Annotated in this window: 48 protein-coding genes and 1 pseudogene (1 of these 49 running past the window's edge); 29 read left to right on the forward strand and 20 right to left on the reverse strand. The window is 71.8% G+C overall.

Translation table 11 applies throughout. The annotated features are described in order from the left end of the window. The first annotated feature begins 189 nt into the window (after positions 1-189). Positions 190-837 carry a TetR/AcrR family transcriptional regulator gene (locus tag ICC28_RS34060; protein WP_188292671.1) on the forward strand — a complete coding sequence of 216 codons (648 nt, stop codon included), beginning with the start codon at positions 190-192 and terminating at the stop codon, positions 835-837. Here ICC28_RS34060 and ICC28_RS34065 read toward each other — a convergent pair. Together ICC28_RS34065 and ICC28_RS34070 are read right to left on the reverse strand one after the other, a co-directional pair. Further along, positions 834-1,619: a DUF2993 domain-containing protein gene (locus ICC28_RS34065; protein ID WP_188292672.1), complete on the reverse strand. Its 786-nt coding sequence runs from the start codon at positions 1,617-1,619 to the stop codon at positions 834-836. The genes ICC28_RS34060 and ICC28_RS34065 overlap by 4 nt on opposite strands. A gap of 37 nt (positions 1,620-1,656) precedes the next feature. Next, positions 1,657-2,037, reverse strand: coding sequence for a hypothetical protein (locus ICC28_RS34070; protein ID WP_223190260.1), 381 nt, complete (start codon positions 2,035-2,037; stop codon positions 1,657-1,659). A 184-nt stretch (positions 2,038-2,221) separates the two neighbouring features. Here ICC28_RS34070 and ICC28_RS34075 point away from each other — a divergent pair, with 184 nt between their 5' ends. Next, on the forward strand, positions 2,222-3,835 hold the full coding sequence (locus tag ICC28_RS34075) for an MFS transporter (RefSeq protein ID WP_188292673.1): 1,614 nt from the start codon (positions 2,222-2,224) through the stop codon (positions 3,833-3,835). A 93-nt stretch (positions 3,836-3,928) separates the two neighbouring features. Here ICC28_RS34075 and ICC28_RS34080 read toward each other — a convergent pair whose 3' ends face one another. From ICC28_RS34080 to ICC28_RS34100, 5 genes are all read right to left on the reverse strand, one after another. Continuing rightward, on the reverse strand, positions 3,929-4,555 hold the full coding sequence (locus tag ICC28_RS34080) for a TetR family transcriptional regulator (RefSeq protein ID WP_188292674.1): 627 nt from the start codon (positions 4,553-4,555) through the stop codon (positions 3,929-3,931). 102 nt (positions 4,556-4,657) lie between these two features. After that, positions 4,658-5,746 carry a catalase family protein gene (locus ICC28_RS34085; RefSeq protein WP_188292675.1) on the reverse strand — a complete coding sequence of 363 codons (1,089 nt, stop codon included), beginning with the start codon at positions 5,744-5,746 and terminating at the stop codon, positions 4,658-4,660. 27 nt (positions 5,747-5,773) lie between these two features. Then, a complete protein-coding gene (locus tag ICC28_RS34090) occupies positions 5,774-7,114 on the reverse strand; it encodes a Dyp-type peroxidase (RefSeq protein WP_188292676.1) in 1,341 nt (446 codons plus the stop codon). Positions 7,115-7,127: 13 nt separating this feature from the next. Then, on the reverse strand, positions 7,128-7,736 hold the full coding sequence (locus ICC28_RS34095; RefSeq protein WP_188292677.1) for a hypothetical protein: 609 nt from the start codon (positions 7,734-7,736) through the stop codon (positions 7,128-7,130). Between the two features lie 374 nt (positions 7,737-8,110). Then, a complete protein-coding gene (locus tag ICC28_RS34100) occupies positions 8,111-9,904 on the reverse strand; it encodes a thiamine pyrophosphate-requiring protein (protein WP_188292678.1) in 1,794 nt (597 codons plus the stop codon). Between the two features lie 243 nt (positions 9,905-10,147). Between ICC28_RS34100 and ICC28_RS34105 the strand changes: the two genes are divergently transcribed. Next, positions 10,148-10,939, forward strand: coding sequence for an RNA polymerase sigma factor SigF (locus ICC28_RS34105; protein ID WP_188292679.1), 792 nt, complete (start codon positions 10,148-10,150; stop codon positions 10,937-10,939). 18 nt (positions 10,940-10,957) lie between these two features. On the opposite strand, the gene ICC28_RS34110 is transcribed toward ICC28_RS34105, so the two are convergent. Continuing rightward, positions 10,958-12,070 carry a PAS domain-containing protein gene (locus tag ICC28_RS34110; RefSeq protein ID WP_188292680.1) on the reverse strand — a complete coding sequence of 371 codons (1,113 nt, stop codon included), beginning with the start codon at positions 12,068-12,070 and terminating at the stop codon, positions 10,958-10,960. Positions 12,071-12,218: 148 nt separating this feature from the next. On the opposite strand from ICC28_RS34110, the gene ICC28_RS34115 reads away from it, so the two are divergent. From ICC28_RS34115 to ICC28_RS34130, 4 genes are all read left to right on the forward strand, one after another. Beyond that, positions 12,219-12,944, forward strand: a complete 726-nt coding sequence (locus tag ICC28_RS34115; protein WP_188292681.1) for an ANTAR domain-containing response regulator — start codon at positions 12,219-12,221, stop codon at positions 12,942-12,944. A gap of 398 nt (positions 12,945-13,342) precedes the next feature. Further along, positions 13,343-13,957 carry a hypothetical protein gene (locus ICC28_RS34120; protein ID WP_188292682.1) on the forward strand — a complete coding sequence of 205 codons (615 nt, stop codon included), beginning with the start codon at positions 13,343-13,345 and terminating at the stop codon, positions 13,955-13,957. A gap of 122 nt (positions 13,958-14,079) precedes the next feature. Next, positions 14,080-15,327 carry an aminotransferase class I/II-fold pyridoxal phosphate-dependent enzyme gene (locus ICC28_RS34125; RefSeq protein ID WP_188292683.1) on the forward strand — a complete coding sequence of 416 codons (1,248 nt, stop codon included), beginning with the start codon at positions 14,080-14,082 and terminating at the stop codon, positions 15,325-15,327. Further along, complete coding sequence (locus tag ICC28_RS34130) at positions 15,324-16,364, forward strand: MBL fold metallo-hydrolase (protein ID WP_188292684.1); 1,041 nt, start codon at positions 15,324-15,326, stop codon at positions 16,362-16,364. Before ICC28_RS34125 ends, ICC28_RS34130 begins: the two co-directional genes overlap by 4 nt. 77 nt (positions 16,365-16,441) lie before the next feature. Here ICC28_RS34130 and ICC28_RS34135 read toward each other — a convergent pair whose 3' ends face one another. Both ICC28_RS34135 and ICC28_RS34140 read right to left on the reverse strand, forming a co-directional pair. Further along, positions 16,442-17,062, reverse strand: a complete 621-nt coding sequence (locus tag ICC28_RS34135; protein WP_188292685.1) for a DedA family protein — start codon at positions 17,060-17,062, stop codon at positions 16,442-16,444. Then, on the reverse strand, positions 17,059-17,832 hold the full coding sequence (locus ICC28_RS34140; protein ID WP_188292686.1) for an MBL fold metallo-hydrolase: 774 nt from the start codon (positions 17,830-17,832) through the stop codon (positions 17,059-17,061). The genes ICC28_RS34135 and ICC28_RS34140 overlap by 4 nt, the downstream gene beginning before the upstream one ends. Before the next feature lie 85 nt (positions 17,833-17,917). On the opposite strand from ICC28_RS34140, the gene ICC28_RS34145 reads away from it, so the two are divergent. The 8 genes and pseudogenes from ICC28_RS34145 to dnaK all read left to right on the forward strand — a co-directional run bounded on the left by ICC28_RS34145 (position 17,918) and on the right by dnaK (position 28,213). Next, positions 17,918-18,319 (forward strand): hypothetical protein, encoded by a 402-nt coding sequence (locus ICC28_RS34145; RefSeq protein ID WP_188292687.1) that lies wholly within the window; start codon positions 17,918-17,920, stop codon positions 18,317-18,319. 156 nt (positions 18,320-18,475) lie between these two features. Next, positions 18,476-20,548, forward strand: coding sequence for an alkaline phosphatase family protein (locus tag ICC28_RS34150; RefSeq protein WP_188292688.1), 2,073 nt, complete (start codon positions 18,476-18,478; stop codon positions 20,546-20,548). Positions 20,549-20,629: 81 nt separating this feature from the next. Beyond that, a pseudogene (locus ICC28_RS34155) lies at positions 20,630-21,723 on the forward strand (ATP-binding protein). Further along, complete coding sequence (locus ICC28_RS34160; RefSeq protein ID WP_188292689.1) at positions 21,720-23,510, forward strand: DUF2201 family putative metallopeptidase; 1,791 nt, start codon at positions 21,720-21,722, stop codon at positions 23,508-23,510. Before ICC28_RS34155 ends, ICC28_RS34160 begins: the two are co-directional and overlap by 4 nt. A gap of 64 nt (positions 23,511-23,574) precedes the next feature. Continuing rightward, positions 23,575-24,003, forward strand: coding sequence for an OsmC family protein (locus tag ICC28_RS34165; protein ID WP_188292690.1), 429 nt, complete (start codon positions 23,575-23,577; stop codon positions 24,001-24,003). Between the two features lie 125 nt (positions 24,004-24,128). Next, complete coding sequence (locus ICC28_RS34170) at positions 24,129-25,511, forward strand: CorA family divalent cation transporter (RefSeq protein WP_188292691.1); 1,383 nt, start codon at positions 24,129-24,131, stop codon at positions 25,509-25,511. Between the two features lie 6 nt (positions 25,512-25,517). After that, on the forward strand, positions 25,518-26,267 hold the full coding sequence (locus ICC28_RS34175) for a glycerophosphodiester phosphodiesterase family protein (protein WP_188292692.1): 750 nt from the start codon (positions 25,518-25,520) through the stop codon (positions 26,265-26,267). 89 nt (positions 26,268-26,356) lie between these two features. Further along, positions 26,357-28,213 (forward strand): molecular chaperone DnaK, encoded by a 1,857-nt coding sequence (gene dnaK / locus ICC28_RS34180; protein WP_188292693.1) that lies wholly within the window; start codon positions 26,357-26,359, stop codon positions 28,211-28,213. A gap of 245 nt (positions 28,214-28,458) precedes the next feature. Here dnaK and ICC28_RS34185 read toward each other — a convergent pair whose 3' ends face one another. Beyond that, entirely contained in the window at positions 28,459-29,235 is a 777-nt protein-coding gene (locus ICC28_RS34185; protein ID WP_188292694.1) for an SAM-dependent methyltransferase, read from the reverse strand. A 42-nt stretch (positions 29,236-29,277) separates the two neighbouring features. Then, positions 29,278-30,141, reverse strand: coding sequence for a helix-turn-helix domain-containing protein (locus ICC28_RS34190; protein WP_188292695.1), 864 nt, complete (start codon positions 30,139-30,141; stop codon positions 29,278-29,280). Positions 30,142-30,375: 234 nt separating this feature from the next. Here ICC28_RS34190 and ICC28_RS34195 point away from each other — a divergent pair, with 234 nt between their 5' ends. Then, the gene (locus tag ICC28_RS34195; RefSeq protein WP_188292696.1) at positions 30,376-30,801 is read left to right on the forward strand and encodes a hypothetical protein; all 426 of its coding nucleotides are present in this window, start codon (positions 30,376-30,378) and stop codon (positions 30,799-30,801) included. Here ICC28_RS34195 and ICC28_RS34200 read toward each other — a convergent pair. After that, entirely contained in the window at positions 30,783-31,583 is an 801-nt protein-coding gene (locus ICC28_RS34200; protein ID WP_188292697.1) for a helix-turn-helix domain-containing protein, read from the reverse strand. The genes ICC28_RS34195 and ICC28_RS34200 overlap by 19 nt on opposite strands. A gap of 117 nt (positions 31,584-31,700) precedes the next feature. On the opposite strand from ICC28_RS34200, the gene ICC28_RS34205 reads away from it, so the two are divergent. Together ICC28_RS34205 and ICC28_RS34210 are read left to right on the forward strand one after the other, a co-directional pair. Then, entirely contained in the window at positions 31,701-32,006 is a 306-nt protein-coding gene (locus ICC28_RS34205; protein WP_188292698.1) for a 4a-hydroxytetrahydrobiopterin dehydratase, read from the forward strand. 4 nt (positions 32,007-32,010) lie between these two features. Then, the gene (locus tag ICC28_RS34210) at positions 32,011-32,754 is read left to right on the forward strand and encodes a class I SAM-dependent methyltransferase (protein WP_188292699.1); all 744 of its coding nucleotides are present in this window, start codon (positions 32,011-32,013) and stop codon (positions 32,752-32,754) included. A 137-nt stretch (positions 32,755-32,891) separates the two neighbouring features. Here ICC28_RS34210 and ICC28_RS34215 read toward each other — a convergent pair whose 3' ends face one another. After that, positions 32,892-35,546, reverse strand: a complete 2,655-nt coding sequence (locus tag ICC28_RS34215) for a cellulose binding domain-containing protein (protein WP_188292700.1) — start codon at positions 35,544-35,546, stop codon at positions 32,892-32,894. Positions 35,547-35,802: 256 nt separating this feature from the next. Next, positions 35,803-38,721, reverse strand: coding sequence for a glycoside hydrolase family 48 protein (locus ICC28_RS34220; protein ID WP_188292701.1), 2,919 nt, complete (start codon positions 38,719-38,721; stop codon positions 35,803-35,805). Positions 38,722-39,307: 586 nt separating this feature from the next. On the opposite strand from ICC28_RS34220, the gene ICC28_RS34225 reads away from it, so the two are divergent. From ICC28_RS34225 to ICC28_RS34235, 3 genes are all read left to right on the forward strand, one after another. After that, positions 39,308-41,032, forward strand: a complete 1,725-nt coding sequence (locus ICC28_RS34225) for a glycoside hydrolase family 6 protein (RefSeq protein WP_188292702.1) — start codon at positions 39,308-39,310, stop codon at positions 41,030-41,032. 133 nt (positions 41,033-41,165) lie between these two features. After that, positions 41,166-42,056, forward strand: a complete 891-nt coding sequence (locus ICC28_RS34230) for a class I SAM-dependent methyltransferase (protein ID WP_188292703.1) — start codon at positions 41,166-41,168, stop codon at positions 42,054-42,056. 253 nt (positions 42,057-42,309) lie between these two features. Beyond that, complete coding sequence (locus ICC28_RS34235) at positions 42,310-43,011, forward strand: SDR family oxidoreductase (protein WP_188292704.1); 702 nt, start codon at positions 42,310-42,312, stop codon at positions 43,009-43,011. A gap of 69 nt (positions 43,012-43,080) precedes the next feature. Here the strand turns inward: ICC28_RS34235 and ICC28_RS34240 are convergent, their stop codons facing one another. The 3 genes from ICC28_RS34240 to ICC28_RS34250 all read right to left on the reverse strand — a co-directional run bounded on the left by ICC28_RS34240 (position 43,081) and on the right by ICC28_RS34250 (position 46,997). Next, the gene (locus tag ICC28_RS34240) at positions 43,081-43,917 is read right to left on the reverse strand and encodes an aldo/keto reductase (protein WP_188292705.1); all 837 of its coding nucleotides are present in this window, start codon (positions 43,915-43,917) and stop codon (positions 43,081-43,083) included. A 102-nt stretch (positions 43,918-44,019) separates the two neighbouring features. After that, entirely contained in the window at positions 44,020-45,846 is a 1,827-nt protein-coding gene (locus ICC28_RS34245; protein ID WP_188292706.1) for an AMP-dependent synthetase/ligase, read from the reverse strand. 278 nt (positions 45,847-46,124) lie between these two features. After that, positions 46,125-46,997, reverse strand: coding sequence for a LysR substrate-binding domain-containing protein (locus ICC28_RS34250; RefSeq protein ID WP_188292707.1), 873 nt, complete (start codon positions 46,995-46,997; stop codon positions 46,125-46,127). A gap of 163 nt (positions 46,998-47,160) precedes the next feature. Between ICC28_RS34250 and ICC28_RS34255 the strand changes: the two genes are divergently transcribed. Further along, positions 47,161-48,180: a bile acid:sodium symporter family protein gene (locus ICC28_RS34255; protein ID WP_188292708.1), complete on the forward strand. Its 1,020-nt coding sequence runs from the start codon at positions 47,161-47,163 to the stop codon at positions 48,178-48,180. On the opposite strand, the gene ICC28_RS34260 is transcribed toward ICC28_RS34255, so the two are convergent. Continuing rightward, on the reverse strand, positions 48,119-49,339 hold the full coding sequence (locus tag ICC28_RS34260) for a DUF4185 domain-containing protein (RefSeq protein ID WP_188292709.1): 1,221 nt from the start codon (positions 49,337-49,339) through the stop codon (positions 48,119-48,121). The genes ICC28_RS34255 and ICC28_RS34260 overlap by 62 nt on opposite strands. 73 nt (positions 49,340-49,412) lie before the next feature. Next, on the reverse strand, positions 49,413-50,294 hold the full coding sequence (gene fdhD, locus ICC28_RS34265; protein ID WP_188292710.1) for a formate dehydrogenase accessory sulfurtransferase FdhD: 882 nt from the start codon (positions 50,292-50,294) through the stop codon (positions 49,413-49,415). 224 nt (positions 50,295-50,518) lie between these two features. On the opposite strand from fdhD, the gene ICC28_RS34270 reads away from it, so the two are divergent. From ICC28_RS34270 to ICC28_RS34300, 7 genes are all read left to right on the forward strand, one after another. Further along, positions 50,519-51,892: an OFA family MFS transporter gene (locus tag ICC28_RS34270; protein ID WP_188292711.1), complete on the forward strand. Its 1,374-nt coding sequence runs from the start codon at positions 50,519-50,521 to the stop codon at positions 51,890-51,892. After that, positions 51,852-51,995: a hypothetical protein gene (locus tag ICC28_RS34275; protein ID WP_188292712.1), complete on the forward strand. Its 144-nt coding sequence runs from the start codon at positions 51,852-51,854 to the stop codon at positions 51,993-51,995. The genes ICC28_RS34270 and ICC28_RS34275 overlap by 41 nt, the downstream gene beginning before the upstream one ends. A 149-nt stretch (positions 51,996-52,144) precedes the next feature. After that, a complete protein-coding gene (locus tag ICC28_RS34280) occupies positions 52,145-53,092 on the forward strand; it encodes a beta-ketoacyl-ACP synthase III (RefSeq protein ID WP_188292713.1) in 948 nt (315 codons plus the stop codon). A 127-nt stretch (positions 53,093-53,219) separates the two neighbouring features. Further along, complete coding sequence (locus tag ICC28_RS34285) at positions 53,220-53,897, forward strand: GntR family transcriptional regulator (RefSeq protein ID WP_188292714.1); 678 nt, start codon at positions 53,220-53,222, stop codon at positions 53,895-53,897. 227 nt (positions 53,898-54,124) lie between these two features. Next, complete coding sequence (locus tag ICC28_RS34290; protein ID WP_188292715.1) at positions 54,125-55,306, forward strand: ROK family transcriptional regulator; 1,182 nt, start codon at positions 54,125-54,127, stop codon at positions 55,304-55,306. A 111-nt stretch (positions 55,307-55,417) separates the two neighbouring features. Then, entirely contained in the window at positions 55,418-56,938 is a 1,521-nt protein-coding gene (locus ICC28_RS34295; protein ID WP_188292716.1) for a sugar ABC transporter ATP-binding protein, read from the forward strand. Next, on the forward strand, positions 56,935-57,671 hold the 5' portion of the coding sequence (locus tag ICC28_RS34300) for an ABC transporter permease (RefSeq protein ID WP_188292717.1). The gene runs 283 nt beyond the window's last position; the window shows 737 of its 1,020 coding nt (coding positions 1-737); its start codon is at positions 56,935-56,937; its stop codon lies off the right edge, out of view. Before ICC28_RS34295 ends, ICC28_RS34300 begins: the two co-directional genes overlap by 4 nt.

Below are 57,671 nucleotides of genomic sequence, written 5' to 3' on the forward strand. Positions count from 1 at the left end.
GAGGTTCTGGTGGGCCGTGACGAGGTCGGCCCCGTTGACGCGGATTTCAGACATGGTGCCCTCCGAGCAACATTGCCGTAATGAGGAAATCATCAACTGTGAGAGTTTCTTCGTCAAGGTGCTCGCGGCAGCAAATGATGAATTCATCAGGACTGCGATCGCCATCGTCCCGACGGTTAGACTCTGCGGATGTCTACGTCAGCCCCGCCCAGCAACCGGTTCGAGCGGCGTCGCGCCGAGACCCGCAGGGCTCTTGTGCGAGCGGCCCGGCAGATCCTCGCCGAGAGCGGTGACGCCAGCGCGAGCATCCAGGCGATCGCCGAGCGTGCGGACGTGGGCTTCGGCTCCTTCTACAACCACTTCGACTCCAAGGCGGAGTTGTTCGAGGCGGCGGTGGTCGACGCCCTGGAGGAATTCGGACAGGCCTTCGACGAGTGTCTGGCCGGGATCGACGACCCGGCGGAACTCGTCGCGGCCGGCTTCCGGCTCAGTGCCCGGATGGCCGACTCGCACCCGGAGCTGACGCAGGTCCTGCGCCGCCGCGGCCTCGGGCACATCCACTCGGACAACGGCTTGGCCCGACGCGCCCTGCGCGATCTCCAGGTCGGCATCGCCTCCGGTCGCTTCACCGCCATGGACCCCGTGGTCGCCCTCTCCGCACTGGGCGGAGCCCGGCTGTCGCTGGTGGAGCTGCGCTTGGCCCGCCCGGAGGTGGACGGCGACGAGGCTGCGGTGAACCTCGCCGAGATGGTCCTGCGCATGCTGGGCCTGTCCGCGGAGGACGCCCACGAGGTCGCCCGGCGCCCCCTGCCCAACCTCTCCGAACAGCACACCTAGGCGCTCGATGACGAGTCCGGGCGGAAGGTGACCGACCGGCCGGTGAAGCGGGCGTCGATCCCGTCCTCGGTGGTGGTGATCGACCGCAGGTGGAGTCCCTCGGGGACGTTCCGCAGCGGAATGGGCTCGTCCAGGGCCCTGTCGAGCAGTGACTTCAGCGGGGGGAGCAGTTCACCCTGCTCGGCGCGGACGTCGGTGAACGAGATGCGGTTGCCGCTCGCCGCCGAGACGGCCGTACTCACGGTCACGTCGCCGACGAGCGGCAGGCCGGCCGTCGCGTTGACCCGGCCCGACTCGTCGCCCCGCGACACCTGCACGTCGAGCGTGCTCGACACGTCCGCGTACGACAGGAACGCGGTGGCTGCGACGCTGTCCGCGTGAGCCTCGTCGGCGCTCCCCGATGTCTTGAGGCCGTCCATCCCTACGGTCAGTCTTGTCAGTTGCAGGGGGCGGGTCGGGCCGTTCGCGGGTATGTCGTGGGCGGTGAGGTCGACGTGGTCCAGACGGCCCTTGGCCAGTTGGGTCAGCACGGGGAATCCGGTGACGTGCACCGATGGCCGATCGGCGGTTCCCATGCCGTCCTGGAACGCCTTGGCCGTACGGCTCTCCGCGCGAGCTGCGGCGATCCGGTCGACCGAGACTCCGCCGACCAGCAGGGCCACCAGGGACGCGGCGGCGACGACCGTGCGCCGTCCGGTCCGGGCCGGGGGGCTCGCACACGCGGAGCCGTCGCCGTAGTAGGGCTCGCCGACCTGCTCCTCGTCGCGGTGGGACTGATGCATGGTTCCTCCTCTTCGAGTGGTGCTCGGGAAAGTGCGCCTACGCGGCGTCGCCCTCGGGCCGGACACGCCCGTGGACGCACGCCGAAGCGCTGTCTCCGGCGACGCCCGTCGCGATCGGAGTGGCGGTCGCGGTGCCGGTGCCGTCATCGCTCCAGGCCCCGCTGTTCACGCGGTCGAGAAGCCCTGGCAGGTGCCCCTCCCGCGCTTGACGGCATCCGCCACCGGCGCCCGAGGGGCCGCGAGCCTCTGCCGCAATGCCTGCGCGGCCTCCGCCACCAGCCCCCTCCACGGGTGCGGCCCGGCCGTTGAAGCGGCCGGTGACCGTACGGCGCACCACCCCTGCCGCCTCGAGGATGCGGGCGAGCGTGAGCAGGGTTCGACTGCGTTCCGGGGCGGCGGTGACGGGTGCGTGGGTCATGTCGGACCTCCGGTTGGCGGGGAGGGCGACTCGATAGTTGCACACCGGCGGGCAATAAACTAGTCTGCACATCAGTGGGCAATTAACCGCCCCGGTGCCGGGCCTCCTCTTGGCCCCGTCTGCACCTCTCCCACCGATCCGCACCCCGAAGCCTCCGCTTCACCTCCTGCCGAGGAGCCTGACGATGCCGCTCTTTGCGAAGACACCCGTCGAGAAGATGACCGAGCCCTATCCACGCCGCTGGTGGGCCCTGCTGGTGCTCTGTCTGAGCCTGCTGATCGTCGTCATGGCGAACACGTCACTGATCGTGGCCGCCCCCGACATGACCAAGGACCTGGGCCTGAGCAGCAGTGACCTGCAGTGGGTCATCGACGGCTACACCGTCCCCTACGCCGCGCTGATGCTGGTGCTCGGCGCGATCGGCGACAAGTACAGCCGCCGCGGCGCCCTCGTCCTCGGCCTGCTGATCTTCGCCGGAGGTTCGGTGATGGGCGGCCTGGTCGATGGGACGAACCTCGTCATCGTCGCCCGCGCGATCATGGGTGTCGGTGCCGCCGTCGTCATGCCGGCCACACTCTCTCTGCTGGTCGCGATCTTCCCGAGGGCTGAGCGCGCCAAGGCGATCACCGCCTGGTCCGCCACCTCCGGCCTCGCCATCGCCGCGGGCCCGCTGGCCGCCGGCTGGCTGCTGGAGAGCCATGCCTGGGGCTCCACGTTCCTGATGAACGTCCCCGTCGCCGTCCTCGGCGTCGTGGGCGCGCTGCTCCTGGTCCCGCCGTCGAAGGCGGAGGGCATGGGCCGCATCGACTACGTCGGCGGTCTGCTGTCGATCGCCTCGGTCGGCTCCCTGGTGTACGCGACCATCGAGGGGCCGCACTTCGGCTGGGGTGCCGGCCCCATCGCCGCGGCCGTCGTCGCCGGCGTAGGCCTGCTGGCCTTCGTCGCCTGGGAGTTGAAGCACCCCAACCCCATGCTGAACGTGCGCAAGTTCGCCGAGCGCCCCTTCAGCGGCTCGATGATGGCGGTGCTGTTCTTCTTCTTCGGCACCTTCGGATCGATCTACTACTCCACTCAGTTCCTGCAGTTCGTCCTCGGCTACGACGCACTGGAGACCGGCATCCGTCTGCTGCCGCTGGCCGGAGCCGTGTTCGTCGGCGCCGCCGTCACCGGCAGGCTCGCCCCGAAGCTGGGTGTGAAGACCGTGGTCGGCACCGGCATGGTGATCGGCACCGCGGGCGTCTTCCTGCTCACCCGGATCGAGACGGGCTCGACCTACTCCGACTTCCTCACGCCCCTGCTGCTGCTCGGCTTCGCCATCGGCCTGAGTCTCGCCCCGGCCACCGACACCATCATGGGCTCCTTCCCCGAGGACGAACTGGGCGTCGGCGGCGGCGCCAACGACACCGCCCTGGAACTCGGCTGCGCCCTGGGCATCGCCGTTCTCGGCTCGCTGCTGGCCACGTCCTACAAGGACAAGCTCACCGACATGGTCGGCGGCCATCTCCCCGCCGAGGCCATGGACGTCGCCAAGGACTCCGTCGGCGGCGGCATCGCAGTTGCCGAGCAGGTCGCCAAGAACCCCCAGGGCGGCGCCGAGCAGGCCCAGACGCTGCTGGGAGCGGTGCACGAGTCCTTCGCCCACGCCATCGCCCACACCAGCCTCATCGGCGGGATCATCATGGCCGCCGGAACCCTGATCGTCATCGCCGTCCTGCCCGGCCGCAAGCACACCGTCGAGCACGGTGAGAAGGAAGCGACGCCGGAGACCGAGGAGCAGACCGAGACCGTGGGCGTCTGAGCCCCGTACACCGGAGGCCGGAACCCGATTCCGGCTGACATGGGAAGACCCCGGTGCTCCGCACCGGGGTCTTGTCGGACTGCAGGGGTGATCTCACCCCTCGGCGGCGGCCGCCTCGTCGACGACGATCTGCGCCCGCTTCTCCGGCACACCGGCCGCGATGAGCGTGGTGACCGCCACCTGGGTGCCGTCGTCCTCCAGAGCCCCGGTATTGACCTCCTCCAGCAGGGCGACCGTCATCGCCTCCAGACCGGCGCTCAGCACCGGGGCCGGCAGCTGGGTGTGGAAGACGCCGTCCCGCTGTCCGCGCTCCACGATGGCCGTGACCCCGACCCGGGCGGGCTCCAGGATCCCGGCGACACGCTCCATGCCGAGGTCCCTTCGGGCCAGTGCCAGGAGCATCCGGTAGCGGTCACTCACAGGCCAGAGCGACAACGTGAAGTGGGCGAGCGCCCGATCGGCAGGTTCCGTCGTGCCCGCCCCGACCGCCACGGCTTCCTGGATCGCCTCCGCGGCCTCCTCGGCCAGCGCGTCCAGCAGTGCCGTCCGCCCGGGGAAGTGCCCGAACAGCGTGCGTCGTACGACGCCGGAGGCGCGGGCCAGCTCCTCGAGGGTGATGTCGGGATTCCGGCCGAGCTCCTGGCGCGCGGTGGCCAGGATGCGAGCCCGGTTGGACCGGGCGTTGCGTCGCTGGGGGACACGGCCGACGGGCTGGGACACGGAGAGAACCTCGAAGAAGCCAGAACGGAGAAGGGACTTCTCCATTCTGGCACGCGGGTCCCGACCGACGCGCGGCCGCATCCGGGGCCGGTCGGGACCTGTTCAGGCGGGCAGCTCCTTGATGTCGGACGGCTCCTGCGGCTCGATGCCGTTGAAGCGGTGCCGGAAGTCACTGGAAGCGGGGTACGCGGCGCGGCGCGAGCGCATGATCGAGCCCAGCGGACGGTGGGCCTCCAGGGCGTGCCAGGGGCTGAAGGAGAGGACGTCGTCGGCGTAGCGGCGACGGGCGTCGCTGTAGGCGTCCTGGGCGGGCAGGTGCAGCACGGCCACCGTCCGGTGCGGTGACAGTTCCTCGGGCCACAGGACCGAGGCGTCCTCCACCGGCATCCGGTCGATGTCCGTGCACAGCTGGGCACGGATGTCGTACTCGGCGCTGTTGTCCGCGAAGAAGTCGACGACGAGGTCGCGCAGGGCCGACTCGCCTGCCTTCTTGTCGACGTGGCTGCCGGTGAGGGCCCTGACGTTCGCCGAGCGGGGCGCGGCGGACATCTTCGCGACATGGTCGCCGTAGCGCAGCGCGGCCATGGAGTGGAAGGTCTCGCCGAGGATGTGGTCGTTGGCGGCGGCCAGGGTCTCGACGGCGGGCGGAAGCGGACGTCCGACCCGGGTGAGGGCCTTGGCGGCCACGCGGGCGGCCGCGCCGGTGAGCTGGAGCTGCTGGTCGCTCTGGCCGGGCTGTTTCTCCAGGATGCCCTGGAGTTTGGCGTACTCGGCGATGTTGCCGAAGGGCAGGGTGGGGTGGTTGACGAGGAGGAAGTCCTGGGTGGTGAAGCCGTCGTCGAGGGCGCGGGGCCCGGGGGCGCCGATCACCTTCATGGCGAGGCCGCGCTGGAAGGGCACCTGGTCGGAGCGCAGGTCGCCGGGGGCGGAGGAGAAGCGGACGATCACCGGGTAGGTGACCGGTTCGGCGAAGAGGCCCTGGGCGAGGTGGGCGGGCAGGTCGGGCTGGATGCGCAGCTCGCCGGCGAGGACGCCGTGGCTCTTGGCGTGGGCGTCGCGCAGGCCGTGCCGGTGTTTGTCGGCGACCTGCTGGTTGGCCTTGCCCATGGCCGCGACGACCTGGCGGACGAGTTCGTCCTCATCCGGAAAGGGCTGTTCGATGTCGGGGCTGTAGCGGACGTACGAGGTCATGGGGAGTGTCTCCGCGCGGGGTGGGGGTCAGTTGCCGCTGAGCCAGCGGATGGCGGACAGGCTGGGCATGAAGAAGTACTCGCCGCCGAGGAGGGTGTTGAAGGACTGGATGTTCTGCACCCGGCGAGGCGGGGTCCCGGGCACGGTGAAGTAGGCGCCCTTGTCCTGGAGCGAGATCATCGGGTCCTTCTCCTTGCCCAGGCCCAGGAAGTTGCCGGAGCCGACCCATTCGCTCTGCAGGAACTCGACGTTGTCGATGGCCCGGGCGCCGAGGGCGATGAAGTCCAGGCCGCGCGGCCGGCCGTCGTCCTTGAGGCGGTCGGGGGGCAGGGGAGTGCCGTAGGAAGTGCCGCGCCGGATGATGCGGCGGATGTTGACGTCGGTGAGGACCGTCAGCTTGGTGTCGCGCGGGTTCATCCGGCGGATGTGGGAGCCGAGCGGGGTGCGCAGTCCGCGCGGGTCGGCGGAGTAGTCGAAGTTGTTGATCCGGTTCGGGTCCTCACCGATCGCGGGGGTGTCGCGCTCCGGGGCGAGGGCGAGAGGTGCGCCGCTGCGCCAGCGGCCGACCAACTTGGCGGCCAGCAGCTCGCGTTCGGCCTCGGTGGAGGCGTTGTCGTGCAGCCACTGGTTGAAGGCCGCGACGTGGGAGTGGTACTTGCGGAAGACGACGTACGTGCCGTTGCGCCCCAGGACGTCCGGAGCCGGTACGGGCAGCGGCACACCGGTCTCGCTCGGGTAGCCGAGGACGAACTCCCCGGCCTTGATGGGCCGTCCGTCGCCGGGCAGGGGTTCGGCGCCACTGCCCTCGACCACCGGCTGGCTGAAGCCGTCCCGGTAGCCGAAGACGTTGAACCCGTCGGCCGCGAAGTCCTGATGCGACAGCAGCCGCACACCCGGGACTTCGCCCAGTTCCTTCTCATAGGCGGCGACTTCGGCCCGCCAGTCGTCCTCGCTCGCGGCGTAGACCGTGACGGCCACGTGCACACGCGGGGTGCCGAAGGGGAACTCCCAGCGGTCCGGCGCGTTCACGCCGGTGTCCCGCAGCCGCTCGGCGCGGGCGGCCATCCCGGCGCGGAAGTTGGCCGGGAAGGAGGCCAGTGAGGTCTCCGGCAGCCCCAGCGCGACCAGTCCCTGGTAGCTGAGGGCGAGGGCCAGCCAGGAAGGCTGAGGTTCGTCCCAGCGGGCCGCCGAGGTCACCCTCGGCGCCAGTCGGCGCAGCAGTTCCCTGCCCGCGTCCGGTTCGGTGATCTCCAGGATCGCGTGGGTGCCGAAGTAGGGCTCGGGCCGGGCCCGCAGCAGGGTCGCCTGGATGTCGTCGAGGTCCAGGGTGGGCGGGCGGCGCAGCCGCCGGAACAGCGGCGAAGGCATGGTGCGCCTGCCTTCAGTTCAGGTCCGACAGGAAACGCTGCACGGCGGCCTCCTGGCGCTTGAGCCGGTGGCCTTCGGCGACGGTGAGGTTGGGGTGGGCGACGAACCACGCCTCCGCCGGGACCTGGTACTTGACGATGAAGTCCTTCACGTCCGGCGAGGTGATGCCGGGCCAGCCCTCGACGTTGCTGAACAGATAGTCCATGAACTCGGGGATCTTCGTCGCGAAGTCGTCGATGTAGGGGTCCCACTCGCCGTCGAAGGCGGTCGCGAACAGCAGCTTGGTGTCGTTTTCGAGGAACACGAACCGCATGTTGTGCAGGGTGCCCACCTGACCGGCACCCGCCAGGTTCCCGCCGACCAGGCCGAAGAACTTCCGCAGCCGCTCGGCGCCGTTCGGCTTCAGCGGCAGGATCGTCGTCAGCTCGGACACCTCACCGCTCTTGGCGCCGATCCGGCCGGCGGTGGTGACGGCGTGCTCGGCCATCTCCTCCTTGTCGGCGAGGATCTCGGCGGCCTTGAGCTTGAGGGCGATCTTGGCGTCCGAGAGTGCGGCGTCCACCTTCTCGCGGACGACTTCGGGGAATTCCTGGAACTTCGCATGCAGGGCGTTTTCGCTCATGGCGCCTCTCCTGGGGGATGTGGCAATACTCCACATGTAGCCACAAATAGACCTTGGTGAGATGGTGTGCAAACGCGAAGAGATGTCTCTTCTGACCATCTCCGCATTACTGATTACATCATCAGTTCACTGCTCGGGCTTGTCAACGCGCCATTCGCGTGGTCCGCGCGACGAGGAGGCGGGGTGACCCACGGCCGCTCCGTGAGTCACCCCGCCTCCTGGTGGTGCACGATGACGCCGTGCGGGATGTCGGTCTCGGTGTTGCAGCGGCGCACGCATCGCCGGAGCCGGAGGACTTCGGGACGCGTGGTGGAACAGTTCACGGCGCCACTGAACCGACCACCGAACCCTCGGCGCCGTCCAACAGGTGCCGCCTACGGCTTCTCGCGCCCCGGCAGGAACTCCTGCACCTTCGCCTTGATCCCCTGCTTGACCATCGACGCCCGGTCCGCGTCGCCCTTGAGGATCGAGGCGGCGGTCGCCTCCATCTGGTCCCAGGTGGCGTGCGGCGGGATCGGGGGTACGGCGGGGTCGGTGAGGAACTCGATCACCGCGGGGCCGTCCGCCTCCAGGCCGGCCCGCCAGGCCGCCTCCACGTCCTCCGGCTTCTCCACCCGTATCCCGGTCAGGCCCAGCGAGCGGGCGAACGCGGCGTACTGCACGTCCGGCAGCTCCTGCGAGGGCAGGAACGACGGGGCGCCCTCCATGGCCCGCATCTCCCAGGTGACCTGGTTGAGGTCGTGGTTGTTCCACACACCGACCACCAGCCGCGGGTCCTCCCACTGATCCCGGTACTTCGCCGCCGTGATCAGCTCCGCCATGCCGTTCATCTGCATCGCGCCGTCCCCGACCAGCGCGATCGCGGGCCGGTCCGGGTGCGCGAACTTCGCACCGATCGCGTACGGCACCCCGCAGCCCATCGTGGCGAGCGTGCCGGACAGCGACGCGCGCATGCCGGGCCGCATGGTCAGGTGCCGGGCGTACCAGTTCGCCGCCGAACCCGAGTCGGAGCTGATGATCGCGCCTGCGGGCAGCAGCGGGTCCAGGGCGTGGGCCACGTACTCCGGGTTGATCGGGTCGGCCGACAGGTTCGCCCGCCGCTCCATCACCTCGCGCCAGCGCGCCACGTTCGTGCACACGGTGTCGTACCACTCGCGCCCGCGCTCCGGGTCGATCATCGGCAGCAGCCGCTCCAGCGTGGCCTTCGCGTCCCCGACCAGATTCACCTCGTAGGGATAACGCATCCCGACCATGTGCGGATCGATGTCGATCTGCACCCCGCGCGCGGCGCCGAAGTCGGGCATGAACTGCGTGTACGGGAAGGAGGAGCCGATCGTCAGCAGCGTGTCGCAGTCCCGCATCAGCTCGTACGACGGACGCGTGCCCAGCAGGCCGATCGCCCCGGTGACGTAGGGCAGTTCGTCGCTCAGGACGTCCTTGCCGAGCAGTGCCTTGGCCACGCCCGCGCCGAGCACCTCGGCCATCCGCTCCACCTCGGCCCGCGCGCCCGACGCGCCCTGGCCGACCAGGATCGCCACCTTCTCACCGGAGTTGAGGACCTCCGCCGCCCGCTCCAGGGACTGATCGGAGGGGAGCGCCGTCCAGGAGCTGCGGTCCAGGCTGGAGGGGACCATCTTGAACTCGTGCGTGGGCGGCGAGTAGTCCAGCTCCTGCACATCGCCGGGAATGATCACCGCGGTCGGGCAGCGCCGCGCGTACGCGGTACGGATCGCCCGGTCCAGCACGTTCGGCAACTGCTCGGAGACCGTCACCGTCTCCACGAAGTCCGAGGCGACGTCCTTGAACAGGGTGTGCAGGTCCACCTCCTGCTGGTACGAGCCGCCCATCGCGGTGCGGTGCGTCTGACCGACGATCGCCAGCACCGGGACATGGTCCAGCTTGGCGTCGTACAGACCGTTGAGCAGATGGATCGCGCCCGGTCCGGAGGTGGCCGCGCACACGCCGAGCCGGCCGCTGAACTTGGCGTAGCCGACCGCCTGGAACGCCGACATCTCCTCGTGCCGGGACTGGATGAAGACAGGCCGGTTCTCCGCCCGGCCCCAGGCCGCGAGGAGGCCGTTGATGCCGTCCCCGGGATAGCCGAAGACATGCTCCACCCCCCACTCGCGCAGCCGCTGCAGTACGTAGTCGGACACCTTGGTGCTCATGCGGAACCTCCGGACGGAAACGGATCGGGCAGCACCGCTACGAGTCACCCTGCGAGCCTGCCGAAAACCTGGCCCGGGGGTTTGCCGCCCGGGGCGTGGGGCAGGCGAAGGCACAGTGCTTCGGACAGGAGGCACGTCCGTGGGAGCGGCGAACCGTCGCCACGGCTGTGCCCGTCCGGCTTTCGGCGCGCGCTCCCCCGGTGACCGTCCACCCAGAGCACAACCAAGGGAGTTGCGACGCATATGCCCACACGAGTGAGCGCGAAGCACCACCCGCACGACGACGCCCCCGACACCGCGGAAGCGTTCCGCAAGCTCGCCACGCTACCCCCCGGTCAGCAGCGCGACACGCTCCGTGACCAGGTCGTCGAGGCCTGGCTGCCCATGGCGGAACGGCTCGCGGGACGGTTCCGCAGCCGCGGCGAGAGCTTCGAGGACCTCCGCCAGGTGGCGGCCCTCGGCCTGGTCAAGGCCGTCGACCGGTACGACCCCGAGCGCGGCAACGCCTTCGAGAGCTACGCCGTGCCGACCATCACCGGCGAGATCAAGCGGCACTTCAGGGACCACATGTGGACGCTGCACGTGCCGCGCCGGGTGCAGGATCTGCGCAATCGTGTCCGGTTCGCCGTACAGGACCTGCAGACCTTCTCCGGTCGCAGGCCGAGCGTCGCGGAGATCGCCGCGCACGCGGACATGAGCGAGGCCGACGTCCGGGTGGGTCTTGAGGCGCTGGAGAGTTTCACCGCGCTGTCCCTGGACGCCGAGCTGCCCGGCAGCGAGGACGGGTACTCGCTGAGCGACGCGCTGGGCTCCGCCGATCCCGCGCTGGACACGGTCGTGGACCGCGAGGCCGTCAAGCCGCGGCTCGCCGCGCTGCCCGAGCGGGAGCGGGCGATCCTGTACATGCGGTTCTTCGGGGACATGACGCAGAGCCGGATCGCCGAGCAACTGGGCATCTCGCAGATGCATGTGTCCCGGCTGATCAGCCGGTGCTGCGGGCGCGTGCGGGAACAGGTCCTGCGGGACGCCGCATAGGCCGTTGCGGGGCGCCCCTCACGGGGCGCCCTGCATCCGGAGGGTGATGTGGCGGCTCATGATGTCCATCGCCTTCGCCTCCGCCATCGAGAAGGCCAGGCGCGGGCCCGAGCGGAACAGCGTGAGGACGCCCTCCGCCCTGCCGTTCGCCGTCAACGGGACGCACAGCAGTGAGGTGACGTTCGCGCGGGCGAGGACGGGGGTGCCCTCGGGGGTGCGGCCGAAGGCGTCCGGGTCCTCCGGGCGCACCTGCAGGGTCGTACCGCCGCCGCGTACCGCTTCCACGACCAGCGGACAGTCCGCGGGATCCTGGGTGGCCAGCGCGGCCGCCTCCGCCTCGGACGGCGCGAACACCGCCGTACGGGCGGTGGCGGTGTCGGCGACCACCCAGTCGGCGAAGCGGCCGTGCAGGACCTGCGCCGCCTGCTTGAGGACCGCCTCGCGGTCGCCGGGCGGGGCGGTCAGCAGGGTCGTCGTCATCGTGTCCAGCAGGTCCATCAGCGCCGCGTGCCGGGTGGCCTCCGTCAGGTCGGGCATCGGGGCCGACGAGCCCTCACCCGTGGCCGCGGGGGTGCTCGGCGCGCCGGGCTGGAACGCCACCAGCACCGTGGGGCGCGGCTCCCCGCTCGGGCGTACGGCCGCGAGCGTGGCGTGCACGGGCACCGACGGGCGCCGCTGGAGGTGCACGACCAGGCTGCGGTCGCCCTCGCCGCGGGCGACGGCCGCCGCCTGGGAGCGGAACGCGACCCGGTCGGCGTGCGCGAGGAACCCCGACAACGGCCGGCCCGTCGCGTACCCGGCCCGCACCCCGGTGAAGGAGGTCGCCGCGAAGTTCAGGCGGCGCACCACCGTCTCCCGGTCGACCAGCGCCACGGGCAGCGGGAAGCGCTGGAACACCGCCCTGAGCAACTGCTGCTCCTGCCGGTCCGCCGGCGCCGAACGGGGGGTGCCCGCCGCGGAAAGCCGCTCGTACCACGGCCACAACTGATCCGCCACATGATCGAGTTCGAAGATCGCCGCGTCGAGGACGGTGGGCAGATCACCGCCCGAGACGGACCGTGCCGCCTTCAACTCCGCGACGCGGCGTACGAAATCCACCAGCTCTTCACCGAACTCGTCCGTCTGCGCCATGCCCCTGAACCTAGCGCGCTCCGACGGTCGCCGAGACGACGCGGGGGGAATCACGGCGAACCGTTGGCCAAACCTTGTTCTCCCCTGTTCCAGCGGTGTTTTCCGCTCGGGTGACCGGGCAGGGGCCCAGTGAGAGGAGGACCGCCCAATGCCGGACACCACGCACACCGACCGCTGGGGGACCGGGGTGACCGAGTCTCCCGAATCCGCCCTTCCGGGGCGAAGGCTGTCCGAACTCGTCGAGCAGGCCGCCCGCTGCACCGTCGACTGCTGCGGCGCGAGCAGCATGGTGGCCGAGGGCGCCAGTGAACGGCCCGCCGCCGTCACCCACCCCGACCTCGCCGCCCTGGTCGCCGTACAACTGCGCAGCGGGGACGGCCCCATCCCGGCCGCCCTGGAGCGCGGCGGGCCGGTCGACTCCAAGGACCTGCTGCTGGAGGAGCGCTGGCCGGAGTACCGGGCCGTGGCGCTCGACGCCGGGGTGCGCTCCAGCGTCACGATCCCCTTCCGGCGCTCGGGCCTCACCGTGACGCTCAGCCTCTACAGCTTCCGCGCCGGCGCCCTCGAGGACGCCCCGCACGGGCCCGCCCGCGCCCTCGGCGACTTCGCCGCCGGCTGCCTGGTCCGGGACCGCTCCTATCGCGCCGCGCTCACCGAACTCGACCAACTGGGCACCGCGATGCGCACCCGGCCCGTCGTCGACCAGGCCTGCGGCATCGTGATGCACGTCCTCGGCTGCGACGCCGACGCGGCCTTCTCGGTCCTCCGCCGAATCTCCCAGGGCACCAACCGCAAACTCTCCGACGTCGCCTCCGCGGTCGTCGAGAAACGGGGGCGGGGGTTGGAGCGGGACCTTGCGGCGCTGCTGAACTGAGACCGGGTTCGGGGCGCGGGACGTGTGTCTCACGTACGGGCGCCCGGAGCCCCGCGTGGGAAGCGGGCCGCGGGCTGGAGCGGGACCTTGCCTCGCCGCTGAACTGAGGCCCGGCCGAGACGGCCGGGGGCGGCGGTGCAGTCATCGGTTGCCTTGGGGGTGGGGCGGCAGGCGCGGCGGCCGGCAGGCGCGGGCGCCCGGGGTCCCGCGATGAGAAGCGGGACCCTGCCGGGCTGCTCGACCGGGACCGAACCCGGCGCAGGGGGTGTGTCACCCGCACGGGCGTCCCGGTTCCCGCTAATGGGGTCCGGCCGCGCGCGGGCGGGCGTCGGGCGGGCTGTGATGGGCGGGGGACACGACCGAGGTGTCCCGAGCCGTCGGCCGAAGGAGCCCACCCCATGCGCCGCACCGTCCGTGCCCTGTCCGCCGCCGCTCTCGCCGGCGCCGCACTGGGCGCCGCCGCACCGTCGGCCTCCGCGGACCCGGCCGCGGAGGTCAGCCCCGCCACCGCGCACCCGGGCGGCAGCGTCACCGTCTCGGTCACCTGCGCCCCCCTCGGCGGACCCGCCCCCGCCACCATGGACGCCACCTCGCAGGCCTTCGAGGAGGGCACGGTCGCCCTCCAGAAGGTCCCCGGAGGCGACGAGCAGGCCACCGGCCCCGCCTACCGGGGCACGGCCCGCATCGTCCTCGCCGAGGAACCGGACGGCGGCCTCGGACCCGACTCCGCGTGGACCGTCGACGGCACCTGCCCGGCGGCCCCGGGAGGCCGGGGCAAGCCCTGGAGCGCGACGTTCACCGTCATCCGCGGATCCGCCACCGCCCGGCCGTGCACCGAGCCGCACCGCGACTCCTGCTCCGGCGCGGCCGTCCAGCGCGGGGTGCGGGCCGGTCAGGGCGGCGCCTTCACCGACTCCGTCCCCGCGCTGGTCACCGGCGGGGTGCTGATCGCGGGCGCGCTCGGCGGCGCCGCCTACCGGCTGCGCCGCAAGGCGCCCGCGGCGGACGCCTGACCGGCACGATCCCGGCGGACGGCCATGGGTCCGGGGCCCGTTGGGTACGCAGAGCCCCAGGGACAGTCACGATCCGCACCGCGGGCACCACCGAGGAGCGGAGAGGCGAAGCGGAGGAACGGATGGCGCGGAGGGAACCGGAGAGCCACGGCCCCGTCCGCTACGGGCCACCGCTCCCTGCGGACGGACTGCCCGTGCTGCCCGAGCTGACCGCCGTGCTCGCCGCCGCCGCGGGCCGCCCCGACAGCGAACCGGTCGGCGGATCGGCCGCCCTGCTGGACGCCGCCTGCGGCCACTGGGACCGGCGCGGCCTGCCCACCACTCCCGACCGGGCCGTCGCCGCGCCGGGCGCGCCCGCCCTGCTGCTCGCCCTGACCGCGGCGCTCGGCGGCGACGTCCTGGTGCCCCGGCCCTGCGCCGCCTGGTGGGCGCCGTACGCGCGCCTGTTGGGCAGACCGGTCTTCCACGTCCCCACCCCGGCCGAGTCCGGCGGCGTGCCGGACCCGTACGCCCTGCTGGAGACCGTGCGCCGGGTCCGGGCCGAGGGCGGCGACCCACGGCTGCTGGTGCTGTCCGTCGCCGACGACCCCACCGCCACCGTGGCGCCGCCCGAGGCGCTGCACGAGACCCTCGAGGCCGCCGTCGGCGAGGGCCTGCACCTGGTCAGCGACGAGACCTGGCGCGACACCCGGCACCACCCCCACGACACCGTGCTGCTCAGCCCCGCCGAGATGCTCCCCGGCCGGGTCACCGTGGTCAGCGACCTCGCCGGAGCCCTGCTGCCGCCGGGCTGGCCGGCCGCCGTCGCCCGCTTCCCCACCGGGGACACCGGCGAGCGCCTGCACGCGCGCGTGCTCGACGTGCTGACCGCCCTCGGCGCCCGCGTCGCGAGCCCGGTGGCCGCCGCCGCGACCTACGCGCTCACCGAACCCGAGCCGGTCACCGCACGCCGCGCCGCCGCCGTACGCCTGCACGCGCGCGTGGCCGCCGCGCTGCACGCGGCCGTGGTCGCCGGGGGCGCCCTCGCCCGGCCCCCGCGGGCCGGCCGGCACCTCTACGTCGACCTCGGGCCGCTGCGCACCGCGCTCGGCGCGCACGGCGTGGGCGACGCCCAGGACCTGGAGGACTTCCTCACCGTCCGGCTCGGCATGCCCGCACCCGGCGGCCACCGCTTCGGCGACGACCTCGCGGCGCCGCGCGTCCGGCTCTCCACCGGCGACCTGCTGCGCGGCACGGACGAGGAACGCGCGGCCTGCCTCACCGACCCCACCCCGCTGGAACTGCCACACGTGCAACGCGCGTTGAACCAGGTGACGTCGGTCTTCGACGAACTCCGCGACGACGCTCGGCGATGGGAGCCCCCTCGATGACGCAGCAGTCCGAGTCGACCACGACCACACCGGAACCCGGCGGCCCGGCCGCCACATCACCGTTCCCGCCCCTCGCCGAACCCCGCCCCCTGGGCGAGCGCCGGGTGTGGCCGCGCACCTTCCACGACCGGCTCACCGCCCCGCTGCCCGGCCTCAAGGCCCTGGCCAGGTTCGCCCGCGAGGGTTCCGTACGCCCCGGCCGCGAAGGCCTCGCCGACGCTCCACTGCTGCCCTTCGACCCCGCCCCGCTGCCCCGCGTCGACGCGCACACGGTCGCCGTCTCCTGGGCGGGACACGCCAGCTGGGTCGTGCGGATCGGCGGGCTCACCGTCCTCACCGACCCGGTCTGGTCCCGCCGCATCATCGGTACCCCCGCCCGCATCACCCCGGTGGGCATCGACTGGGCCGCCCTGCCGCGCGTCGACGCGGTCGTCATCAGCCACAACCACTACGACCACCTGGACGCCCCCACCCTGCGCCGCCTCCCGCGCGACACCCCCGTGTTCGCCCCGGCCGGCCTCGCCCGCTGGTTCCGCCGCCGCCGCTTCACCCACGTCACCGAACTGGACTGGTGGGAGGCGGCCGAACTGCACGGCGTCCGCTTCGACTTCGTCCCCGCCCACCACTGGTCCAAGCGCAGCCTCACCGACACCTGCCGCAGCCTGTGGGGCGGCTGGGTCCTCACCGCCGCCGACGGACAGCGCGTCTACTTCGCGGGCGACACCGGCTACGGCCACTGGTTCACCCGCATCGGCCGCCGCTACCCCGGCATCGACCTCGCCCTGCTCCCCATCGGCGCCTACGACCCCCGCTGGTGGCTCAGCGACGTCCACTGCGACCCGGAGGAGGCGGTACGGGCGACGCAGGACCTGGGCGCACGCCGTATGGCCCCCATGCACTGGGGCACCTTCGTCCTCTCGGCGGAACCCGTACTCGAACCGCTGCGGCGCGTGCGGGCGGCCTGGCAGAAGGCGGGACGCCCCCGGGAAGACCTGTGGGACCTCCCGATCGGCGCCTCAAGGGTCCTGGAGAACTGACGCAGGGCCGACCTGCCCAAGGGGCGTGTGGAACTGCGCGACCAGCCCCCACCGGACCCGCACCGCGCACCGCACCCTCACCTGGCAGCCCGAGCCCGCCGCCACAGGCTCGGCGTCACACTGATGAGCAGCGTCAGCGCCACCGCAGCCACCACGCCCTCCCAGGGCTCGGGGAACAGCGATCCCCCGAGGATCCCGATCAGCTGGTACGTCACCGCCCAGGCCAGGCACGCCGGCAGGTTCCCGCGCGCGAACCTCCGCATCGGCCACTTGGCGAGCAGGCACGCCAGCATCACCGGGAGCCGGCCCGCGGGCATCAGCCGGGACAGCACCAGCACCGCCACCCCGTGCTCGGCCAGCTTCACCTGGGCCCGCTCCAGCCGGTCCTCGGGGGCTCGCGCGCGGATCGCCTCCAGCCACCGCGAACCGTTCTTCGACCCCATCCCGCGCTGCCCGAGCCAGTACAGCGTGACGTCGCCGAGGAACGCCGCCAGCGAGGCCGTGACGAACACCAACGCCAGCGCGAACGGCGCCGTCTGATGGAACGCCACCACCGCCGCCGAACTCACCAGCGCGCCGGTCGGCACCACCGGAACCAGCGCCCCCAGCAGCACCAGCACGAACAGCGTCGGATACCCCACCGCCTGCTGGGCCGACTCCGTGGGGATGCCGCTGGACGCGGCGGCCAGCCACCTCACGCCGCCACCTCCAGCCGTACGCTCTCCCCGTGCCCCAGCCGGTGCACCGCCACGCGGGGCGCGCGCTCCGCGGCCAGGCGCACGAACTCGTCGCCCGGCGCATGGAACTCATGGGGGCGCACCGCGTCCATGCCGATCGGCCAGTACGTGCCGTAGTGCACCGGCACTGCGCTGCGCGGCCCGAGCCGGGCCAGCGCCTCGGCCGCCCGCCCCGCGTCCAGATGCCCCTCCCCGAGGTACGGCCCCCAGCCGCCCACCGGCAGCAGCGCCGCGTCGACCGGCCCGACCTCCTCGGCCATCGAGTCGAACAGGCCGGTGTCCCCGGCGAAGTAGGTGCGCGCCTCGCCCTCGACGACGTAGCCGAGGGCGGGGGAGCGGTGCCGTCCGACCGGCAGCCGCCGTCCGTCGTGCGCCGCGGACACCGCCCGCACCGCGAGTCCGCCCACCTCGGTGACATCGCCGGGCCGCACCTCGGTCACCCGCAGATGGGTGAGCCGGCGCAGCCCCGGAACGGCCCGGGGTGCGCCCCGGGGCACGAGCAGGCGCGTGCCCGGGGCGAGCCGCGCCAGCGAGGGAACGTGCAGGTGGTCGGCGTGCAGATGGGACACCAGCGCCACGTCGGCCTGCCAGGCGTCGGGCGGGGGGAGCGCACCCCGGCGCCGGCGCAGATGCGCGAGCCGGCGTGCGAACAGAGGGTCGGTGAGCACGCGTACGTCCGAGTCGGCGACCGTGCAGGTGGCGTGACCCCACCAGGTGATCTCCACCGGCACCTCTTTGCCTCCTTCGCGCGACTCCCCCGAAGCCTACGGGCAGGAGTAGTGTCGGCGCCTGAAACCCGGAGGTGAGGGGGACGCCATGGGACCGGTGCGGGTCACGGCGATCGCGAGTCTGACGCCGCTCGAAGAACTGGACGCCGATCCCTTCCTGGTGGACTCCCGCAGCCAGTACGCCATCTGCGCGCGCTGGGCCGCCGAGCGCGGCTACACGGTGAGCCGCGAGCTGCTGATCCGGGGGCTGCGTCCCGACCACGGCGTGCTGTGGGACGGCGTACGTCCCGGCAGGGACCTGTTCGTGGCCCCCTGTCGGCGGGTGCTGGAGAGCGCCCTGTCCTCCGCCGAGGAGTTCGCCGCCGAGTGCGCGCGGCGGGGGGTGCGGGTGGAGACGGTGGGCTGCGAGGAGCCGTCGTACGACTCGCAGATGAAGGCCAGGGTCCACCGCAGGCTGTCGATGCCGACGGCGGGCTACGACGGCCGCTGAGCGCTCCGCTGGGTTGGCCGGGATGGGCGGTGGTTCGGCTGCGGCGCCGTCGTGGCTGGGCGCGCAGTTCCCCGCGCCCCTTCGGGGCGCTGCTGAAGCCGGGCTGTGTGACAAGGTGGGTTCAGGCCCGCGGGGTGACGGGTCGGGACGTGAGGTGTGCGGGGCGTGCGGGCAGGTCGGTGGCGGCGGGTTGCCAGTCAGGTCGGGCGGAGCGTCGCGGTGTGGGCGGTCTCCACGCTCACCATGCTCGTGCTCGCCGGGATCCTGCCCGACTTCCAGCTGCAGTCCGCGGACGGCGACAGCGCCACCCGGATCGCCGTCACGGCCGCGTTCGGCGCCGGCGCCTTCGGTCTGCTGTCCGCCCTGGTCTGGCCGCTGCTCGTGCGGCTGCTGCTGCTCGTGCCGGCCCTCGTCCTCGGCCTGCTGGTCTTCTTCCTCAACGGCGGCCTCCTGCTGGTCGCCCTGCGGCTGAACCCGGCCGAGCGCGGCGGGGCCGCCTGGGAGACCGCCGTGGTGGTCGCCGCCGTGATGTCCGCCGTGGCCTCCGCGACCGGCGCCGCCCTCGCCGTACGCGACGACGACGCCTACCGGCGCCGCCTGTACCGCCTAGCCGACCGCCGCCGCAACACCCGGCCGCCCTGCCCCGCCACCCCGGGAACCGTCTTCCTGCAGCTCGACGGCGTAGGCCACGACGTGCTGCTGGACGCCGTACGCAAGGACCTCATGCCGACCGTCGCCCGCTGGCTGCGCGGCACCCACCGGCTGACCCCTTGGCGCACCGACTGGTCCAGCCAGACCGGCGCCAGCCAGCTGGGCATCCTGCACGGCAGCAACCACGACGTCCCCGCCTTCCGCTGGTACGAGAAGGAGAACCGGGAGGTGATGGTCTGCAACCGCCCCACCAGCGCCGCCGAACTCCAGCGGCGCGCCGTGCGGCACACGGGCGACGGCGGACTGCTCACCGTCGACGGCGCCAGCCGCGGCAACCTGTTCAGCGGCGGCGCCGGCGAACAGGCCCTCGTGCTGTCCATCGCGACCCGGCGCCGCGGCCGCGAGAACCGCTCCCGGGCGGGCTACTTCGCCTACTTCTCCGACCCGGCCAACGCGGTGCGCACCGCCCTGTCGTTCGTCGCCGAGGTCGGCCGTGAGATCGGCCAGTCCACCCGGGCCCGGCTGCGCAAGGCCCGCCCCCGGGTCTCCCGCGGCGGCCTCTACCCCTTCGTCCGCGCCTTCGCGACCGTCGTCGAACGGGACGTCGTCGTCGCCGCGGTGATGGGCGACATGCTCGCCGGCCGCACCGCCGTCTACGCCGACCTCGTCGCCTACGACGAGGTGGCGCACCACTCCGGGCCGACGAGCCGCGACGTCGAACAGGTCCTCGAACGCCTCGACCGGGCGCTCGAACAGATCGAGAAGGTCGCCGAGCACGCCCCGCGCCCCTACCGGGTCGTCGTCCTCTCCGACCACGGCCAGAGCCCCGGCGAGACCTTCCGCGCCCGCTACGGCCTCACCCTCGCCGACCTGGTGCGGGCCGGCAGCGGCCTGCCCGTACCGCGCCGCGCGCGCCGCACCCACAGCGGCACCGAGGCCCGCGCCGCCGTGCGGGCCGCGCTGCGCATCCCGGTCGAGGAGAGCGGCGAGAAGCACCGCCCGACCCGCCGCTCGGAACCGATCGTGCTCGCCTCCGGCAACCTCGGCCTGGTCTCCTTCCCGGACGTCCCCCACCGGATGACCAAGGAGGAGATCGACGCCCGCCACCCCGCCCTGCTGACCACGCTCGCCAACCACCCCGGCATCGGCTTCCTGCTGGTCCGCAGCGAGAAGCACGGCGGTGTCGTGCTCGGCCCGTTCGGCGCCGAGATCCCGCTGGACGAACTCGACCACAATCCCGGCCCGCTCGCGCCCTTCGGACCCGGCGCGGCGGACGCCGTCCGGCGTACGCACTCCTTCCCGCACACCGCCGACATCATGGTCAACTCCATGTACGACCCGGCCGACGGGGAAGTCCTCGCCTTCGAGGAGCAGATCGGCTCGCACGGCGGACTCGGCGGCGCGCAGGGCAGGCCCTTCCTGATGTCCCCGGTCGCCCTGTCCGCGCCGGTCGAGGACGGCGAGGAGCTGGCGGGCGCCGAGCACGTCCACCGGGTCCTGCGCCGCTGGCTGCGCGAGTCGGACGGCCCCGAGGTGCCGGTGGAGCCGGAACGGGAGGCCGAGGAGCGGGCGGCCTGAAAAACCGGGTGCGGCAAAACGGTCGTACGCAGACACTGTTCGCAGTCGAACTCGTACGAACACCTTTGAGGAGTACCTGCTTTGCAGGCTGCCGTTACTGTCACCCCGGCCCGTCTCCCCGACCTGCTGCTCGGCCTCGCCACCGTGCGGCCGGTCTTCGTGTGGGGCGCTCCCGGCATCGGAAAGTCCTCCCTGGTAAGGGACTTCGCCGAGTCGCTGGGCCTGGTGGGGGTCCCCCCACGCCCTTGAGGCAGTGGGGGAGCGTGAGTCTGCTCGGCACCCAGCTGGCCCCGGAGGACCTGATCGGCGTACCGCAGATCCGGGACGGGCGGTCGGTGTTCTGCCCGCCGGAGACGATCGCCCGCGACGAGCCGTACTGCCTGTTCCTGGACGAGCTGAACGCCTCCACGCCGGATGTGCAGAAGGCCTTCTACTCGCTGATCCTGGACCGCCGCATCGGCAACTACGAGCTGCCGAAGGGCTCGATCGTGATCGGCGCCGGCAACCGCGCCACCGACAACGCCCTCGCCCGTCCGATCGCCTCCGCCCTGGTCAACCGCCTCACCCACGTGCACCTGGAGGCGTCCGCCAAGGACTGGCTGACCTGGGCCGCGAACAACGGCCTCCACTCGTGGGTGCTGGACCACGTCACCGACCGGCCCGACCACCTGTGGTCCAAGCCGCCCAAGACCGAGGAGCCGTTCTCCACGCCGCGCTCCTGGCACATGCTCTCCGACGCGCTGCACTCCTTCGGCCGCGACCTGGACGAGGAGACCCTGAAGGTCCTCGCGCACGGCACGCTGACGCCCGCCCACGCCACCGCCTTCTGCGGCTACGTCAAGGTCGTGCGCAGCCGGTTCGGCATCGAGGCGATCATCAAGGGCGACGCCCGCTGGCCGAACCGGCTGGAGGACCGCGACCTGCTGTACTACCTCGCCGACTCCTTCCGCGGCCGCCTGGTCAAGGAACTGCCCGCGAGCAAGGAGCACATGTCGGCGAACGGCCGGCAGACCGCGTACCGGGCCAAGTCGCTGCTCGTGCAGCTCGCCGAGATCTCCGTCGAGGTCGCCCAGACCGTCATCGCCTCCGACGCCGACGGCAACCCGGTGCTGCCCTCCTGGTTCCTGGTCGAGGCGGCGCGGGACATGCCGCGGCTGGTGGAGACGCGCCGGTGAGCCGTACCCGGCCGAAGAAGCGGGACCTCGCGGCGGAGGCCTTCGCCGAGGGGCTGCGGCTGGTGAAGGCCAACCCGGCGCTCGCGGCGGTGGAGTTCAGCGTCTGCCGCCAGGAGAGCTGCGAACTGACCCCGCGCGACGGGCTGGTGCGCGTCGACTCCGACGCCACCCTGCACGTCCACCCGGACCGGCTCGCCGAACCGGCCCGGTGGGCCTGGTCCCTCGCCCACGCCGTCCTCCACCTCGGCTTCGGCCACGTCCCGGCCGCCAAGGGCGAGCGCCCGCAGCCCGACCGCTGCGACCTCGCCGCCCGGTGCGTCGTCGTCAACCGCTTCCTGCTCGGCTTCACCATCGGCACCGCCCCCGACGACCTGCCCGCCGCCTACCCCGACGGCGACGAGGAACGGCTCGCCGCCCGCTGGCGCCGGGACGGCATCCCGGCCGTGTACGAGCGCTGCGGCACCGCGGGCGACGAGCCGGACCTGCGGCTCGTGCCGTGGCACGGCTGGTACGGGCAGCCCCCGGACCACCAGCTGGCGTTCGCCACCGCCCTGACCCGGACCGTGTCCGCGGCGATGGACATGGCGGGCGGCCGCCGCGACTCCCACGACGCCGAGGCGCCACAACTGCGGCCGTGGGAGCAGGCGCTGAGCTGGTTCGTCTCCTCCTACCCGCTGCTCGGCGGCATCGCGGCCGGCATCAAGCTGGTCGCCGACCTCGAACTCGTCCACGCGCACGGCATCGCCATCGCCGCCGTCGACACCGAGGCCGGCGAGATCTACGTCAACCCGCTGCGCACCCTCGACGAGGAGGAGTGGCGGTTCGTCCTGGCCCACGAGATGCTGCACGCCGCGCTGCGCCACGGCGACCGCTGCGGCACCCGCGACCCCTACCTGTTCAACGTCGCCTGCGACTACGTCATCAACGGCTGGCTGTGCGAGATGCAGGTCGGCACCATGCCCGAAGGCCTGCTCCACGACCGGGAGCTGGCCGGCCTGTCCGCCGAGGAGGTCTACGACCGGATCGTCGGCGACCTGCGGCGCATGCGGCGGCTGGCCACCCTGCGCGGCAAGGGCGTCGGCGACGTCCTCGGCGGCCCGCTCGGCCCGCCCGGACCCCGCGTCGACCTCGACGAGTTCTACCGCCGCGGCCTGGCGAACGGCCTCGACCTGCACCAGCGGCAGGAGCGCGGATTCCTGCCCGGCGGCCTGGTCGAGGAGATCCGCGCGCTCAGCCATCCGCCGCTGCCCTGGGACGCCCAACTGGCCCGCTGGTTCGACGAGTTCGTGCCCCGCCCGGAGCCGGTACGGACGTATGCGCGCCCCGCGCGGCGGCAGGCCTCCACCCCCGACATCCCGCGCGCGGGCCGCTACTTCCCGCCCGAGGAGATCGCCCGCTGCACCTTCGGCGTGGTCCTGGACACCTCCGGCTCGATGGGCCGGGTGCTGCTCGGCAAGGCGCTCGGCGCCATCGCCTCCTACGCCGAGGCCCGGGACGTACCGGCCGCGCGCGTGGTGTTCTGCGACGCGGCGCCGCACGACGCGGGCTATCTGCCGGTGACCGAGATCGCCGAACGGGTGCGGGTGCACGGCCGGGGCGGCACGGTGCTCCAGCCGGGCATCGATCTGCTGCACCGCGCCGACGACTTCCCGCCCGGCGCGCCGGTGCTGGTCATCACCGACGGCTGGTGCGACGTGCTGCGGGTGCGGCGCGAGCACGCGTACCTGATTCCGCAGGGTGCGCGGCTGCCCTTCACCGCACGTGGACCGGTCTTCCGGGTGAGCTGAGCCGGAATGTGATCGGATGGGGTCCACGGACCCCGAAAACGGGACCTCATCGAAGGGATTTATCGTGGCAACCACGCGCTCCGCACACACCGTGTGGGAAGGCAATCTGTTCCAGGGCAACGGCGTCGTCACCTTCGACTCCTCCGGCGCGATCTCCGCGCAGCCGGTGTCGTGGCCGTCGCGCGCCGAGGAGGCCAATGGCAAGACCAGCCCGGAGGAGCTGATCGCCGCCGCCCACTCCAGCTGCTACTGCATGGCCTTCTCCAACGGCCTGGACAAGGCGGGCACTCCGCCCACCAAGCTGGTCACCTCCGCGGACGTGACCTTCCAGCCGGGGCAGGGCATCACCGGCATCCACCTCACCGTCGAGGGCACCGTGCCCGGCATCACCGAGGAGGCCTTCCTCGCCGCGGCCGAGGACGCCAAGGCCAACTGCCCGGTCAGCCAGGCCCTGAAGGCCGTACCGATCACACTGTCGGCGAAGCTCGCCTGAGCCGCCCGGCGCACCGCACCACCACACGTCGCGCAGGCCGCCCCCGCCGGGGCGGCCTGCGCGACGTCGGTTCGCGGGGGCGGGCGCGGGTATGACAAGGACGCCGGGGTGTCGGAAGGATATTGATGGTGCCGGGAACGTCCAGCAGCGCGGCGGTACTTGACTCCGCGCCTCGGGAACTCACCCGTATTCTGCTGTTGTTCAGCCTGGGCTGCCGGATCGGCCCCGAGGGCGCGGCCCTCGGCGGACTCGTCGACCGGCTGGAGTTCGGCCGCTTCCGGCCGCACCTGGAGTCCGGCGAGGCGGTGCTGCCCGTACCGGTGCTGGCCGAGCGGTTGGCCCCGGACCGGCTGGGGCTGCCGCACGGCGACCACGGCCTGGCCCTCGCCTCCTGCGAGCTGCTGGTCGTCGCCACCCCGCGCGGGGACGCCACGCTGATGCTGGACTGCGGCTTCGACGGGGGCACCGACGCGGCCTCCGTCGCCGCCTGGCTGGCGACCACCTGCTTCGAACGCGACGGCCTCCGGCTGGACGAACGGCCGCTGTTGGAGGTGGTGGGTGTACGGCTCGGACTCTCCGAACCCCTTGCCTTCGGCCTGAACGTGCACCAGCTCGTCTTCCCCGGCGGCAGTCTGCGCGAGGAGCTGCTCGCCCACGGCGACGAGACCCGCCAGGCGGCCCTGCTCAACGGCATCATCTACCGCGGCAGGATGCCCAGCGAGGGCGCCGACCGGCTCACGGTCAGCGTGCCGCCCAACCTCCGGAACCACGGTGTCACCCTGTCCGCGCACGGCCGAGGCGTCTCCGTGCAGGCCGGCTGGGCGCCGCACGTGGAGAACGGCCTGGTCCTCGTCGCCCTCGGCATGATCTCCGCGCTGGCCGTCCTCCAGCGCACCCGGCTCGCGGCCTTCGCGATGATGAAGGAGAACGAACGGGCGCTGACCACCTCGCCCTCCGAGATCCGCACCCTCATCTCGCGGCTGTCCGACGGGGTCAACGAACTCCAGCTGGACCTGGCCTTCGGCGTCGAGGCCTACGTGGACAGCCTGCTGATCCCGGAGATGCTGACGGAGGGCTTCCAGTCCTCGCTGCGCGACACCCTCGGCATCCGCGACAGCCTGGACAACTCCGCCCGTATGGTCGAGCGCCTGACCTCGGTGATCAGCGCCCGGTCGGCGGCCCTGGACGCCGCCCTCGCGGAGCGGGACGAACGGCAGAACCGCATCGTCTCCGCGCTGGTCACCGCCGCCACGCTGATCGCCCTGCCGCCGACGCTGCTGCTGGCGTTCTTCGGCGCGAACGCCAGCGACGTCGACGAGAACCACTCCGTCCTCGACCTCGGGCGGTACGGCACCGCGTACGCTCTGGCCTGGCTGCCCTTCGTCGTGCTGGTCGTGATCGGATACGTCCTGCTGCGGCGGGTGGGCAGGGACTCCGGCTCGCTGCTGGCCCGCTCCGACGACGGACCCGCACCGGTGCCCGCACCACGTACCCCCTCCGGGAGCTGACCGACCATGCCGCGACGACCCGCCGTCTCCGCCCACCGCGGCGGCTCCGAACGCGCCCGGGCCGCCACCTGGGAGGCCTACGAGGACGCGCTGCTGAGCGGCGCGGAGTACGTCGAGTTCGACATCCGGCGTACGGCCGACGGCGTCCTCGTCGTCTACCACGACGCCCGCGTCGACCACACCGGACCCCTGCTGTCCGACATCTCGCACGCCGAGCTCGGCGAGCGGGCCGGATACGCCGTGCCGGTCGTGGACGAGGTCATGGAGCTGATCGCCGGGAAGCTCGTCGGCCATCTGGACCTGAAGGAGACCGGCTACGAGCGCGAGGTGATCGACCGGGCCGTCACCCTGCTCGGCGCGGACGGGTTCGTCGCCACCACCCTGGAGGACCGTTCCGTCGCGGCGATCAGCGCCGCGTTCCCCCGTGTGCGCACCGCGCTGTCCCTGGGACGCGACCGCGCGGAGACCGGCTGGGCGCGGCTGCCCGGCACCCGGCTCAGCGAGCTGCTGCCGATGCGGCGGGTGCGCGCCTGCGGCGCCACCGGCGTCGCGGTGCACCAGCGCCTCGCGCGGGCGAGCGTGCTGCGCGAGGCCACCCGGCACGGACTGTTCACCATGGTGTGGACGGTCAACGACGACACCCTGATGCAGACCTTCCTCAGCCATCCCCGGGTGGATGTGCTGATCACCGACCGGCCCCGGCGGGCCGTGGCCCTGCGGGGCGAGCCGAGGGAGCCCGAGCGCACGCTTCGCTGAGCCCGCCCGGGGTACCCCGCACCATTGACAAGAGCCCGCTCAAGTTTTGTGCTGGAGTTCGGAAAGCGCCCTGGCGGAAGGGGACAGCGATGGGACGTGCGGTCGGTATCGATCTCGGGACCACGAACTCGGTGGTCGCCGTTCTGGAGGGCGGCGAACCCACCGTCGTCGCCAATGCGGAGGGGGCCAGGACCACGCCGTCGGTCGTGGCCTTCGCCAAGAACGGCGAGGTGCTCGTCGGCGAGGTGGCCAAGCGGCAGGCGGTGACCAACGTCGAGCGCACCGCCCGGTCGGTCAAGCGCCACATGGGCGACGGCGGCTGGCGCTTCCCGCAGGAGGGCTCCGTCGACGGCACCCGCTACCGCGCCCAGGAACTGTCGGCGCGGGTGCTGCAGAAGCTCAAGCGGGACGCCGAGTCCTACCTCGGCGAGGACGTCACCGACGCCGTGATCACCGTCCCCGCCTACTTCGACGACGCCCAGCGGCAGGCGACGAAGGAGGCCGGTGAGATCGCGGGCCTGAAGGTGCTGCGCATCATCAACGAGCCGACCGCCGCCGCCCTCGCCTACGGCCTCGACCGGGGCGAGGAGCAGACCGTCCTCGTCTTCGACCTCGGCGGCGGCACCTTCGACGTCTCCCTGCTGGAGATCGGCGACGGCGTCATCGAGGTCAAGGCCACCAACGGCGACACGCACCTGGGCGGCGACGACTGGGACCAGCGGGTCGTCGAGCACCTGGTGAAGAAGTTCAAGAGCCAGTACGGCATCGACCTCGGCAAGGACAAGATGGCGGTGCAGCGGCTGCGGGAGGGCGCCGAGAAGGCCAAGATCGAGCTGTCCAGCTCCTCGGAGACGACGATCAACCTCCCCTACATCACGGCCTCCGCCGAGGGCCCGCTGCACCTCGACGAGACGATGACCCGCGCCCAGTTCCAGGAGCTCACCGCCGATCTCCTCGACCGCTGCAAGACCCCCTTCCACCAGGCGGTCAAGGACGCCGGCATCAAGCTCGCCGCGGTCGACCACGTGATCCTCGTCGGCGGCTCGACGCGGATGCCCGCGGTGACCGAACTGGTCAAGGAACTCACCGGCAAGGACCCGCACAAGGGCGTCAACCCCGACGAGGTCGTGGCGCTCGGCGCGGCCCTCCAGGCGGGCGTCATCCGCGGCGACGTCAAGGACGTACTGCTCCTGGACGTCACCCCGCTGTCCCTCGGCATCGAGACCAAGGGCGGCATCATGACCAAGCTCATCGAACGCAACACGACCATTCCCACCCGGCGTTCGGAGATCTTCACCACCGCCGCCGACAACCAGCCCTCGGTCGGCATCCAGGTCTACCAGGGCGAACGCGAGATCGCCGCCTACAACAAGAAGCTGGGCGTCTTCGACCTCACCGGTCTGCCGCCGGCCCCGCGCGGGGTCCCGCAGATCGAGGTCGCCTTCGACATCGACGCCAACGGGATCATGCACGTCTCCGCGAAGGACCTGGCCACCGGCCGCGAGCAGAAGATGACCGTCACCGGCGGCTCGGCGCTGCCCAAGGACGACATCGACCGCATGATGCGGGAGGCCGAACAGTACGCGGACGAGGACCGCAAGCGCCGCGAGGCGGCGGAGACCCGCAACCAGGCCGAGCAACTCGTCTACCAGACGGAGAAGTTCGTCCGGGAGAACGAGGACCGGGTGCCCGCCGACACCAGGACCGAGGTGGAGTCGGCGGTCACGGACCTCAAGCAGCTCCTGGAACGCAACGCCGACACGGCCGAGTTGCGCACCGGCGTCGAGAAACTCGCCGCCGTCAGCCAGAAGATGGGCCAGGCGATGTACGCCCAGACCCCGCAGCAGGAGCCGGCGCAGGAGCACACCTCACCGCAGGACGACGAGGGCGTGGTCGACGCGGAGATCGTCGACGACGAGAAGGACACCAAGGGCGGGGCCGCCTAGCCTCCCGCGCCCCCGAGTTCAGCCCCCGGCCCGCTCCCACTCCCGGCCCCGGCGCTCCGGACGCGGGCCGGGCGAGGCGCGGAGAGCGGGGCCGGAGGGCGGGGGCGTGAAGCCCGGAGGGGTGCGGGGCGTGAGCCTCGGCGGGTGCGAGGGCCCTAGGGTGCGAGGGCCGTAGGAGGCGAGGCCCGTAGGGCGCGAGGGGCGGAGGGCGCGAGGCGCTGGGGGTGGCGGCACGAGGCTCGCGGTCAAGGCTTGCGGGCGACTCCCGCGTAGACCGGCACGATGCCCTCCGCCTGGGCCGCCACGTCCTCGGGCTCCGGCCGCCACCCCGAGACCGGGATCACGCCCGGGCCCAGCAGCTCCAGGCCGTCGAAGAAGCGGGAGAACTCGGCGAGGGAACGCGGGTGGAAGGGCGTGCCGCTGCGCCGGAAGTGCTCGGCGGCCTTCCCGATGGCCTCGGGGTTGAGATCCGGGGTGACCTGGGAGACCACCAGGTAGCTGCCCGGGGCCAGGGCCTCGACGTACCGCTTCAGCAGGCCGTGGACCTCGTCGCCCAGGTAGTGGGTGAGCGCCACCAGCGACAGGGCGACCGGCTCGGCGAAGTCCAGCGACTCGGCCGCCTGCGTCAGGATCGCCCCGGGGTCGCGGACGTCCGCGTGCAGATACTGCGTGGTGCCCTCGGCGGAGCTGTGCAGCAGCGCCTCGGCGTGCCGCAGCACGATCGGGTCGTTGTCCGCGTACACCACCTTCGCCTCGGCCGCGACCCGCTGCGCCACCTGGTGCAGGTTGGGCTCGGTCGGGATGCCCGTGCCGATGTCCAGGAACTGCCGGATCCCCGCCTCGGCGGCGACCCGGGTCGCCCGGTGCATGAACCGCCGGTTGGCGCGCGCCCCGCGCAGCACGGTGCCGTCCACGGCGAGGATCTTCCGGGCCAGCTCCTCGTCCACCGGGTAGTTGTCCTTGCCGCCGAGCCACCAGTCGTAGACCCGGGCCGGATGCGGCCTGCTCGTGTCGATCCTCATGGGGGTGTCGTCTCCTCGGGGCGATCGCGGTGGTCACGGGGCTCAGAAGTCGTCGCGGCTCTCCCGCAGCAGCTTCTGGGTGCGCTCGGCCGAGGCGGCGGCCGTGGACATGTGGTCCAGGACCTCCAGATGGGCGGCGACCTCGGTACGGGAGTCCAGGTAGAGCGCGCCGGTCAGGTACTCGGTGAACACCATGTCCGGCAGTTCGGGCTCGGCGAACCGGAACAGTGTGAACGGCGCGTACGTCCCGGGATGCGGGCCGACGGTGAACTCGGCTATCTGCAGCGTGACCCGGTCCCGCTCGGCGAACTCCAGCAGTTTGTCGAGCTGTTCGCGCATCACGGACCCGCGGACGCTCACCGGACGCCGCAGCACCGTCTCGTCCATGATCACCCACAGGTGGGGCCGGTCCGGGCTCTCCAGCAGCCGCTGCCGCTCCATCCGCAACGACACATGCCGCTCGATCGTCTCCGGCCCGGTCTGCCCGATCGTGCCCGCCTCCAGCACGGCACGGGCATAGTCCTCGGTCTGCAACAGGCCGGGCACGAAGTGCGGTTCGTAGGAGCGGATGATCCGGGCCGCGCCCTCCAGACTCACGTACATGCTGAACCAGTCCGGCAGCACATCGTGGAACCGCTGCCACCAGCCCGGCTGGTTCGCCTCCTCGGCCAGCGAGACGAACGCCGCGGCCTCGTCCTCGGCGACTCCGTACGTCTCCAACAGCACCTGTACGTACGGTATTTTCAGCGCGACCTCGGCCATCTCCATCCGCCGTACGGTCGCCGAGGCCACGCGCAGGACCCGGGCGGCCTCGTCCCGCCCCAGTCCGGCCGCCTCCCGCAGCTCCTGAAGCCGTTTGCCGAGCACCACCTGGCCCACGGTGGGCGCAGGCCGCCGCTCACTCACGCCACGCCTCCCCTACGCGCCGAAGTCCCCGTGCAGTGTGCCACGTTCCGGTTACGGCGGCACCGGTGCCGAGGTGAGGCGCTCGCCACTGCCGCCCGGGCATGACCCGGGAGGTAATCGACCCCGGCGGGTGCGCGCGAGAACGTGGTGTCACCGGGTTCCGGGCCGGCGCACTCCGGTCCGGGACCCGGTCCCACCGCCGCTCGACCCCGACCCTACGGAGGGTGATTCGCCATGTCCGCGACCCAGCTTGCCGCGCTCGCCCGGACCTCCCACCCGCAGACCGCCCTGCGCCGCTTCCTGGCCCTGGACGCGGCCGTGACCGGCGCGAACGCCCTCGCCTACCTGGCCGCTTCCGGGCCGTTGGGGGACCTGCTGGGGGTCGACCCGGCGCTGCTGCTCGTACTCGGCGCCTTCCTCGCCGCATACGCCACCGCGGTCGCCCTCCTCGCCTCCCGCCCCCGGCCGGCCGCGTTCCCGGTGCGCGCGGTGATCGAGGCCAACTTCGCCTGGGCGGCGCTCAGTCTGGTCGCCCTCGCCGTCTGGCTCACGCCGACCACGGCCGGCGCGGTGTGGACGGTACTCCAGGCGCTGACCGTGGCCGGGTTCGCCGGGGTGCAGTACGCGGCACTGAGGGCACGTCAGGGCATCAGCGACTGAAGGTACTTGACCGTCGCCGGGTCGGCCGGGAGGAGGGTCTCGATGGCCAGCTCGGCGACGGTGACGTCCATCGGGGTGTTGAACGTGGAGATCGAGGAGATGAACGACAGCGTCCGGCCGTCGTGCTCGACCTGCATCGGCAGCGCGAAGTACGGTACGGGCGCGGCCGGTTCCTCGCCGGGCGCGCCCTCCGGCACCGGGTACGCCGCCACCTCCTCGTACAGCTCCCGCAGTTCGTCCGAGCGGTACAGCGCGATCTGCCGTTCCATCTGGGCGAGCAGATGGCCGCGCCACTCGCGCAGGTTGCGGATGCGCGGCGCGATGCCCTCCGGGTGCAGGGTCAGGCGCATCGCGTTCAGCGGGGGCGCGAGCAGGTGCTCGGGGATGCCCTCCAGCAGCATCAGGATGCCCCGGTTGGCGGCCAGCACGTTGTACCTGGCGTCGACGACCAGCGCCGGGTACGGCTCGTAGCCCTGGATGAGCCGCTCCATGCCCTCGCGCAGCGCGTCAAGCGACGGGTCGTCCAGCGGGGTCTCCGGGTAGTGCGGGGCGTAACCGGCCGCCAGCAGCAGGGCGTTGCGCTCCCGTACCGGAACGTCCAGGTGCTCGGCGAGCCGCAGCACCATCTCCTCGCTGGGCCGCGAGCGGCCCGTCTCGATGAAGCTGATGTGCCGGGCGGAGGAGTCCGCGCGCAGGGCCAGCTCCAACTGGCTGATCCGCCGTTGCTCCCGCCAGGCCCGCAGCAGCGGGCCGACGCCCCGGTCGGTTGCGGTGATGGCCATACCAGGACCGTAGACGACGACCGGGACACGGGCGAAGCGACCCCTCGTGACCAGGGCTTCGGCGGTTCTTCTGTGGCACGCTGAGAGAGAACCCGCAGCCCTGGAAGGAGCGAGGCCATGCCCCTCGAACCGCTGTCGCAGAAGGAGATCGAGGACCGGCTCGCGGAGCTGCCGGGCTGGTCGCTCGACGGCGACCGCCTCACCCGGCTGTACCGGCTCGCCACCCACTTCGCGGCCACCGCCCTGGTCGTGCACATCGCCCAGGTCCAGGAGGAGCTCGACCACCACTCCGACCTCACCCTCGGCTACAACACCGTCTCCCTGTCCGTGAACACGCACAGCGTGGGCGGCGCGGTGACCGAGAAGGACTTCGAGCTCGCGCAGCAGGTCGAGGCGCTGGCCCCGGGCCACGGGGCACAGTGACGGCGTGCTCGACTACGACAAGGAAGCCGACGTCTACGACGCCAGCCGCGGCGGCGAGGCCCGGGCCGCCGCGGCCGCGGACGCGGTGCTCGGCCTGATCCCGGACGGCGCCCGCACACTCCTCGACGTCGGCTGCGGCACCGGCATCGTCACCCGCCGGCTCACGACGGCCCGGCCCGCCCTGCGGGTGACGGGCGCCGACCTGACGTACGGGATGGTCCGGATGGCGGCGGCCCGGCTGCCCGGCGCGGTGGTCCTCGCGGACAGCCGGCGGCTGCCGTTCCCGGACGGGACCTTCGACGCGGTCACCAGCATCTGGCTGCTGCACCTGCTCGACCGCGGCGACGACATGGGCGCCGTCGTCGCCGAGTGCGCGCGGGTGCTGCGGCCCGGCGGGGTGTACGTGACCACCGTCGACAAGGCCGCCGCCCACGACGTCGGCAGCGACATCGACGCCGTGCTCGCACCGCGCCCGCGCCGCGCCGCCCCCGACGCGGCGGCCCGCGTCGAGGCCCGCGCCGCCGAACACGGCCTGGACCCGGCCGGACGCGCCCGCTTCACCGGCCTCGGCCAGGGCCGCAGCCCCCGCCGTACGGTGGCCGACCTGCGCCGCGGCTGGTTCACCCAGCTCCCGCCGGGCGCCGCGCTCACCGAACGGTTCGCCACCGAGCTGGAGGCGCTCCCGGACCCCGACCGCCCCCGCCCCGACCCGGTCTTCAGCCTCCGCGCGTTCCGGAAACCCGGCTGAACCGTCGCGGCCCGGCGCCCTCCTCGGCGGCAAGGTGGCGGCCGCGCCGCGGCCCGTCGTCCGCACGCCGTGATCGCCCAGGGGTACTCGGCGGACGGACCGGGGTGCGTGCCGTCACCGGCACGCACCCCGGCGGCTCAACTCACCGTGCAGGACCGGTCACCGACCTTGAACGCGGTCGGTTTGCCGTTCGCGCCCGACCAGTTGCCCGTGAAGCCGAAGCCCACGGACGAGCCGGCCGCCACGTTGCCGTTCCAGCCGACGTTCTTCGCCGTGACCGACGCACCCGACTGCGTAGGGTCGGCGTTCCACATCTGGGTGACTTTCTGGCCGTCGGGGAAGGACCAGGTCAGCGCCCAGTCGGACCAGGCACTCGTCCCGGTGTTGGCCAGCTGCACATCCGCCTGGAAGCCGCCCGACCACTGATTGGTGATCTTGTACGTCACCGCGCAGGCGCCGGTCGGGGTGGGGTCGGGCCCGGGATCGGTGCCGCCGGTGTCGGAGCTGTCGCCGTAGACGACCCCCCGCCCGTTGGTCGAGACGTACACCCGGCCGTAGACCCGCGGGTCACCGGTGATCGCTGCTCCGGTCCAACCCCACTGGTGGGCGTCGTCGTTGATCCGGGTCCAGGTGGCACCCTCGTCCGTGGAGCGGAAGATGCCGCGCACGCCGCCGATCTTCGCGCTGGTGTACAGCGTCTGGTACGAGGCTCCCGGCGCCGCCTTGCCGAAGCCCACGGTGTCGGCCTGCTCGACGCCCGGCAGCTTGGTGAAGCTCGCGCCGCCGTTGGTGGAGTGCCACAGCCCGTACGTGCCCCCGCTCTCCCCGCCGGCGAGCCACACGTCGCCCTTCTTGCCGGGCAGCGCCTTGAAGCGGACGCTGTCACCGCTCGGCAGCCCGCCGGCCGGGGACTCCGTGAAGCTCGCGCCGCCGTTCGTGCTCACGTAGAATTTCCCGGACTTGAAGCCGTAGAAGACCTGTGGGTCGACCCGGTCGGACTCGACGATCGCGCCCGCCGGGATGCCGGACGACGCCGACCAGGAGGTGCCGAAGCCGGTCGCGTGGTGCACGCCCGCGCCCTGCGGGCTCCACACGAACCGGCTGCCGTCGGCCGCCGCGGCCACCGTGCCGCCGCCGCTGACGCCCGAAGGGTCCTGTCCCGCGAACCAGTTGGCGCCGTTGTCGGTGGAGAAGGCGATGTGCGGCCCCGAGTCCAGGTCGCCGACCCGGACGACCGTGTTCGGGTCGGACTCGGCGAAGTCCAGGCTGGTCGTCGTGGTGAAGTTGGGCCGGGTGTACATCATCGCCGGCACCTTGGTCAGATCCGTGTGCCGGAACCCGCCGATGTCACCGAGGGCGCTCAGCAGCGGTGCGCCCGACGGGGGAGAGGCGAGGTCGTTGACGGCCGTCTCCTCCAGGCCCCGCACCATCGGCTTGATGGTGAACCGCGTGTCGCCGTCCCAGTCGGTGAGGTTCTCGGTGCCGTAGATCGTGGCGCCCGTGCCGTACATCATCCGGTCGGAGTTGAACGGGTCGATCTCCAACGCCTCGGTCATCCAGCCGAGTTTGGGCGTCTGCTCCGGCGGCTCCGGGTTCGCGCCCCAGGTCAGCCAGGGCGAGGAGGAGACGTCCATGGTGTAGCGGTTGGCGCGTTCGGGGTACGAGGTGTAGTCCCAGGCCTTCGTCCAGGTGGCGCCGGAGTCGGTGGAGCGGAAGATCTGCGTGTCCGGCCACCAGGAGCTGTAGGCCGTCGCCATCACCGTGCCGGGGTTCTGCCGGTCGACGGTCAGTCCGCTGAACCCGTAGTAGGTGTCGGCCTCGGCGACCGGGCTGATGTCCGTCCAGGTGCCCGTCGCGGTCGCGTACCGCCACAGTCGGCCCTTGCCGCCGTCGTACGGGCCGCCGCTGTCGCTGTACGCCAGGTAGAGGTAGCCGTTCTCCGCGTCCAGGACGCCCTTGTGGGCCAGATGGCCGGTCGGCTGCCCGGCGAGGCGGGTCCAGGTCGCGCCCGCGTCCGTCGACCGGTACACGGCGTTGTCCTTGTCGGCGACCCCGACGTAGATCGTCCGCGTGGCGTTGCCCGAGGTGCCGGTGGACTCGTCGAAGGTGACCCAGACGATGCCCTGGTTGTCGCTCGCGTAGCCGCTCGGGTCGTTCGGGTCCTGCCGGTAGTTGCCGACGTTGGGGAAGTCCGTCACCTGCGACCAGCTCGCCCCGGAGTCCGTCGACCGCCACAGGCCCTTGCCGCTCGGGGCGCCCAGGTAGAGCACGCTGTTGCGGTTCGGGTCGACCGCGAGCCGCTCGCCCATGCCCCGGCCGGGCATGTTGCCGCCCAGCTTGAACGGCAGATCGGCCTTCCGCCAGCTCGCGCCCCGGTCCGAGGAGCGCAGGACCGCGCCGTTCTTCGGGTCCCAGCTGTTGGTGTACGTGCCGACCGCGGCGTACACCTTGTCCGGGTCGATGGAGTCGGAGGCCAGGCTCACCACCCCGGTGTGCCCCCAGTCGTCCCAGCCGACCGAGTCGAGCAGCGGTGTCCACGTCTTGGAGGACTCCACCCAGCGGTAGGCGCCGCCGATGTCGGTACGGGCGTAGGCGAGGTTCTTCTCGGAGCGGTTGAACACGATGCCGGGGACGAAACCGCCGCCGTCGATGCGGGCGTTCTTCCAGGTGTAGGTGTCGGCGGCGATCGCCACCGGCGTCTTCTCGGACTCGGCGGCCAGCACGGGCGGGGTGCCCGCGAGCAGACCGGCGGCCAGCGCCAGCACGGCCGTGAGGATGCGGGTTCTTCGCACGGGGACTCCTTGGGGGGTAAGCGCTTTCCGTCCACTGCGAGAGGTGCCGGGCGACCCTCAGTGCGGGTGAGGATCGCCCGGCCGAGAGGCCCCGCCGTCAGGTGGCGGGACCACGCACACGAAGCTCTCGCGCGCTACCGCAGGAGAGGGCCGAGATGCAGCGCCCCTTCAGGGGCGCGGGGAACTGCGCGACCAGCCCAAACGGACCCGCAGCCGAATCACGGCCAACCCAGCGGAGCGCTTCGCGGGGGCTGGATTATTCGAGAAGCTCCGCGTACGAACCCATGGCCAAGGCGATGTCCGCCTGGGCCCAGAACCGGTGGTACGTGAACGACGGCACCGCGCCGCCCGCCAGATACGCCTCGATCTTCGACCACGCCGGGTCGTCCTTGTAGAAGGAGCGGATCGAGTCGAACGTCGACGACGAGTTGATCACGTCACCGTTCGGCATCCGGCCGGTCCAGCCGCTCGGGATGTGGATCGGGTCGTCGAAGCGGTTGTAGTCGGCGCGGTTCTCCGGGACGGCGATGCCCAGGGTGTCCTGGTGGTTGTCCCACATGCCGTCCAGGAGCGCCTTGGCCGTGCGCGCCGCCTCCGTGTCACCGGAGCGGTCCGCGTAGTACGTCAGGGTCTTGGCGTACGCGGCGGCCACACCGACGTCGTTGGTGTAGTCGGTGACGGTGACGTGCAGACCGGCGTTGGCACCGGGGTTGTTGGCGTTCCAGGTGTCGGGCTGACCCGACCACTGCAACGTCGCCGGGATCAGGTACGTGCCGTCCGGGTTGATGGTCGTGTGCTCCAGCGCCCAGTCCACCCACTTGTCGAGGACGGTCTTGGCGAGGGCGTTGCCCGTCTGCTGATAGAGCTCGGCCACCCGCTCCATCGACCACGCCTGGAAGCCGAACCACTGGTTGGACGGCGGGTCGTGGTAGACGGGCTTCTCGTCGTAGTACATGCCGTAGAAGGTCGACTTGCCGGCCGGCGGGGTCGCGTACCGGCCCGCCCAGCTGTTGGTCGCGCCGCCCGCGATGGCACCCTCGTCGGACTGGAGCCAGCGGTAGAACTCGACCTGCCGTTCGAGGGACTTGGCCCAGTCCGCCTGGCCCGTCGCCGACTTCGGCTTCAGGTCGGCGTAGTTGGCCAGCGCGTAGGCCGCCATCGGGTTCTGGTAGCCGCCGTGCGCGTGGCTGGAGCCGATGCGCCAGGACCAGCCCGCCGAGGTGTCGGTGGCGCCGCCCCAGGCGTAGTACCAGGAGAGCAGGTAGTGCGAGGAGTCCTTGCCGGTGCCGGCCGGGCAGGCCGCCGGACCGACGCAGTTGCCGATCTTCTTGAAGTACTTGTCGTACATGGCGTAGCGCAGGTAGTCGCCCATCTTCGCGGCCTTGGCGACGGTCGCGGAGATCTGGCTGCCCTTGCCCTGCGCGTCGGCCCACTTGTCGGCCCAGTAGGCGGCCTGCACCGCACGCGCGTCGGCGTCCGGGGCGTTGGTGAACTTCCACTGCTTGGCGTAGGAGGCGTCACCGGTGAACAGGTCCAGGTACCCGTTCGGACCGCCGTACTTGAACTGGTCGCAGGTCGGCTGCGGGACGGTCTCCCACACCGACTCCTGCGGGCCGCGCTGGAAGGTGTTGATGTACGACGGGCCGGTGTCCGACGGGCCCGCCTCGCACTTGCCGGGCGAGTTGCCGTAGCCGTAGACGTTGTCGACGTCCTGCAGCCAGTGCATGCCGTAGATGTCGTCCGTGCCGTACGCGCTCTTCAGCTCGGCCGCGATCGGGTCGGAGCCGACCGAGACGCCGGTGTCGAGCCGCGCCGGGTACTCGTTCGGAGTGTCCAGCTCGGGCGCGTAGGTCGCCGGCTTGGAGGCGTTGTAGAAGGAGGTGGTCGGCTGGTCGGCGCGGGTCGGGATCATGTACTTCTCCATGATCTCCCAGGCGCCGTTGAACTTGGACCAGTCACCCGTGACCTTGCCGTACATCGCCTGCAGCCACAGAAGGTAGCTGTAGGCCTCCGACGTGGTCTCGTGGCCGTGGTCCGGGGCCTCCACGATCAGCGTCTCGACCGAGTGGTAGGGGACACCCTCGGGCGAGAAGTAGCCGTTCGCCGGGTTGGTGATCTTTCCGTAGAGCTCCAGGAAGCGGGCGTCGTACTCACCGGACGCCTCGATCTGGGTCACGGTCACCGCCGCCTTGGCATGTCCGTTCGCGGTGGACTCGAAGGTCGCCGCGCCGGTGCCGGAGGAGTCCGCCGAGATGGTCACCTTCTGTGCGGTGTTCCAGTTCGACGGGGTGAAGGTGAGCGACGCCCCGCCGGTCACCGACAGGCCCGCATTGCCGCTCGCGCGGGTGGTGGTGACGGTGACGTTGGCCGACGGCTGGGTCGAGAGCTTGATGTCGTACGTGCCCGACTCGCCCTGTTGCACGGCCAGTTGGTTGGTGGACGCCACCACCGCGGGGCCCGAGGCGACCGTGATGCCGACCGGCGTGGACTCCGCGGACGCACCAAGGCTGTCGTACGCCTTGGCCAGCAGGGAATGACTGCCCACGGACAAGTTGGAGACGGAGAGCGTGTAGGGAGCGGTCGTGTCCGTGCCCAGCAGCGTGGTGTCGTCGTAGAACTCGACCTTGCTGATGGTGGCGTTGTCGGCGGCCGCCGCGGTCGCCGCGAGCGGCACCGGGTCCCCTTGCGAGTAGACGGCACCCGCGGCCGGGCTGGTCAGCACCGCGATCGGCGGCTGGTGTGCGCCCGTGCAGGTGGTGCCGTTGATCGCGAAGGAGGCCGGGGCGGCGTTGCTGCCGCTGTAGCTGAACTGCGCTCCGGTGCTCACCGCGGCGCCGGCCGCGATCCGCCCGTTGTACGAGGCGTTGCGCACCGTGATGTTCTGGCCGGACTGGGACCAGGTCCCGTTCCAGCCGTTGGAGAGCCTCTGGTTGCCGGTGTAGGCGTACGTCAGGGTCCAGCCGTCGATCACGTCCGTACCGCGGTTGGTGATCGTCACGTCCGTGGTGAAGCCGGAACCCCAGTCGTTCGTCTTGTAGTCGACGCTGCACTGAAGTGGCGCCGCCTGTGCGGGAGTTGTGCCGGTGGCCAACAGGGTGAGCGGAAGCGCCAGGGCAGCGACGACGGCCGTCCAGGCCCGCCGTACCGCACTCCGTCTCCGGGGTGGGGGATGCATGGTGCTGGTTCCTCCTTGCGGCTCGGAGAAGTCAAGGCTTGAACCAGTGGGAGCGCTCCCATAGTGGGGACGGGGGGTCAAGGGGTCAAGGTGCTTGAAGAGTCGAAAAGATTCGATGCGGGCGACTGAGCAAAAGTCAGTTACTCCCCTGTCCATTGTCGTCACTTGGCGCTAACTTCGTTGACACCAGTGGGAGCGGTTCCATCAGTCGACGCGTCCGTACCGACGCGCCTGAGCTGCAAGGAGTCGCTCATGCGACACCCCCCGCGTTCAGTACTTTTAGCCGTCCGTGCCGGGAGTTCCGCCTGCCCGCACGGTGGCGGCCGAGCCGAACAGCTGGAGTCCCACCAAGCTCGGTGACCCGACGGCAGTCCCGCCGCGGCATGGCACGTCCACCGGTTCAACTCCTGCGCGCACCCCCGTGTCGCCCAGGTCATGAAGTGGTTCGACGACCGCGGCCCGTCCTGTTCCGGACCGGGTCCGGAACAGCGTGCGCCCGGAACAGCCTGCGCCCGGAACAGCGTGCGTCCTGAACACCGTGCGTCCCGAACGGACAACACCCCCGATGGAGAAGGAACCCGCACACATGAGTCGTAGCAGAACAGCGATGCTGGCTGCCCTGGCGTTGGTCGCCGGGGCCTCCGGGACGGCGCTCGCCGCCGTGCCCGGCGACGGGATCGGAGCGGCCGCCGTCCCCTGTACCGTCGACTACAAGGTGCAGAACCAGTGGGACACCGGCTTCACCGCGGCCGTCACCATCACCAACAACGGTGCCGCCAAGAGCAGTTGGGCGGTGAAGTGGTCCTATGCCGGTAACCAGCGGGTGACCAGCGGCTGGAACGCGAAGATCACCCAGAGCGGGGCCGCCGTCACCGCGGCCAACGAGTCCTACAACGGCAGCCTCGGCACCGGCGGTTCGGTCAGCTTCGGCTTCAACGGCACGTACAGCGGCACCAACGCGATGCCGGCCACCTTCACCCTGGACGGCGTGACCTGCAACGTCGACGACGGCGGCGGCGGCCCGGACCCCGACCCGGACCCGGACCCCGGCACGGGCAATCGCGTCGACAACCCGTACGCCGGCGCCAAGGTGTACGTGAACCCCGAGTGGCGGGCGAACGCCAACGCCGAACCGGGCGGCAGCCGGGTCGCCAACCAGCCCACCGGTGTGTGGCTCGACCGGAGCGCCGCCATCGACGGCGTCAACGGCGGCATGAGCCTGCGTGACCACCTCGACGAGGCCCTCGTGCAGAAGGGCAGCGGCGAACTCGTCATCCAGCTCGTCATCTACAACCTGCCCGGACGCGACTGCTCGGCCCTCGCCTCCAACGGCGAACTCGGCCCGACGGAGCTCGGCAAGTACAAGACCGACTACATCGACCGGATCGCCGCGATCCTCGCCGACCCGAAGTACGCCTCGCTGCGCATCGTGACCGCGGTCGAGATCGACTCCCTGCCCAACCTCGTCACCAACACCGGAAGCCGCCCGACGGCCACCCCGGAGTGCGACGTGATGAAGGCCAACGGCAACTACGTCAAGGGCGTCGGCTACGCGCTCAGCGAGCTCGGTGACGTGCCCAACGTCTACAACTACGTCGACGCCGGCCACCACGGCTGGATCGGCTGGGACGACAACTTCGCGCCGTCCGCCCAGGTCTTCAAGGAGGCCGCGACCGCCGAGGGCGCCACCGTCAAGGACGTCCACGGCTTCATCACCAACACCGCCAACTACAGCGCCCTGAAGGAGGAGAACTTCTCCATCAACGACACCGTGGCCGGCAAGTCCGTCCGCGAGTCCAAGTGGGTGGACTGGAACCGCTACACCGACGAGCTGTCGTACGCCCAGGCCATGCGGAACCAACTGGTCTCGGTCGGCTTCGACTCCGGCCTCGGCATGCTGATCGACACCTCCCGCAACGGCTGGGGCGGCACCGCACGGCCCACCGGCCCCGGCCCCATGACCAACGTGGACACCTACGTCGAGGGCGGCCGCTACGACCGCCGCATCCACGTCGGCAACTGGTGCAACCAGTCCGGAGCCGGCCTCGGCGAGCGCCCGCAGGCCAACCCCGCGGCCGGGATCGACGCCTACGTGTGGATGAAGCCGCCGGGTGAGTCCGACGGCGCCAGCAAGGAGATCCCGAACAACGAGGGCAAGGGCTTCGACCGGATGTGCGACCCGACCTTCACCGGTACCCCCCGCAACGGCTTCAACCTGACCGGGGCCCTGCCGGACGCGCCGATCTCCGGGCACTGGTTCTCCGCCCAGTTCCGAGAGCTGATGCGCAACGCCTACCCGCCGCTGTCGTAAGCGGCTGACCCCGCCGGGGCCCGGGACGGCCGGGCCCCGGCACAGCCGCGCTTTTGCGGTTACGGCAACCTCGATTGCCTCTTCCCGGTGAGTCGGCGCACGCTGGCGGCACCCGGAGGAGAGGCTGGCCGCCATGGCGCACAATCACGCACACAAGCACGCGCACCACCACCACGACCACACCGACATCGACTGGGCCGAGATGGCCGAGCACCTTCAAACGCAGGCGGAGCTGTACACGCCCCTGCACGAGCACGCCCTCGCCTGGCTCGGCGGAAAACAGACCGAGCCCGGACTGATCGTCGACGCGGGCAGCGGCCCCGGCGTCGTCTCCTGCATGCTCGCCGATGCCTTCCCCGGCGCCCGGGTCGTCGCCGTCGACGGCTCCGGACCCCTGCTCGACATGGCCCGCGCCCGCGCCGAGCGGCTCGGCGTCGCCGACCGCTTCGACACCCTGACCGGCGACCTGCCGGACATCATGGCCGACCTGGACTACCCCGCCGACCTGATCTGGGCCAGCCAGAGCCTCCACCACCTCGGCGACCAGCAGGCCGCCATCAAGGCCTACGCCGAGCGGCTGACCGTCGGCGGCACGCTCGCCCTCGTCGAGGGCGGCCTGCCCACCCGTTTCCTGCCGCGCGACATCGGCATCGGCCGCCCCGGCCTCCAGTCCCGGATCGACGCCGTGCAGGAGGACTGGTTCACCGAGATGCGGGCGGACCTGCCCGGCAGCGTGGCCGTACCCGAGGACTGGCGGGCCCTGCTGAGCGGGGCCGGGCTGAGGCCCAGCGGCACGCGTACGTTCCTGCTCGACCTGCCGGCGCCCGCGACGGACCGCGCGCGGTCCGTCGCCGCGGCGACCTTCTCCCGTTTCCGTGAGGTCCTCGGGGACCACCTCGACGCGACGGACCTTGCGACACTGGACCGCCTCGTCGATCCCGACGACAAGGCGAGTGTGCATCATCGGGGGGATTTGTTCGTGTTGTCTGCGCGGACCGTGCACACGGGGGTTCGGACCGGTTGACCGGTGCGGCCGGCGCAGCGCGTCACGGTCGCCGGGACGGAGACCCTCGCCTTCACCGGCCGCACCGCACTCAGGTCCGAGGGGACGGCCCTGGACGCCCTACGGCCGACCGAGCCGAGCGTGGGCTGGCCGAGGCCGAGTGGCGGCGCTGGTTCCCCTCGGCCGCGTACCGCTCCACTTGCGACCGCCCTTGACTTCGAGAGTGCTCCAACTGATGGACTCCCCCTCACCGAAACACACCTAGGGGGTACCCATGACCGACTCTCCGGTCGCACTCATCACCGGCGGTGGCAGCGGCATCGGCGCCGCGGTCGCGCGGCAGTTGCTGGACGCCGGGCACCGGGTTGCCGTGACGGGCCGCGGGGAGGCGCGGCTGCGTGGCTTCGCGGAGGAACTCGGCCGTCCCGAGGGGTTGTTGGCGATTGTCGGGGACGCGGCGGAGTACGAGCAGATCCGGGCGGCGGTCGAGACGACGCTCAAGGAGTTCGGGCGGCTCGACACGGTCGTCGCCAACGCGGGGATCGCCACCCACGACACGGTCGCCGAGGGGGACCCGGAGGGGTGGCGGGAGATGGTGCTGACCAACGTCCTGGGACCGGCGCTGCTCGTACGGGCCTCGATCGACGCGCTCAAGGAGACCAAGGGCCGGATCGTGCTCGTCGGCAGCGTCGCCGGGTTCGTGCCCACGCCGGGCAACATCTACGGCGCCACCAAGTGGGCGCTGACCGGTCTCGCCGAGAACACCCGTCGGCAGGTCACCGAATGGGGTGTCGGCGTCACCCTGATCGCGCCCGGCCGGGTGGAGACCCCGTTCTGGGACGGCTACGGCAGTCTGCCGCCGGGGCCTCTGCTGACCGCCGACCAGCTCGCCGACTCGGTTGTCTGGGCGATCCGGCAGCCCGCCGGGGTCGACGTCAACACCGTCGTCGTACGGCCGGTCGGTCAGCCCGTCTGAACCGCGCGGGCAACCTCACTGAGCCCTGCGGGCGGCCCGTCGGCCGGGCCGCCCGCAGGGGTTCTCTCATCAGGACGGGTCGAACGTCGCCGGGTCCGGGCCGATCCGCCGGTCCTCGTTCAGCGCGCTGATCGCCGCCAGGTCCTCGTCGTCCAGGCTGAAGTCGAAGACCTCGATGTTCTCCTTGATCCGGGACGGGGTCACGGACTTCGGGATCACGACGTTGCCGAGCTGGAGGTGCCAGCGCAGTACGACCTGGGCCGGGGTGCGGCCGTGCTTCTGGGCGATGGCCACGATCGCCGGGACCTCCAGCAGCCCCTTGCCCTGGCCCAGCGGCGACCAGGCCTCGGTCGCGATGCCCTGCTCGGCGTGGAACTCGCGGGAGGCGTGCTGCTGCAGGTGCGGGTGCAGCTCGATCTGGTTGACGGCCGGAACGATCGACGTCTCGTCGATCAGCCGCCGAAGGTGCTCCGGCAGGAAGTTGGAGACACCGATCGCCCTGACACGGCCGTCGGCGTGCAGCTTCTCGAACGCCCGGTACGTGTCGACGTACAGGTCACGGGCCGGGACGGGCCAGTGGATGAGGTACAGGTCGACGTAGTCCAGGCCCAGCTTCTCCAGCGACGCGTCGAAGGCGCGCAGTGTGGCGTCGTACCCCTGCTCGCTGTTCCAGAGCTTGGTGGTGACGAAGATCTCCTCGCGGGGCAGGCCGGAAGCGGCGACGGCCTTTCCGGTGCCCTTCTCGTTGCCGTAGATCGCCGCTGTGTCGATGCTGCGGTACCCGGCCTCCAGGGCGGTGCCGACGGCCTGCTCCGCCTCGTCGTCCGGGACCTGCCAGACGCCGAAACCCAGCTGGGGCATCTCGACACCGTTGTTGAGGATGATCGGGGGGACCTTGCTGCTCACGAGCTCTTGATCCTTCGGTTGTCGTCAGGTGGTACTCCCATCGTCAACGATCACGAGCCGTGATGCATTCCTGACGGGAGAATCGACCGGAACGGACGGGCCTCACGCGCGGTACAGCGCCTCGACCTCGTTCGCGTAGGCCTTCTCGATCGCCCTGCGCTTCAGTTTGAGCGACGGTGTCAGCAGACCGTGCTCCTCGGTGAACGGCTGGGCGAGGATACGGAAGGTGCGGATTGACTCCGCCTGCGAGACGAGGGTGTTGGCGGCCACCACCGCGCGGCGCACCTCCGTCTCCAGATCCGCGTCCCGCACCAGCTCGGCCTGGGTCAGCGGCGGCTTCCTGCGCATCGCCAGCCAGTGCTCCACGGCCTCGTGGTCCAGGGTGATCAGGGCCGCGATGTACGGGCGGTCGTTGCCGACGAGGATGCACTGGGCGACCAGCGGATGGTCGCGGACCCGTTCCTCCAGCACCCCGGGGGAGACGCTCTTGCCGCCGGAGGTGACCAGGATCTCCTTCTTGCGGCCGGTGATGGTGAGGTAGCCGTCCTCGTCCAGCGCCCCGAGGTCGCCGGTGGCCAGCCAGCCGTCGCGCAGGGTCTCGTCGGTGGCCTTCTTGTTGTTCAGGTAGCCCTGGAAGACGTTGGCGCCGTTCAGCCAGATCTCGCCGTCGTCCGCGATGTGCACGGTCATCCCGGGGATGGGCTGCCCGACCGTGCCGTAGCGGGTGCGCTCGGGCGGGTTGGCGGTGGCCGCCGCCGTGGTCTCGGTCAGGCCGTAGCCCTCGTAGATGTGCACGCCCGCGCCCGCGAAGAACAGGCCGAGCCGGCGGTCCATCGCCGAGCCGCCGGACATCGCCTGCCGGATGCGTCCGCCCATCGCCGCCCGTATCTTGCCGTAGACGAGCTTGTCGAAGAGCTGGTGCTGCATGCGCAGGCCCGCCGACGGGCCGGGGCCGATGCCCCAGGCCTTGGCCTCCATGGCGTCCGCGTACTGCACGGCGACGTCGACGGCCTTCTCGAAGGCGCCGGAGCGGCCCTCCTTCTCGGCCTTGCGGCGGGCGGCGTTGAAGACCTTCTCGAAGATGTACGGCACGGCGAGGAAGAACGTGGGCCGGAACGCGGCGAGGTCCGGGAGCAGGGCGGCCGCGTTCATCTGGGGCTGGTGGCCGAAGCGCACCCCTCCGCGGATGGCGGCGACCTGCACCATGCGCCCGAAGACGTGCGCGAGGGGCAGGAAGAGCAGGGTCGCCGCCTCGTCGCCCTTCCGGGAGTGGAACACCGGCTCCCAGCGCTCGATGACGGTGTCCGCCTCGTACATGAAGTTGCCGTGGGTGATCACACAGCCCTTGGGGCGGCCCGTGGTGCCCGAGGTGTAGATGACCGTCGCGACCGAGTCGGGCGTGACCGCCTCGCGGTGCCGGTGCACCACCTCGTCGTCGAGGTGGGCGCCCGCGTCGTAGAGCTCCTGCACGGCGCCCGCGTCCAACTGCCACAGCTCACGCAGGTGCGGCAGCCGGTCGATGACGGTGGCGATGGTCATCGCGTGGTCCTCGTGCTCCACGACCGCCGCCGACACCTCCGCGTCGTACAGCGTCCAGAAGCACTGTTCGGCCGAGGAGGTCGGATAGATCGGCACCACCTGGGCGCCGACGGTCCACAGGGCGTAGTCGAAGAGCGTCCACTCGTAGCGGGTGCGCGACATGATCGCGACCCGGTCGCCGAACCGGACACCACGGGCGAGCAACCCTTTGGCCAGGGCGAGCACCTCGTCCCGGAACTCGGCCGCCGTCACGTCCCGCCACCGCTCCGCACCGTCCTTGCGGCCGAGCGCGATGTGCCGCGGGTTCTCCTGGGCACGCCGGAAGACCGTGTCGGCCAGGCCGCCCACCGGCGGTGCCAACGCCAACGGAGGGTTGGTGAACTCGCGCAAACCCCGCTCCCCGCTCCTCTTGCTCCGGTTTCGCCTGTGGCGCTCCGCACAGCGCCGTGAAAGCTACCCCACCGTCCGGCGGGGCGGGAGAGGGACGAAAGTCGAGCGGCGCTCACGTCCGCCCAGGTCAGCAAGGGAGAATGCGCTCATCTGGGGAAGGGTCGGACAGAAAGCTGACCGTTCAGTAAGTTTCGGTGCCGTAATCTCCACCGAATCTGTACGACTGGAGGGCCGGGGCACCGGTGCTCCAGTGGTCAGCGTCAAGGTGGCCGAAAACGTTACCCGCTCCCACGCCGGTGCAGCCGGTCCCCGCCCGCCAGGATCGCCGCCGCCAGCGCGTCCGCCGCCCTCTGCGCCGCGGTCCGGCGGTGGCCGTGGACCAGGACGAAGTCGACCCGGCCCAGCTCCGGCAGGCCCGAGCGCTCCGGCACGCGCACCAGGCCGGGCGGGATCAGGCCCCGCGAGTGCGCCATCACGCCGAGGCCCGCCCGGGCCGCCGCGATCAGGCCACTGAGGCTGCCGCTCGTGCAGGCGATCCGCCACTCGCGCCCCTGCCGCTCCAGCGCCTCCAGGGCGAGCGCCCGGGTGATGCCGGGCGGCGGGAAGACGATCAGCGGCACCGGCCGGTCCGGGTCCAGGCGCAGCCGCTCCGCCCCGATCCACACCAGCCGGTCGTGCCAGACCAGCTCGCCCCGCGGATCCTCCGGGCGCCGCTTGGCGAGCACCAGGTCCAGCTTCCCCGCGGCCAGCCGCTCGTGCAGGGTGCCCGACAGCTCCACCGTCAGCTCCAGGTCGACCTCGGGGTGGTCGTGGCGGAAGCCCTCCAGGATCTCCGGCAGCCGGGTCAGCACGAAGTCCTCCGAGGCGCCGAAGCGCAGCCGCCCGCGCAGCCGGGTGCCGGTGAAGAACGCCGTCGCCTGCTCGTGCACCGCCAGGATCCGCCGGGCGAAGCCCAGCATCGCCTCGCCGTCCTCGGTCAGCTCCACGGAGTGCGTGTCCCGCGTGAACAACTGCCGCCCGGCCGCGTCCTCCAGTCGGCGCACGTGCTGGCTGACCGTCGACTGCCGCAGACCGAGCCGCCGGGCGGCCTGCGTGAAGCTCAGCGTCTGGGCCACCGCCAGGAAGGTGCGCAGGTGGGAGGGGTCGTACACCGCCCCAGGTTATCGCAAAACGTGATGACAGTCAGAGTGGTATGCCGGATTCCCGATCGCGGCGCCTGGGGGGACCATGGTGAGGGGCACGCCCCTGCCCCCGAGCCCCGGACGTACAGCGAAGTAGTGGAGCCCAGTGAAACGCCTGCGTTGGCCGCGTTGGATGCCGATCGACCCGTACATCCTCCTGCTCCTCGGCACGGTCGGCCTCGCCGCGCTGCTGCCGGCCCGGGGGACGGCCGCCGACGTGGCCTCCGGCGCCTCCACGGCCGCGATCGCCTTCCTCTTCTTCCTCTACGGCGCCCGCCTGTCCACCCGCGAGGCGCTGGCCGGGCTCCAGCACTGGCGGCTCCACGTCACCGTCCTGGCCTGCACGTTCGTCGTGTTCCCGCTGCTCGGCCTGGCCGCGCGCGGCCTCGTCCCGGTGCTCCTGACGGACCCCCTCTACCAGGGCCTGCTGTTCCTCACCCTGGTGCCGTCCACCATCCAGTCGTCGATCGCCTTCACCTCGATCGCCCGCGGCAACGTGCCCGCCGCGATCTGCGCGGGCTCCTTCTCCTCGCTGGTCGGCATCGTCCTCACCCCGCTGCTCGCGGCCGCCCTGCTCGGCGGCACCGGGGGCGGGTTCTCCGCCGACTCGCTCCTGAAGATCGTCCTGCAACTGCTGGTGCCGTTCCTCGCCGGACAACTGCTGCGGCGCTGGATCGGCGGCTTCGTCACCCGGCACAAGAAGGTGCTGGGCCTGGTCGACCGCGGCTCCATCCTGCTCGTCGTCTACACCGCCTTCAGCGAGGGCATGGTGCAGGGCGTCTGGCACCAGGTGAACCCCGCCCGCCTGGCCGGACTGCTCGCCGTCGAGGCCGTGCTGCTCGCCGTGATGCTCCTGCTGACCTGGTACGGGGCCAAGGCCCTGCGGTTCGGCCGGGAGGACCGCATCGCCATCCAGTTCGCCGGCTCCAAGAAGTCGCTCGCCGCCGGACTGCCCATGGCCGGCGTCCTGTTCGGCGCGCACGCCTCGCTGGCCGTGCTGCCGCTGATGCTCTTCCACCAGATGCAGCTGATGGTGTGCGCGGTGATCGCCAAGCGCCGCTACCACGACCCCGTCGACGACACCGACGGGATCACCCCGCCGCCAGCCGCAGCGTCACGAACCTCGGCCGGTACAGGGCCACGTTCCGGCTGAGCTGCGCCGCGGCACCGTCCGTCTCCACCCAGTTGACGTCGTAGCTGAGCACCAGCCGCCCCCCGCCGCTCAGCTCCGGATGGGTCTGCGGGTTGTACGCGGCCACCCGCCCGTCCGGGAGAGAGGGGCTGAAGTCCTTGGTCGGCCCGTGCCAGGGCCCGGTCGGCGCACAGGCCCAGTACGAGGACACCGTGGTCAGCCCCGCGGTGCCCGCCGCCATCGTGAACAGCACATACGTGTCCTGGTCCCGGACCACGGAGAACGCGCTGCCCACACCCGTGCTCCGCCCGTCCCCGAGCACGGGACGCGGGCGCACCCCGGCCGCCCACTCGTCGCCGTCCCAGTACTCCCAGGCCGCCGGGTCGGCGAGCCCGCCCTCCGGCACCCGGGCCACGTACGCGTACGAGGCCGGACGGGACGTGGCCCGGCGGTCGTCGCCGCCGTAGACGTACGTCCAGCCGTCCTCGTGGACCAGCGTCGTGCCGAACAGCACCCGTCGGGACGGATCGCTGACGAGCTGCTGGTCGAAGACCTTGACGGTCGACTCCACGCGCAGGTCGGGCAGGGAGAGCGTGGCGACCTCGGTGGCGGTGGGCACCCCGTAGATCCACGGCGCCGAGCCGGCCGTGCGCACCCACAGCAGCACCCGCAGCACCTGCTCCGAGGAGCCGGGGGAGCGCGGCTCGACCCGCGCCGCCACCGGCCAGCGCCACTGGTTCGGCGCCGGATCGGGGAAGAGAGGGGCGGGCAGGGTGCTCTCCAGGCGCCCGTCGCGCATCACCACCGCCGAGTTGCGCACCAGCGGCGTCGCCGGGTCCCGCCAGGCGTACGACTCGCCGACCGGGTTCGGGGGACCGTAGACCTGGCCGAGATAGGTGTCCGAGAACAGCCACAGCACCCGCCCGTCCGGCAGCCGCACCGAGTGCGTGCCGTCGCCGCCGGTCCAGTCGTCCGTACGGGAGGCGTCGTCGCCGTAGCGCGCGAACTCCGCGGTGAGCTCCTCGTCCGCGGCCCAGGCCCGCACGGTACGGGCCTGACAGGAGCTGCCCCCGTCGTCGTCCTCCGGAAGCGCGGTGAGCAGCACGGCGCCGAGAACCAGGGCCAGCAGCAGGCCGAGCCCCGTTCCCGTGCGCTGTCGTACGCGTGCGTCGTCGGGCACGTTCCGGGACGTTAGTGGTCCGGGGGCACCCGGGTCCATGGGGCCTGTCGGGTGCGGGACGGCGACCGGCCGATCAACTCCCGGCCGCGGCCCGCAGGGCGATCCGGTCCTCTCCCGCGTACACGTTCATGGAGGCGCCCCGCAGGAAGCCCACGAGGGTCAGTCCGGTCTCCGCGGCCAGGTCGACCGCCAGGGACGAGGGGGCCGACACCGCCGCCAGCACCGGGACCCCGGCCATCACGGCCTTCTGTGCCAGTTCGAACGAGGCGCGGCCGGAGACCAGCAGGATCGTGCGGGACAGCGGCAGGTCGCCGTTCTGCAGGGCGCGGCCGATCAGTTTGTCGACCGCGTTGTGCCGGCCCACGTCCTCCCGTACGTCGAGCAGCCGGCCGTCCTCGGTGAACAGTGCCGCCGCGTGCAGGCCGCCGGTGCGGTCGAAGACCCGTTGGGAGGCGCGCAGCCGGTCGGGGAGGCTCGCGAGCAGATCGGCGTCGATCCGGACGGGAGGCGTGTCGGCGATCGGCCAGCGGGCGGTGGTACGGACGGCGTCGAGGCTGGCCTTGCCGCACAGGCCGCAGGACGAGGTCGTATAGACGTTCCGTTCGAGGGTGATGTCGGGGACGGTCACGCCGGGAGCCGTCTGCACGTCGACCACGTTGTAGGTGTTGGAGCCTCCCCCACGCTCGGCTGCGCTCGCGCGGGAGGTGCCCCCATCGGTGGCGCCCGCGCAGTACACCACGTTCCGCAGCTCGTCCCGCTCGGCGAGGACGCCTTCGCTGACCAGGAAGCCGACGGCGAGCGCGAAGTCGTCGCCGGGCGTGCGCATGGTGATCGCGAGCGGCTTGCCGTTCAGCCGGATCTCCAGGGGCTCCTCGGCGACGAGCGTGTCCGGCCGGGTGGAGACCGCCCCGTCGCGGATGCGGATCACCTTGCGTCGTTCCGTGACTCGTCCCATGTCCCCACCAGTCCCGATCAGTTCCGGTTCCGTACCTTGCCGTGGATCACCGGGTCGTCGTGCGGCGAGGTGACCTTCACGATCTCATTGTCCTGCACGTGGCGGGCGGGGTTGCGGCCCGCAGGCCGAACTCCGACCGTTCGTCGCGCGCTGGATACCGTTCACCGCATACGGTCGACGCGTCGGCTTCTCAACTCACCTGCCGCTTCCTACCGTTCCGGATCATGAGTCCTCCCGTCGCGCCCCCGGGCTGGAGCCGCTGGCTCGTTCCCCCCGCCGCTCTCTCCGTCCACCTCTCCATCGGACAGGCCTACGCCTGGTCCGTGTTCAAACCGCCCCTCGAATCCGCGCTCGGCCTCAGCGGCACCCAGAGCGCGCTCCCCTTCCAGCTCGGCATCGTCATGCTCGGCCTGTCCGCCGCGTTCGGCGGCACGCTCGTCGAGCGCAACGGCCCGCGCTGGGCGATGACCGTCGCGCTGTGCTGCTTCTCGTCCGGCTTCCTGCTCTCCGCGCTCGGCGCGGCCACCGAGCAGTACTGGCTGATCGTGCTGGGCTACGGCTTCGTCGGCGGGATCGGCCTCGGCATCGGCTACATCTCGCCCGTCTCCACCCTGATCAAGTGGTTCCCGGACAGGCCCGGCATGGCCACCGGCATCGCCATCATGGGCTTCGGCGGCGGTGCGCTGATCGCCTCGCCCTGGTCCGCGCGGATGCTGGAGTCGTTCGGCGCCACCCCCTCCGGGATCGCGCTGGCCTTCCTGGTGCACGGTCTGTCGTACGCGGTGTTCATGCTGCTGGGCGTCCTCCTGGTGCGGGTGCCGGCGACCGGCCCGGCGGCGCGGGGCGGTGTTGGATCCGCGGCTGCCGCCGCGGGGGCGCGATCAGGCCCCACCGGCCCGCAGGTCTCAGCGAAGCAGGCGGTGCGCACCCCCCAGTTCTGGTGTCTGTGGATCGTGCTCTGCATGAACGTCACCGCGGGCATCGGCATCCTGGAGAAGGCCGCCCCCATGATCACGGACTTCTTCGCGGACACCTCGACAACGGTGTCAGCACCCGCCGCGGCCGGTTTCGTCGCCCTGCTCTCGGCCGCCAACATGGCCGGCCGCATCGGCTGGTCCTCGACCTCCGACCTGATCGGACGCAAGAACATCTACCGCCTCTACCTGGGCGTCGGCGCCCTGATGTACGCGGTCATCGCCCTGTTCGGTGACTCCTCCAAGCCGCTGTTCGTCCTCAGCGCCCTGGTGATCCTCTCCTTCTACGGGGGCGGCTTCGCGACGATCCCCGCGTACCTGAAGGACCTGTTCGGCACCTACCAGGTCGGTGCCATCCACGGGCGGCTGCTGACCGCGTGGTCCACGGCCGGCGTCCTCGGACCGCTGATCGTGAACTGGATAGCCGACCGGCAGGAGGAGGCGGGCCGGACCGGCGCCTCCCTCTACGGCCTGTCGTTCGTCATCATGATCGGCCTGCTCGTCGTCGGCTTCGTGGCCAACGAGCTCGTGCGACCCGTCCACGCCCGTCACCACATCCCCGTACCGAGGAAGGAGCACGCCGATGCCGACGTCGTCGAGCGACAGCAGCCAGAGTCCGCCTAGCCGCCGCGGGCTGATCGCCTTCGCCTGGCTGTGGGTGGGAGCGCCGCTCGCCTACGGGCTGTACGAGCTCGTACGGAAGGCGTCGCAGCTGTTCACCGGCTGAGCGTTCGCTAGCTGTTCGGGCGTCCGAGCGCCTGATGGAAGCCGACAAGCCGGGCGCCCGTTTCCTGTGGCATCACCTGCCGTCGTACCCGCGAGTCACTGATCAGACTGGTGGATCCCGCTACCCAAGGCAACGAGGGGGACCCTCCGATGAACGGCTCGCGTATCGCCGCGGTCGGCCACTACCAGCCCGCCAAGGTTCTCACCAACGAGGACCTGGCGGGCCTGGTCGACACCAGTGACGACTGGATCAGGTCCCGGGTGGGCATCCGCACACGGCACATCGCCGGGCCCGACGAGCCCGTCGACGAGCTGGCGGCGCACGCCGCGGCCAAGGCGCTGGCCGCCGCGGGCCTGGCCCCGGGCGACATCGACCTGGTCCTGGTGGCCACCTCCACCGCCGTGGACCGCTCCCCGAACATGGCCGCCCGGGTCGCCGCCCGCCTCGGCATTCCCTCGCCCGCCGCGATGGACGTCAACGTGGTGTGCGCCGGTTTCACCCACGCGCTGGCCACCGCCGACCACACCGTCCGGGCCGGCGGCGCCACCCGCGCGCTGGTGATCGGCGCCGACAAGATGTCCGAGGTGACGGACTGGACCGACCGCACCACGTGCGTGCTCGTCGGCGACGGGGCGGGGGCCGCCGTGGTCGAGGCGGCGCCCTCGGCGGACGTGCCCGGCATCGGCCCGGTGCTGTGGGGCTCGGTGCCCGAGATGGGCCACGCCGTGCGGATCGAGGGGACGCCCGCCCGGTTCGCGCAGGAGGGGCAGAGCGTGTACCGCTGGGCCACCACCCAGCTGCCGCCCATCGCCCGGCGCGCCTGCGAACGGGCCGGCCTCGCGCCCGCCGACCTAGCCGCGGTCGTACTGCACCAGGCCAACCTGCGGATCATCGAGCCGCTCGCCGAGAAGATCGGCGCCGTCAACGCCGTCGTCGCCCGCGATGTCACCGACTCCGGCAACACCTCCGCCGCGAGCATCCCGCTGGCCTTCTCCAAGCTCGTCGAGCGCGGCGAGATCTCCACCGGCGACCCGGTGCTGCTGTTCGGCTTCGGCGGCAACCTGTCGTACGCGGGGCAGGTCGTCCGCTGCCCCTGACGGGCACCGCTGCCCCTGACGGGCACCGCGATGTGGCCAACCCCCCTGGGCCGGCCCCCGTGGGTCGTAGGCTGTAGACGAAAGACAATCCGTACCGGCCGTCCGACGGCACTGGAGTGGGGCTGCGATGGTGTCGCCAGGACTTCCGCCAGGGGCGGTGCCCAAGCTCGAACGCCCCGGGCCCCTGCGCGACCGCGTCTACGAGGCCCTGCTCGAACTCATCACGACCCGTGCCCTGCGCCCCGGCCAGCATCTGGTCGAGAGCGAGCTCGCCGGTCAGCTCGGGGTCTCGCGTCAGCCCGTGCGCGAGGCGCTGCAGCGGCTGAACACGGAAGGGTGGGTCGATCTGCGGCCCGCCCAGGGCGCGTTCGTCCACGAGCCGACCGAGGAGGAGGCCGACCAGCTCCTCACCGTGCGCACCCTGCTGGCGGCCGAGGCGGCCCGGCTCGCCGCGGCGAACGCCGATGCCCCCGGCATCAAGGCGCTGGAGGAGCTGTGCGCCGAGGGCGAGCGCGCGGTGGCCGCCGACGACATGGACGGCGCGGTCGCGATGAACGCCCGCTTCCATGCCAAGGTGATGGAACTGGCCGGCAACGCCGTCCTCGCCGGACTCGCCGCCCAGGTCGACCGCCGGGTGCGCTGGTACTGCACGCCGGCGGCCCGGCAGCGCGGCCGCCAGTCCTGGACCGAGCACCGCGAGTTGATCGCGGCGATCTCCGACCGGGACGAGCGGCGCGCCACCGCGCTGATGCGCGAGCACACCGAGCACACCCGGGCCTCGTACCACGCACGTCAGGGGGCCTGAGCCCATCTGCCGTACCCCGGCATCGGCAACAGCGCCGCCACACCGCCCGACGTCCCGCGCACCGGTCCCCTCCCGGGGTGACCCGAGCCGGGCTTTGTCCTCTGAGTGGTGAAAGCCGGAAGTAATTCGTGCACAGCTTCTTCCCAGCCACGGCAGCCGCTGCTACGTTCCCCTCGAAAGCCCGGCAATCGGTGGCCGAGTGAGGCGGGGAGGGGCACGTGAGACGCATGACGGCACGACCCGCCAACGCCCATCAGGCCCGGCTGCTGAAGCTGTTGCGTGACGGAGGCCCCAACTCCCGTGCGCAACTGGGCGATCAGGTCGACCTGTCACGGTCCAAACTGGCCGTGGAGGTGGACCGGCTGCTGGAGACGGGCCTGGTCGTGGCCGACGGACTCGCCGCCTCGCGCGGCGGCCGGCGTTCCCACAACATCCGGCTCAACCCGGGGCTGCGGTTCCTCGGCGTCGACATCGGCGCGACCTCGGTCGACGTCGCCGTCACCAACGCCGAACTGGAGATCCTCGGACACCTCAACCACCCCATGGACGTTCGCGAGGGACCGGTCGCGGTCTTCGAGCAAGTCCTCGCCATGGCCGCGAAGTTGCGCAGCTCGGGACTGGCGGAGGGCTTCGACGGCGCCGGCATCGGCGTCCCGGGGCCGGTCCGCTTCCCCGAGGGCGTGCCCGTCGCGCCGCCGATCATGCCGGGCTGGGACGGCTTCCCGGTACGGGAGGCGCTCAGCCAGGAACTCGGCTGCCCGGTCATGGTCGACAACGACGTGAACCTGATGGCGATGGGGGAGATGCACGCGGGCGTGGCACGTTCCGTGGGCGACTTCCTCTGCGTCAAGATCGGCACCGGTATCGGCTGCGGCATCGTGGCCGGCGGTGACGTCCACCGCGGTGTGACGGGCAGCGCCGGAGACATCGGGCACATCCAGGCCGTACCCGACGGCCGTCCGTGTGCCTGCGGCAACCGGGGCTGCCTGGAAGCCCACTTCAGCGGGGCGGCCCTCGCCCGGGACGCTGTCGAGGCGGCCGAGCAGGGGCGCTCGGAGGAGCTCGCCGCGCGGCTCGCCGCGAACGGCTCCCTGACTGCGGCGGACGTCGCCGCCGCGGCCGCCGCGGGCGACGCCACCGCACTCGGCCTGATCCGCGAGGGCGGCGACCGCGTCGGCCAGGTCATCGCCGGCCTGGTCAGCTTCTTCAACCCGGGCCTGGTGGTGATCGGCGGCGGGGTGACCGGCCTCGGCCACACCCTGCTCGCCGCGCTCCGCACCCAGGTCTACCGCCAGTCCCTGCCTCTGGCCACCGGCAACCTCCCCATCGTCCTCGGGGAACTGGGCCCCACCGCCGGTGTCATCGGCGCGGCCCGACTGATCAGCGACCACCTGTTCTCACCCGCGTAACTGCACCTCGTCCAGAGTCCGCGCGACCGAGTCGTTACACGAGTCACTCCGGCACGTCCGCCTGCTCCGCCCTGCCCTGACACCGGCCCGCACGCCCGCCGAGGGGAGCCCATGGCACCGCAACCACCGCTGCTCAGCATGTCCGGCATCACCAAGTCCTTTCCCGGGGTCCGGGCCCTGGACGGCGTCGACCTCGACGTCCAGGCCGGTGAGGTGCACTGTCTGCTCGGCCAGAACGGCGCCGGGAAGTCCACCCTCATCAAGGTCCTGGCCGGCGCCCACCAGCCCGACACCGGCACCATCCGCTGGCACGGCGAGGAGGTCACCCTGCGCTCGCCGATCGCCGCCATGCGCCTGGGCATCGCCACCATCTACCAGGAACTCGACCTCGTCGAGCACCTGTCCGTCGCCGAGAACGTCCACCTCGGCCACGAACCCACGACCGCGGGCTTCGTCGTACGGCGCAAGACCGCGCAAGCCTCAACAGCCATGCTTCTCAAGCGACTTGGGCATCCGGAGATCGAACCCGGGCGGCTGGTCGGGGAGTTGTCGGCGGCCCAGCAGCAGATCGTCTCCATGGCGCGGGCGCTCTCCCACGACGTACGGCTGATCGTGATGGACGAACCGTCCGCGGCCCTCGACCCGGACGAGGTCGACAACCTCTTCCGCATCGTCGGCGACCTCACCGCCGACGGCGTCGCGGTCGTCTACATCTCGCACCGCCTGGAGGAGATCCGCCGCATCGGCGACCGGGTGACCGTCCTCAAGGACGGCCGGGCCGTGGCGGGCGGACTGCCCGCGAAGACCACGCCCACTCGGGAGGTCGTGGCGCTGATGACGGGACGCAACGTCGAGTACGTCTTCCCGCCGCGGCCCGCCTCGCCCACCGACGCCGGCGCACCCCTGCTGGAGGTCAAGGGCCTCGCCCGGGAGGGGGAGTTCGAGCCGCTGGACCTGGTGGTCCGGCCCGGGGAGATCGTCGGTCTCGCCGGACTGGTCGGCTCCGGACGGTCCGAGATCCTGGAGACGATCTACGGGGCGAGGAAGCCGTCGGCCGGTCAAGTCCTGCTGGACGGAAAGGAGTTGCGGCCGGGCAGCGTGCGGGCGGCCGTCCGGGCCGGCCTCGGGCTCGCCCCCGAGGAACGCAAGGCACAGGCCCTGCTGATGCTGGAGTCCGTCACCCGCAATGTCTCCGTCTCCTCCATGTCCCGCTTCTCGCGCGGCGGCTGGATCGACCGCCGCGCCGAACTGGGCGCCGCGCGTACCGCCACCCGCGAGCTGTCCCTGCGGCCCGACAACCCGGCCGTGCCCGTGCGCACCCTGTCCGGCGGCAACCAGCAGAAGGCCGTCCTCGCCCGCTGGCTGCTGCGCGGCTGCCGCGTGCTGCTCCTCGACGAACCCACCCGCGGCGTCGACGTGGGCGCCCGCGCCGAGTTGTACGCGGTGATCCGCCGCCTCGCCGACGAAGGCCTCGGCGTCCTGCTCGTCTCCAGCGAGGTGCCCGAGGTGCTCGGCCTCGCCGACCGCGTCCTGGTGCTGCGCGAAGGGCGCGTCGTCCACACGGCGCCCGCCCGCGAACTCGACGAACACCGTGTCCTCGACCTCGTCATGGAAGGAAGCCCGGCGTCATGACGCAGCACGCGTCCCCACCGAGGGACGGCACCGGCAAGACCGCCCCCGCCGCCGAACTCCCCGCCTGGCGGGGCATGATGGCCCGCGCCGACGTGCGCACCCTGTCCCTCCTCGGCGTGCTCGCCGTACTGGTCCTCATCGGAGGCATCAGCAAGCCCGACGAATTCCTCGACACCCGCAACCTCCAACTCGTCCTCACCCAGGCCTCCGTGATCGGCGTCGTCACCGTCGGCATGACCTTCGTCATCACCTCCGGAGGCATCGACCTCTCCGTCGGCGCGATCGTCGCCCTCGCCTCCGTCTGGGCCACCACGGTCGCCACCCAGGACTACGGCTTCGCCGGCGTCCTGTTCACCGCGGTCCTGGTCGGAGTCGGCTGCGGCCTGGTCAACGGCGTGCTCATCGCCTACGGCGGCATGGTCCCGTTCATCGCGACCCTCGCCATGCTCGCCGCGGCGCGCGGCCTCGCCCTCCAGATCACCGGCGGCAAGACGCAGATCGTCACCATCCCGAGCATCCTCGACCTCGGCGAACGCGACGCCTACATCCTCGGCGTGCCGCCCCTCGTCATGGTCTTCGCCGTCGTCACGATCATCGGCTGGCTGGTGCTGAACCGCACCACCTTCGGCCGCCGCACGGTCGCCGTCGGCGGCAACGCCGAGGCCGCCCGGCTCGCCGGCATCGACGTCCGCCGCCAGCGCCTCTACCTCTACCTGCTGTCCGGACTGTGCTG

Source organism: Streptomyces sp. TRM68416 (genome assembly GCF_014596915.1).
Taxonomy (GTDB): Bacteria; Actinomycetota; Actinomycetes; order Streptomycetales; family Streptomycetaceae; genus Streptomyces.

Excerpts from the sequence above, each read along its gene's own strand:
- ICC28_RS34230 (WP_188292703.1), top strand. The coding sequence starts at position 41,166 with ATGGCGCACAATCACGCACACAAGCACGCGCACCACCACCACGACCAC.
- ICC28_RS34195 (WP_188292696.1), top strand. The coding sequence starts at position 30,376 with ATGTCCGCGACCCAGCTTGCCGCGCTCGCCCGGACCTCCCACCCGCAG.
- ICC28_RS34060 (WP_188292671.1), top strand. The coding sequence starts at position 190 with ATGTCTACGTCAGCCCCGCCCAGCAACCGGTTCGAGCGGCGTCGCGCC.
- ICC28_RS34290 (WP_188292715.1), top strand. The coding sequence starts at position 54,125 with ATGACGGCACGACCCGCCAACGCCCATCAGGCCCGGCTGCTGAAGCTG.
- ICC28_RS34205 (WP_188292698.1), top strand. The coding sequence starts at position 31,701 with ATGCCCCTCGAACCGCTGTCGCAGAAGGAGATCGAGGACCGGCTCGCG.
- ICC28_RS34090 (WP_188292676.1), bottom strand. The coding sequence starts at position 7,114 with ATGCCTTCGCCGCTGTTCCGGCGGCTGCGCCGCCCGCCCACCCTGGAC.
- ICC28_RS34170 (WP_188292691.1), top strand. The coding sequence starts at position 24,129 with ATGGTGCCGGGAACGTCCAGCAGCGCGGCGGTACTTGACTCCGCGCCT.
- fdhD (WP_188292710.1), bottom strand. The coding sequence starts at position 50,294 with ATGGGACGAGTCACGGAACGACGCAAGGTGATCCGCATCCGCGACGGG.
- ICC28_RS34065 (WP_188292672.1), bottom strand. The coding sequence starts at position 1,619 with ATGCATCAGTCCCACCGCGACGAGGAGCAGGTCGGCGAGCCCTACTAC.
- ICC28_RS34200 (WP_188292697.1), bottom strand. The coding sequence starts at position 31,583 with ATGGCCATCACCGCAACCGACCGGGGCGTCGGCCCGCTGCTGCGGGCC.
- ICC28_RS34100 (WP_188292678.1), bottom strand. The coding sequence starts at position 9,904 with ATGAGCACCAAGGTGTCCGACTACGTACTGCAGCGGCTGCGCGAGTGG.
- ICC28_RS34120 (WP_188292682.1), top strand. The coding sequence starts at position 13,343 with ATGCGCCGCACCGTCCGTGCCCTGTCCGCCGCCGCTCTCGCCGGCGCC.
- ICC28_RS34110 (WP_188292680.1), bottom strand. The coding sequence starts at position 12,070 with ATGGCGCAGACGGACGAGTTCGGTGAAGAGCTGGTGGATTTCGTACGC.
- ICC28_RS34070 (WP_223190260.1), bottom strand. The coding sequence starts at position 2,037 with ATGACCCACGCACCCGTCACCGCCGCCCCGGAACGCAGTCGAACCCTG.
- ICC28_RS34105 (WP_188292679.1), top strand. The coding sequence starts at position 10,148 with ATGCCCACACGAGTGAGCGCGAAGCACCACCCGCACGACGACGCCCCC.
- ICC28_RS34085 (WP_188292675.1), bottom strand. The coding sequence starts at position 5,746 with ATGACCTCGTACGTCCGCTACAGCCCCGACATCGAACAGCCCTTTCCG.
- ICC28_RS34175 (WP_188292692.1), top strand. The coding sequence starts at position 25,518 with ATGCCGCGACGACCCGCCGTCTCCGCCCACCGCGGCGGCTCCGAACGC.
- ICC28_RS34130 (WP_188292684.1), top strand. The coding sequence starts at position 15,324 with ATGACGCAGCAGTCCGAGTCGACCACGACCACACCGGAACCCGGCGGC.
- ICC28_RS34270 (WP_188292711.1), top strand. The coding sequence starts at position 50,519 with ATGAGTCCTCCCGTCGCGCCCCCGGGCTGGAGCCGCTGGCTCGTTCCC.
- ICC28_RS34275 (WP_188292712.1), top strand. The coding sequence starts at position 51,852 with ATGCCGACGTCGTCGAGCGACAGCAGCCAGAGTCCGCCTAGCCGCCGC.
- ICC28_RS34280 (WP_188292713.1), top strand. The coding sequence starts at position 52,145 with ATGAACGGCTCGCGTATCGCCGCGGTCGGCCACTACCAGCCCGCCAAG.
- ICC28_RS34145 (WP_188292687.1), top strand. The coding sequence starts at position 17,918 with ATGGGACCGGTGCGGGTCACGGCGATCGCGAGTCTGACGCCGCTCGAA.
- ICC28_RS34235 (WP_188292704.1), top strand. The coding sequence starts at position 42,310 with ATGACCGACTCTCCGGTCGCACTCATCACCGGCGGTGGCAGCGGCATC.
- dnaK (WP_188292693.1), top strand. The coding sequence starts at position 26,357 with ATGGGACGTGCGGTCGGTATCGATCTCGGGACCACGAACTCGGTGGTC.
- ICC28_RS34115 (WP_188292681.1), top strand. The coding sequence starts at position 12,219 with ATGCCGGACACCACGCACACCGACCGCTGGGGGACCGGGGTGACCGAG.
- ICC28_RS34285 (WP_188292714.1), top strand. The coding sequence starts at position 53,220 with ATGGTGTCGCCAGGACTTCCGCCAGGGGCGGTGCCCAAGCTCGAACGC.
- ICC28_RS34225 (WP_188292702.1), top strand. The coding sequence starts at position 39,308 with ATGAGTCGTAGCAGAACAGCGATGCTGGCTGCCCTGGCGTTGGTCGCC.
- ICC28_RS34095 (WP_188292677.1), bottom strand. The coding sequence starts at position 7,736 with ATGAGCGAAAACGCCCTGCATGCGAAGTTCCAGGAATTCCCCGAAGTC.
- ICC28_RS34295 (WP_188292716.1), top strand. The coding sequence starts at position 55,418 with ATGGCACCGCAACCACCGCTGCTCAGCATGTCCGGCATCACCAAGTCC.
- ICC28_RS34185 (WP_188292694.1), bottom strand. The coding sequence starts at position 29,235 with ATGAGGATCGACACGAGCAGGCCGCATCCGGCCCGGGTCTACGACTGG.
- ICC28_RS34220 (WP_188292701.1), bottom strand. The coding sequence starts at position 38,721 with ATGCATCCCCCACCCCGGAGACGGAGTGCGGTACGGCGGGCCTGGACG.
- ICC28_RS34075 (WP_188292673.1), top strand. The coding sequence starts at position 2,222 with ATGCCGCTCTTTGCGAAGACACCCGTCGAGAAGATGACCGAGCCCTAT.
- ICC28_RS34255 (WP_188292708.1), top strand. The coding sequence starts at position 47,161 with ATGCCGATCGACCCGTACATCCTCCTGCTCCTCGGCACGGTCGGCCTC.
- ICC28_RS34125 (WP_188292683.1), top strand. The coding sequence starts at position 14,080 with ATGGCGCGGAGGGAACCGGAGAGCCACGGCCCCGTCCGCTACGGGCCA.